Source organism: Burkholderia sp. ABCPW 14 (assembly GCF_001523835.1).
Lineage (GTDB): Bacteria > Pseudomonadota > Gammaproteobacteria > Burkholderiales > Burkholderiaceae > Burkholderia > Burkholderia mayonis.
Genome location: NZ_LOVS01000080.1, coordinates 1 through 57,671, shown reverse-complemented (window position 1 = coordinate 57,671; position 57,671 = coordinate 1). Strand labels below are relative to the sequence as shown.

43 protein-coding genes and 2 pseudogenes (1 of these 45 running past the window's edge) are annotated in these 57,671 nt (G+C 67.2%); 14 read left to right on the top strand and 31 right to left on the bottom strand.

What is annotated here, in order from left to right; translation table 11 throughout:
• Positions 1-546, bottom strand: the 5' portion of a protein-coding gene (locus tag WS62_RS11920; RefSeq protein WP_066571016.1) for a DJ-1/PfpI family protein. Its footprint begins 153 nt before the window's first position; 546 of the gene's 699 nt are visible here — the first part of the coding sequence; it begins with the start codon at positions 544-546; its stop codon lies beyond the left edge, outside the window.
• A gap of 148 nt (positions 547-694) precedes the next feature.
• On the opposite strand from WS62_RS11920, the gene WS62_RS11915 reads away from it, so the two are divergent.
• From WS62_RS11915 to WS62_RS38625, 3 genes are all read left to right on the top strand, one after another.
• The gene (locus WS62_RS11915; RefSeq protein WP_066571015.1) at positions 695-1,654 is read left to right on the top strand and encodes a GlxA family transcriptional regulator; all 960 of its coding nucleotides are present in this window, start codon (positions 695-697) and stop codon (positions 1,652-1,654) included.
• Between the two features lie 510 nt (positions 1,655-2,164).
• The gene (locus WS62_RS11905; protein ID WP_066571013.1) at positions 2,165-3,238 is read left to right on the top strand and encodes an FUSC family protein; all 1,074 of its coding nucleotides are present in this window, start codon (positions 2,165-2,167) and stop codon (positions 3,236-3,238) included.
• Complete coding sequence (locus WS62_RS38625; RefSeq protein WP_269435276.1) at positions 3,226-3,360, top strand: hypothetical protein; 135 nt, start codon at positions 3,226-3,228, stop codon at positions 3,358-3,360. Before WS62_RS11905 ends, WS62_RS38625 begins: the two co-directional genes overlap by 13 nt.
• Positions 3,361-3,457: 97 nt before the next feature.
• Here the strand turns inward: WS62_RS38625 and WS62_RS11900 are convergent, their stop codons facing one another.
• Both WS62_RS11900 and WS62_RS11895 read right to left on the bottom strand, forming a co-directional pair.
• Positions 3,458-4,687 carry a multidrug effflux MFS transporter gene (locus WS62_RS11900; protein WP_066571012.1) on the bottom strand — a complete coding sequence of 410 codons (1,230 nt, stop codon included), beginning with the start codon at positions 4,685-4,687 and terminating at the stop codon, positions 3,458-3,460.
• 10 nt (positions 4,688-4,697) lie between these two features.
• Positions 4,698-6,329: an FAD/NAD(P)-binding protein gene (locus WS62_RS11895; RefSeq protein WP_231748267.1), complete on the bottom strand. Its 1,632-nt coding sequence runs from the start codon at positions 6,327-6,329 to the stop codon at positions 4,698-4,700.
• 25 nt (positions 6,330-6,354) lie between these two features.
• Between WS62_RS11895 and pdxR the strand changes: the two genes are divergently transcribed.
• Complete coding sequence (pdxR, locus tag WS62_RS11890) at positions 6,355-7,839, top strand: MocR-like pyridoxine biosynthesis transcription factor PdxR (protein ID WP_066571010.1); 1,485 nt, start codon at positions 6,355-6,357, stop codon at positions 7,837-7,839.
• Between the two features lie 306 nt (positions 7,840-8,145).
• Here the strand turns inward: pdxR and WS62_RS11885 are convergent, their stop codons facing one another.
• The 6 genes from WS62_RS11885 to WS62_RS11860 form a co-directional block, all read right to left on the bottom strand.
• Positions 8,146-9,174 (bottom strand): transglutaminase family protein, encoded by a 1,029-nt coding sequence (locus WS62_RS11885; RefSeq protein WP_066489135.1) that lies wholly within the window; start codon positions 9,172-9,174, stop codon positions 8,146-8,148.
• Positions 9,165-11,771: a circularly permuted type 2 ATP-grasp protein gene (locus WS62_RS11880; protein WP_231748268.1), complete on the bottom strand. Its 2,607-nt coding sequence runs from the start codon at positions 11,769-11,771 to the stop codon at positions 9,165-9,167. The genes WS62_RS11885 and WS62_RS11880 overlap by 10 nt, the downstream gene beginning before the upstream one ends.
• Positions 11,772-12,017: 246 nt before the next feature.
• The gene (locus WS62_RS11875) at positions 12,018-15,443 is read right to left on the bottom strand and encodes a transglutaminase family protein (protein WP_066571009.1); all 3,426 of its coding nucleotides are present in this window, start codon (positions 15,441-15,443) and stop codon (positions 12,018-12,020) included.
• A gap of 115 nt (positions 15,444-15,558) precedes the next feature.
• The gene (locus WS62_RS11870; protein ID WP_066571008.1) at positions 15,559-16,506 is read right to left on the bottom strand and encodes a transglutaminase family protein; all 948 of its coding nucleotides are present in this window, start codon (positions 16,504-16,506) and stop codon (positions 15,559-15,561) included.
• A gap of 8 nt (positions 16,507-16,514) precedes the next feature.
• Positions 16,515-17,456 carry an alpha-E domain-containing protein gene (locus WS62_RS11865; protein WP_066571007.1) on the bottom strand — a complete coding sequence of 314 codons (942 nt, stop codon included), beginning with the start codon at positions 17,454-17,456 and terminating at the stop codon, positions 16,515-16,517.
• Between the two features lie 61 nt (positions 17,457-17,517).
• On the bottom strand, positions 17,518-18,933 hold the full coding sequence (locus WS62_RS11860) for a circularly permuted type 2 ATP-grasp protein (RefSeq protein WP_066489180.1): 1,416 nt from the start codon (positions 18,931-18,933) through the stop codon (positions 17,518-17,520).
• A gap of 733 nt (positions 18,934-19,666) precedes the next feature.
• On the opposite strand from WS62_RS11860, the gene WS62_RS11855 reads away from it, so the two are divergent.
• The 5 genes from WS62_RS11855 (at position 19,667) to ahpF (ending at position 25,057) form a co-directional block, all read left to right on the top strand.
• Positions 19,667-20,299, top strand: coding sequence for a nitroreductase family protein (locus WS62_RS11855; RefSeq protein WP_066571006.1), 633 nt, complete (start codon positions 19,667-19,669; stop codon positions 20,297-20,299).
• Between the two features lie 70 nt (positions 20,300-20,369).
• Entirely contained in the window at positions 20,370-20,858 is a 489-nt protein-coding gene (locus WS62_RS11850; protein WP_066571005.1) for a hypothetical protein, read from the top strand.
• Between the two features lie 521 nt (positions 20,859-21,379).
• Positions 21,380-22,480, top strand: coding sequence for a lytic polysaccharide monooxygenase (locus WS62_RS11845; protein ID WP_066571031.1), 1,101 nt, complete (start codon positions 21,380-21,382; stop codon positions 22,478-22,480).
• Between the two features lie 276 nt (positions 22,481-22,756).
• A complete protein-coding gene (gene ahpC / locus WS62_RS11840; protein WP_066489122.1) occupies positions 22,757-23,320 on the top strand; it encodes an alkyl hydroperoxide reductase subunit C in 564 nt (187 codons plus the stop codon).
• 129 nt (positions 23,321-23,449) lie between these two features.
• A complete protein-coding gene (gene ahpF / locus WS62_RS11835) occupies positions 23,450-25,057 on the top strand; it encodes an alkyl hydroperoxide reductase subunit F (protein ID WP_066571004.1) in 1,608 nt (535 codons plus the stop codon).
• A gap of 213 nt (positions 25,058-25,270) precedes the next feature.
• Here ahpF and WS62_RS11830 read toward each other — a convergent pair whose 3' ends face one another.
• From WS62_RS11830 to WS62_RS11795, 8 genes are all read right to left on the bottom strand, one after another.
• Entirely contained in the window at positions 25,271-25,642 is a 372-nt protein-coding gene (locus tag WS62_RS11830; protein WP_066571003.1) for an MAPEG family protein, read from the bottom strand.
• Between the two features lie 358 nt (positions 25,643-26,000).
• A complete protein-coding gene (locus WS62_RS11825; protein WP_066571002.1) occupies positions 26,001-28,136 on the bottom strand; it encodes an AprA-related methyltransferase in 2,136 nt (711 codons plus the stop codon).
• A 13-nt stretch (positions 28,137-28,149) separates the two neighbouring features.
• Positions 28,150-31,989, bottom strand: coding sequence for an AMP-binding protein (locus tag WS62_RS11820; protein WP_066571001.1), 3,840 nt, complete (start codon positions 31,987-31,989; stop codon positions 28,150-28,152).
• A gap of 129 nt (positions 31,990-32,118) precedes the next feature.
• Entirely contained in the window at positions 32,119-33,015 is an 897-nt protein-coding gene (locus tag WS62_RS11815) for an MBL fold metallo-hydrolase (protein WP_066571000.1), read from the bottom strand.
• Between the two features lie 14 nt (positions 33,016-33,029).
• On the bottom strand, positions 33,030-34,028 hold the full coding sequence (locus tag WS62_RS11810) for a ketoacyl-ACP synthase III (protein ID WP_066570999.1): 999 nt from the start codon (positions 34,026-34,028) through the stop codon (positions 33,030-33,032).
• Entirely contained in the window at positions 34,018-35,124 is a 1,107-nt protein-coding gene (locus WS62_RS11805) for a 3-oxoacyl-ACP synthase III family protein (protein WP_066570998.1), read from the bottom strand. Before WS62_RS11805 ends, WS62_RS11810 begins: the two co-directional genes overlap by 11 nt.
• Positions 35,124-36,008: a hypothetical protein gene (locus tag WS62_RS11800; protein ID WP_066570997.1), complete on the bottom strand. Its 885-nt coding sequence runs from the start codon at positions 36,006-36,008 to the stop codon at positions 35,124-35,126. The genes WS62_RS11805 and WS62_RS11800 overlap by 1 nt, the downstream gene beginning before the upstream one ends.
• A 91-nt stretch (positions 36,009-36,099) precedes the next feature.
• Complete coding sequence (locus WS62_RS11795; protein WP_066570996.1) at positions 36,100-37,722, bottom strand: AMP-binding protein; 1,623 nt, start codon at positions 37,720-37,722, stop codon at positions 36,100-36,102.
• Positions 37,723-38,407: 685 nt separating this feature from the next.
• Between WS62_RS11795 and WS62_RS36280 the strand changes: the two genes are divergently transcribed.
• Positions 38,408-38,635 carry a hypothetical protein gene (locus tag WS62_RS36280; protein ID WP_156440957.1) on the top strand — a complete coding sequence of 76 codons (228 nt, stop codon included), beginning with the start codon at positions 38,408-38,410 and terminating at the stop codon, positions 38,633-38,635.
• A gap of 313 nt (positions 38,636-38,948) precedes the next feature.
• Here WS62_RS36280 and WS62_RS11790 read toward each other — a convergent pair whose 3' ends face one another.
• The 13 genes and pseudogenes from WS62_RS11790 to WS62_RS11730 all read right to left on the bottom strand — a co-directional run bounded on the left by WS62_RS11790 (position 38,949) and on the right by WS62_RS11730 (position 54,010).
• Positions 38,949-41,480, bottom strand: coding sequence for an adenosylcobalamin-dependent ribonucleoside-diphosphate reductase (locus WS62_RS11790; protein WP_066570995.1), 2,532 nt, complete (start codon positions 41,478-41,480; stop codon positions 38,949-38,951).
• Positions 41,481-41,885: 405 nt separating this feature from the next.
• Positions 41,886-42,761, bottom strand: a complete 876-nt coding sequence (locus WS62_RS11785) for an ABC transporter permease (protein ID WP_082720901.1) — start codon at positions 42,759-42,761, stop codon at positions 41,886-41,888.
• Entirely contained in the window at positions 42,754-43,944 is a 1,191-nt protein-coding gene (locus WS62_RS11780; RefSeq protein WP_066570994.1) for an ABC transporter substrate-binding protein, read from the bottom strand. Before WS62_RS11780 ends, WS62_RS11785 begins: the two co-directional genes overlap by 8 nt.
• 327 nt (positions 43,945-44,271) lie before the next feature.
• A pseudogene (locus WS62_RS11775) lies at positions 44,272-44,958 on the bottom strand (ABC transporter ATP-binding protein); the annotation flags it as partial.
• Positions 44,955-46,118 carry an acyl-CoA dehydrogenase family protein gene (locus tag WS62_RS11770; protein ID WP_066570992.1) on the bottom strand — a complete coding sequence of 388 codons (1,164 nt, stop codon included), beginning with the start codon at positions 46,116-46,118 and terminating at the stop codon, positions 44,955-44,957. The pseudogene WS62_RS11775 and the gene WS62_RS11770, both read right to left, overlap by 4 nt.
• Positions 46,091-46,657, bottom strand: a complete 567-nt coding sequence (locus tag WS62_RS11765) for a carboxymuconolactone decarboxylase family protein (RefSeq protein ID WP_066570991.1) — start codon at positions 46,655-46,657, stop codon at positions 46,091-46,093. Before WS62_RS11765 ends, WS62_RS11770 begins: the two co-directional genes overlap by 28 nt.
• A gap of 157 nt (positions 46,658-46,814) precedes the next feature.
• Complete coding sequence (locus WS62_RS11760; protein WP_066570990.1) at positions 46,815-47,807, bottom strand: AraC family transcriptional regulator; 993 nt, start codon at positions 47,805-47,807, stop codon at positions 46,815-46,817.
• A gap of 342 nt (positions 47,808-48,149) precedes the next feature.
• Positions 48,150-49,790 (bottom strand): chaperonin GroEL, encoded by a 1,641-nt coding sequence (gene groL, locus WS62_RS11755; RefSeq protein WP_066570989.1) that lies wholly within the window; start codon positions 49,788-49,790, stop codon positions 48,150-48,152.
• A gap of 13 nt (positions 49,791-49,803) precedes the next feature.
• Positions 49,804-50,094 carry a co-chaperone GroES gene (locus WS62_RS11750; protein ID WP_066570988.1) on the bottom strand — a complete coding sequence of 97 codons (291 nt, stop codon included), beginning with the start codon at positions 50,092-50,094 and terminating at the stop codon, positions 49,804-49,806.
• 166 nt (positions 50,095-50,260) lie between these two features.
• Positions 50,261-50,675, bottom strand: a pseudogene (locus WS62_RS11745) (hypothetical protein).
• Between the two features lie 101 nt (positions 50,676-50,776).
• Positions 50,777-51,739 carry an agmatinase gene (speB, locus tag WS62_RS11740; protein WP_066570987.1) on the bottom strand — a complete coding sequence of 321 codons (963 nt, stop codon included), beginning with the start codon at positions 51,737-51,739 and terminating at the stop codon, positions 50,777-50,779.
• 130 nt (positions 51,740-51,869) lie between these two features.
• Positions 51,870-53,360: an aldehyde dehydrogenase gene (locus tag WS62_RS11735; RefSeq protein WP_066570986.1), complete on the bottom strand. Its 1,491-nt coding sequence runs from the start codon at positions 53,358-53,360 to the stop codon at positions 51,870-51,872.
• A gap of 98 nt (positions 53,361-53,458) precedes the next feature.
• Entirely contained in the window at positions 53,459-54,010 is a 552-nt protein-coding gene (locus WS62_RS11730) for a cupin domain-containing protein (protein WP_066570985.1), read from the bottom strand.
• Between the two features lie 428 nt (positions 54,011-54,438).
• Between WS62_RS11730 and WS62_RS38070 the strand changes: the two genes are divergently transcribed.
• On the top strand, positions 54,439-54,642 hold the full coding sequence (locus WS62_RS38070; RefSeq protein WP_071811507.1) for a hypothetical protein: 204 nt from the start codon (positions 54,439-54,441) through the stop codon (positions 54,640-54,642).
• 117 nt (positions 54,643-54,759) lie between these two features.
• Here the strand turns inward: WS62_RS38070 and WS62_RS36275 are convergent, their stop codons facing one another.
• The gene (locus WS62_RS36275; protein WP_156440956.1) at positions 54,760-54,948 is read right to left on the bottom strand and encodes a hypothetical protein; all 189 of its coding nucleotides are present in this window, start codon (positions 54,946-54,948) and stop codon (positions 54,760-54,762) included.
• Between WS62_RS36275 and WS62_RS11720 the strand changes: the two genes are divergently transcribed.
• The 3 genes from WS62_RS11720 to WS62_RS11710 form a co-directional block, all read left to right on the top strand.
• Positions 54,947-55,747, top strand: a complete 801-nt coding sequence (locus WS62_RS11720) for a gamma-glutamyl-gamma-aminobutyrate hydrolase family protein (RefSeq protein WP_082720903.1) — start codon at positions 54,947-54,949, stop codon at positions 55,745-55,747. The genes WS62_RS36275 and WS62_RS11720 overlap by 2 nt on opposite strands.
• Before the next feature lie 26 nt (positions 55,748-55,773).
• The gene (locus WS62_RS11715; protein WP_066570982.1) at positions 55,774-57,108 is read left to right on the top strand and encodes a glutamine synthetase family protein; all 1,335 of its coding nucleotides are present in this window, start codon (positions 55,774-55,776) and stop codon (positions 57,106-57,108) included.
• Between the two features lie 35 nt (positions 57,109-57,143).
• On the top strand, positions 57,144-57,671 hold a 528-nt coding region (locus WS62_RS11710), incomplete at its 3' end, for an aminotransferase class III-fold pyridoxal phosphate-dependent enzyme (RefSeq protein ID WP_156440955.1).

Below are 57,671 nucleotides of genomic sequence, written 5' to 3'. Positions count from 1 at the left end.
CTCGACGTGCTTCGCCTGCTCGACGCCGCGCAACTCGGCCAGCACGAGCAGCGCCGCCTCGAAGCCGCCCGTGGCCGGGCCGGCCGTATACAGATTGCCGTCGATCACCACGTCGCCGCCGCCGACAGGCTGCGCGCCGAGGTCGGCGAGCGCATCGAGCACGTGGAAATTGGTCGTCGCCCGGCGGCCGTCCAGCAGGCCCGCCGCGCCGAGCAGCAGCACGCCGCCGCAGATGCCGATCACGTAGCGCGCGCGGCTCGCGTGCCGGCGCACGAACGCCACCACTTCTTCGTCGGCGATCACGTCGGCCGGCACCGCGCCGACGACCAGCGCGTCGAGATCGTCAGGACAGTCGGCAAAGGTCGTCGTCGCCGCGATCGGGAACGGCGGCAGCGCGGAGATCGCATCGCGCGTCTTCCACAGCATGTGCAGCTCGGTCTGCGGCGCGAAGCCGAACACGGCGTGCGCGCCGAAGAGATCCATCACGGCGACGCCGGGCGCGAGGAGAAAACCGATTGTCAGAGGTCGTTGTGCAGTCGGGGACACGGGTCGTCCTTTTTCGAAAAGAGATGATGAGACGCAGGATGCGCGGGACGAAACGCAACGCCCCGCACGACAACCAGCTTAGCGCGCGGTCGATTGGCGGTTGTGCCAAACTGGTTGCAGTTTCCGCCAACGCTTCCCCGATGCGCGCATGATCGTCTATATCCTCGTCTTTCCGGACGTGAATCTCCTGGATCTGTCGGGTCCGCTGCAGGTGCTGTCGAGCGCCAGCGAACTCGCGCGCGAAACCGGCGCGGCCGGGCCGTACGACATCCGCGTCGTCGCGCGCGGCCGGCGCAGCGTGCCGACGTCGACAGGCGTGTCGCTGTCGACACAGCCGCTTCCGCCCACCGACGCGCCGGCGGACACGGTGATCGTCGCGGGCGGCATCGGCGTCGACGCGGCGGCGCGCGACGCCGACACGCTCGCATGGCTCGGCGCGCACGCGCGGCAGGCGAGACGCGTCGTATCGATCTGCAGCGGCGCTTTCCTGCTTGCCGCGTGCGGACTGCTCGACGGCCGCCGCGCGGTCACGCACTGGCAGTGCTGCGACGAACTCGCGCGGCGCTCTCCGCAGGTGCGCGTCGAGCGCGCACCGATCTTCGTGCAGGACGGGCCGATCTGGACGTCGGCGGGCGTCACGGCCGGCATCGACCTGTGCCTGCGCCTCGTGACGAACGACTGCGGCCATACGCTCGCGCTCGCGGTCGCGCGCCATCTCGTCGCGTTCCTCGTGCGGCCCGGCAGCCAGGCGCAGTTCAGCACGTCGATCGAGCTGCAGAGCGCATCCGGGCAGTTCGCCGATCTCCACGCGTGGATCCGGCGCCACCTGACCGCGGACCTGTCGGTGCCGACGCTCGCGGCGCGCGTAAACATGAGCGAGCGCAGCTTCGTGCGCCACTACCGGAACACGTTCGGCACGACGCCTGCGAAAGCAGTCGAGCGCATCCGCGTCGAGACCGCGCGGAACCTGCTCGGCGAAACCGCGCTGCCCGTCAAGCAGATCGCGCTGCGCTGCGGGTTCGGCAGCGTCGCGACGCTGCGTCGCAGCTTCGTGCGTGCGTTCGATACGTCGCTGCACGCCTATCGCGACCGGTTTCGCGGCGCGTAGCGCGCGACGCGCGAGAACGAGCCCGCCTCCACGACACCGACAAAGGACGCCATCGCCGCCAGACGGTCCATCGATTGCGCCTTCGGCCAGCGGCCTCGGCCCGGCAGCGCGACCGAGACGGCCGCGTTGCGCGACCTGGCGCATCGACGCGACGTCATCGCTCGAAGGGTTTCACTGCATCGCACCGCCACACGCCGCGCGACGCAATCGCCCGATAACGACGAAGCAAGCACGCCGAGCCGGACCGAACCGAACCGCCGCGACCGAAAGCACATCGATCGGACATCGAATCGATATTCCGCCGCCATGTCGGCCAGCGCATCCGTCGGCAACCGTTTTCAACGAACCGCGCGTCGCACGACCCGCCACGCCCGCATCACGCAGACGAATCGCCGCGTTGCGTTTTCGCCGAGATGGACAGCGCATCATGCTTAGGTTAGCGTAACGATCGACCCCGCCTCATCGCGTGTCGCGCATGGCGGTCAGCCTTCTCGCCCACTCCGCAGTTTCATGACGTCGACCTTACAAACCCGCCTGCCCGGTTTCGCCCGCAACGCACTGCGCCCGGTGCTCGATCCTTACCGCCGCTACCGCCACGCGAAACTGATCCACGCGGCGCGCGTCGCGCTGAGCGTGCTGGCCTCGATCGCACTGACGACCGGCCTGCACGTTCCGCACGGCGAATGGGCGACGATCACGGTGCTGATCGTGATCGGCGGCCTCCAGCACCACGGCAACATCCGCAAGAAGGCCGCCGAACGCGCGCTCGGCACGCTGATCGGCGCGATCGCCGGCCTGCTGCTGATCCTGCTTCAGACCACGGTGCATTTATCGCCGCTGACGTTTCTCGTCATGAGCGTCGCGTGCAGCGTCTGCGCATATCACGCGATCGGCAAGGCCGGCTACATCGCGCTGCTGTCCGCGATCACGATGGTGATCGTCGCCGGCCACGGCGACAACGAGATCGCCGATGGCCTCTGGCGCGCGGTGAACGTGCTGAACGGCATCGTGATCGCGCTGGCATTCTCGTTCGCGCTGCCGCTATACGCGACCTACTCGTGGCGCTACAAGCTGGCCGACGCGCTGCGCGGCTGCGCGGCCGTCCATGCGCGAATCGCGGGCGAGCGCTACGTGAGCGACAACGAGCATCTGAAGGACATGGCGAAGCTCAATACGCTCCTCGTCCAGCTTCGCTCGCTGATGCCGTCGGTATCGAAGGAGATTTCCGTGTCGATGCCGCAGCTCGAGGCGATCCAGCGCGGTCTGCGGCTATGCATCAGCTCGCTCGAGATCCTGTCGACCCTGCAGCCCGGCGCCGACGACGAAGCCGGCAGACGATTCGTCCAGGTCCAGATGAAGGCGAGCAACCGGCGGATTCAGGAGATGCTCGTCGGCGCCGGCCGCGCGCTCAAGTTCGGCACGCTGAGCCGGCTCGGGCCGCTGGCCGGGTCCGCCGCGCCGTTCGGCGAAAACGTGCCGCCCGCGCAGTTGTCCGGGTACGTATCGCTGACGGCGAAGCTGTCGCACGAAATCGAGCAGTTGCGGCAGCGCCTGCACGATACCTCGGCGCAATGGAACATCTGAACGCGTCGCCGTTCCGACGCGGCTTCGGCTTCGGCTTCGGCTTCGGCTTCGGCTTCGGCTTCGGCTTCGGCATCGGCTTCGGCCGCTGCGCCGCGCCGGCTGGCGCACGCCGTTGCCGATAGGCGAGCAGCATCGCGAAGCTGAGCAGAAGTCCGGCTCGTCGGGTTCGAAGCACCGCCGCCGACTTCGAACCTGCGATGCGATCGAACGTCTGCCTCGTCAGCCTCGCGACAGCAGGCCTTTCAGCGACCAGCGGATTTCCCGCTGCCGGAAGAACGCGACGACGACCAGGAACGCCGCGCTCGAAGCGGCGGTCATCACGACCATGGGTCGCGCGGAGCCGTCCGACAGCGCGCTCAATATCCCGCCGCAGCCCGCGGTGATCGCCATCTGAATGAAGAAGAAGAGCCCGGAAGCGGTGCCGGCGATCTTCGCGAACGGCTGCAGCACGGCAAACTGGCAGGCCGGGATCGAGACGCCGACGGACACCATGACGACGAACATCGGCACGACGATCGGCCAGGCGGATGGCGACGCGACGGACGTCCAGATCCACAGTGCAGCCGCGCCGAGCAGATTGACGAGCGCGGCCGACAAAATGATCGCGTCGATCCCGAATCGGCTGCTGGTTCGGCGAAAGATGCTCGATCCGATCAGATAGCCGAGCACCGTGATGCCGAATATCGCCGCATAGACCGTGCCGGATACATGAAGCGTCCGCTGGAACAGCATCGACGATTCGGCGATGAACGGAAAATATGTGCAATACACGAAGCCGATCGCAAGCGAATAGCGAACGAACCGGCGGTCGCCGAGCAGCAACAGGTAGGTCTTCAGCAGGCCCGCGTGGCGCTCGTTCCCTGCATCGCGCACGCGCGTCTCGGGCAAGTAGCGATGCACCATCAGCGCAGCCGCCGTTCCGGCCAGCCCCAGCAGCGCAAAGACGCCGCGCCAGCCGCACCATTGCGCGACGACGCTGCCGGCGAGCGGCGCAACGACGGGCGACAACGCCATGCCGGCCGATATCCGGCTGAGCATCGTCGCCTGCATTGTCGTATCGAAACGCTCGCGCACGATGACGCGGCCGATCACGGTGCCGCTGCAGCCGCCCAACGCCTGAAAGATTCGCGCGACGACGATGGCCGGGATGCTCGTCGCCGTCGCGCACGCGGCGCTCGCGCACAGATACACGAGCATGCCGCCCAGCAGCACCGGCCTGCGCCCGTACCGGTCGGAAAGCGGACCGGATATCAGCATCGACAGCGCATAGCCGACCATGTACATCGTCAACGTCGATTGAATTTGCGCGTCGGTGCCGTGAAGCGCGTCCGCCATCGCGGGCAGCGACGGCAGATACGCATCGATCGTCGCGCGCGGCAGGCAGACGACAAGCATCAACAGCAACAGCCAGCCCCAGTCGGGCAATGTCTTCTTGTCGGTGGTTTTCATCTGGGTCGGTCTATGCGGCCACCTTGCCTAGCGGCCGCAGCGTGACGTTCTCGGACAGCGCCGAAACGATGTCGCCGGCGATCTTGCACGCCCGCTTCGCGACCATTTCGAGCGAACTCACGTAAAAATAGGTGCCGCACGTGATATGGCCCAACGCGCGCAACTGCCAGTCCGGCTCGCCGCTGCGGTCGAGGATCGCGCCGGTATCGAAGTCGACCTGGATGCCGCCGCGCCAGTCAGGCACGGCCAGTCCGTCCCGCAGCATCTGCCAGCCAAGCGGCGAGATGGCCGGACTGTCAATGTCCTTGGCCGAACCGGTTGCGTTCACGACGTAGTCGTAGTCGTATGCGTCGCTCGATCCCTTGCCGATTCCGGTCAGACGGATCGACGCCCGCGCGGTGCGGTCAAACACGACGGGCGTCTTGACGAAAGCGAGACGCTTGTCGTCGAGCATCCGCGCAAGCACCTTGGCGTTATCGAGCGGCATTGGCGCGCGGCGGGCCAGCCATTGGCGAGCAAAGCGCCTGAGGAAGAGCGCCTGGCCATCCGGATCCAGTGCGTTCCAGGCTTGCTCGACGACGCCGTTGGTCGCGACGAGAATCGTCTGCCACGCGCGTTCGCGGTCGGCATATTCGATTTCGTCGTGCAGCAGCGCAACGGCATCGTCGTGCCGGGCAAAAAGATGACGCCAGTCCTCTCCGATTGCGTTGAATTCGGCCCTGAGCAGCCGCGTCAACGCGCGCAGGCCGATCTTGCGCGCGCCGCCCGAAGTCAGCGCCCGGATGCTCGCTTCGGTCAGGAAACGAAGCGGCCGTGGCATGACTTGCTTGCCCTTCACGTAAGGCAGCGTGCCGGTCGGCGACACCATATGGATCTCGACGTCCGGCCAAAACTTGTGGAGGCTCACGGCCACGTCGACGGCGGTCAGGCTGGCGCCGATGATGCAGATTCGCCTTGCCGCCGCAAGCGACAGCAGCTGTTGCGAAAGCGGATAAGGCGTCGAGATGTAACACGGATGTCCGTCGAGCCCATAGAGGTCTTTCTGCCCGGTGTTGCCGATCGCGACGATCACACTGTCTGCCTCGTAAATGCGCTCGCCGGCATCCAGCCGATAGCGCACGCTCCGCTCGATCGACCGGATTGCGTGATGCCTGACGTCGATCGCGAGGCCCTTGCGATGCGCGATCGATCGGGTCTCCTGAAAGAAATCGCAGAGATAGCGCCCGAACAGCGGGCGCGACACATAGGTGGCGGACAGATCCTGCTTCGCCAACGCGTTCAGATCGTCTTCATGGTGGCTCTTCCACCGCACCCAGGACGCGAACGTCGAAAAATCGCTCGCCGACACCGACATGGTCTCGACGGCGCGGTTAAGCAGCAGCGCCCCCACATCCTCCCCGTACGCGAGGCCGGGGCCGACCGACGGCCTCGGCTCGAACACCTCGATTCGAATGCGCGCCGCGACGGACGGCGTCACGAGACGGGTGAAGTGGTGAAGAAAAGCGACGCTGGCCGCGCCGCCCCCGATGACAGCGATCGTGAATTTCTCGTTGGTATTCGCTGTATCCAATTGGCCCTCGGAATGTTTGTCATAACTGCAGGCCGAAATGTAAAAGCCACGTGGTATAAGCTGAAGAACCACTTAATAAAATGTGAAATAGACCACTATGACGCGAGGAAAAACCGCGATCCCGCTCGACTTGCCGCGCCCGCCCGGCCTGTCCGATCGCTCCGCGCAGTCGAAGCAGGACTGCATCAGCGATGCGATCCGCGACGCCATCTTGGGCAAGCTGCTGCCCGGCGACAGCGTCCTGCCGTCCACGCGCACGCTCGCCGCGCGATGGGGCGTCGCGCGCGGCACGGTCGAGGCGGCGTTCGACCGCCTCTGCTCCGAAGGTTATATCGCGCGCTCGCACGGCTCGGGCACGCGAGTGAGCGCCGTCGTCCCCGACAGCTACCTGTCGTCGACAGGACGACCGCAAAAGCTTGCGTCCCGTCCACGCAAGGCGCCGGCCGAGAAAGCCCCACGCAAGCGCGTGGCCGAACCGGATGGTCCGGTCCGGGCAGGCGTCCCGTTCGTCGCGCGCCTGGCCGATCCGGATCTGCTGCCGATGCGAAACTGGAAGAAGCACGTCGGCAAAGGCCTGTCCGATGCGACGCCGGCCGAGCTCTGCGCGATGTCGCCGCAAGGCGCCGAGTCGCTGCGCGAGCAGATCGCCGAGTATCTGCGCAAATATCGCGGCATCCCGTGCGGCGCGGCCGACATCTTCATCACGACCGGCATCCGGCATTCGATCGATCTGATTGCCCGGACGATCCTCGGCAAGGACAGCCAAGTCCTGATGGAGGATCCCGGCTATCAAACGGCGCAGAAAATCTTCGAGCTGGCGGGCGCCCATTCGGTCTGCATTCCGGTCGATCGGGAAGGCATCGACACGCGCGCGTTGACGGATCATCGCAACGCCGTCGCCGCCTACGTGACCCCCGCGCATCAGTCCCCGCTCGGCGTGACGATGTCGGTCTCGCGGCGCCTCGATCTTCTCGATTGGGCGCACACCCGGCAGGCCTGGGTGATCGAAGACGACTACGACGGGGAATTCAGCTATCAGTCGGCGCCGCTGCCCGCGCTGAAATCGCTCGACGTGCACGACCGGGTCATCTACTGCGGCTCGTTCAACAAGACGCTTTTTTCGGGAATCCGCGTCGGGTTCATGGTCGTGCCGGCGTGGTTGCAATCGTCGATGTCGGCGCTCTGGCGCGTCATCGGACGCTCGGTCGGCACGACCGAGCAACTCGCGCTGGCGAGCTTCGTGGGCAGCGGCGATTTCGCGAAGCATCTGCGGACGAGCCGCCACGCCTACCTGCAGCGCCGCGACGCGGTACTCGATCAGCTTCGTCGGCACGCCGACGGCCGCTACGCGATTTCCGGCGAGCACGCCGGATTTCATTTCGTGCTATGGCTCGGGCAGGGCATCGACGAAGGCGCCTTCGTCGCGCATGCCACGAAGGCCGGCCTGGCGCTCCAGCCGTTGCGGGCGTTCTGCAAGCGCGCGGCGCTGCCCGCCGGCGTGGTCGTCGGCTATTCGGCGCTGAGCGTCGCGCAGGCGCGCTACGCGGGCAAGAAACTCGGGAAGCTGCTCGCAAGCATGTGACGCAAGGATGCGGCCTGATCCGATCGATCCGACGATGCTCGATTCTCGACGATCGTTCTATGGCGAGCATCGAACGGCGATCGGTGTCGGCAGCCGCTCGACGCGTGATATCCCAACCGATCCGGCCGCCCGCCAGCGACAAGGAATCCGAACGAAACGCCCCGTCTCCCCGCACACGCGCCGGGTGAAGCGCCTATCCGTTGTGCCACTTACCGAGTTCGCCCGCCGGAAAATCGACGAATGCGCGAATCCGCGTGGGCGTCTGACGGCGCCGCGCATAGACGGCGATGATGTCCGCGTTCGGCGTCAAGACGCCGGGCCAAGCGGCTCGACCGTCACCCCGACCGTCAGCACCTGATCCGCGCCGCCGCCTCGGATGACCCCGCGCAGCGGCGTCACGTCCGCGTAATCGCGGCCGATCGACAGCATCACGTAATCGTCGCCGGGCGCGCGATCGTTGGTCGGATCGAGCTGCAACCAGCCGCCGTCCTCGGGCCAGGCCGGATCGTAGACCTCGACCCACGCATGCGACGCGTCCGCACCAATCAGTCGCGGCTGCCCGGGCGGCGGCTGCGTCAGCAGGTAGCCGCTCACGTAGCGCGCGGCGAGCCCGAGCGAGCGCAGCGCGCCGATCATCACGTGCGCGAAGTCCTGGCACACGCCGCTGCGCAGCGCGAGCGCGTCGAGCGCGGTCGTGCCGACGTCGGTGCTGTTCGGCGTATACGCGAAATCCGCGTGGATGCGACGCATCAGCTCCCATGCGGCCTGCACGAGCGGGCGGCCCGGCGCGAAGCTCGCCGCCGCATACGCGGCGAGATCCGGATGGCACGCGACGTGCGGCGACGCGAACACGAATTCGCTCGCCGGATCGAACGGCCGTCCCGCGCGAAACGTCAGACGCTCGCGCACCGCTTCCCACGTGCTCGCGCAGCCGTCGCGCGGCGCGGCGATCGCGGGCGGCGGCTCGCCCCGCTTGCCGGCCGACAGCGCGGGCGGTGTGATCCGCACGACGCTGCGGCTGCGCACGAAGAGCGCCTCGTGCGGCTGGTTGAGCGCGAACGACGTGCGCTGGTTGCCGAACGAATCGGTATCGACGACGAGCCCTTCGGCGCGCGGATCGATCTCGAGCGAGAACTCGAGCACGCGCTGCCGCGGCGTCTCGAGCGGCCGCAAGCGTGCCTGATGCTGCGCGGACTCGACGCGCGCCGCGTAGCAATAGCGCGTGTCGTGCGTGACGCGCAGCAGCCCGCCGCCCGCCTGCTCCGTGCGTGCGGCCGCCTTGCGCGTGCGGGTGCGCGTCTTCGCGTTCGCCCGCGATTGCGTCGTCATCCCCATAGCGACCTGCCCGCCTCGCGCACGTGGCTGAAGTAACGCTCGCCGATCCGGTTCGACATGTCCCACGTCGCCTTGCTGCACGCCTGCAGGTGCGCGAGCAGCGCCGCGTGGCGGCCATCGCCGTCGGTCTCGCAGAGCACATGCAGCGACCAGCCTGCAATATCCGGCATCCCGTCGGCGAGTTCCGACAACGCGTAGCCTTCGCTGCGCTCGACCTTCGACAATCGACCGCGCAGCGCCTGCGCGACCCATGCAAGCGAGCGCGGATTGTCGGTGTCGAGCACGACGAGCGACAGCAGCGGCGCCACGTCGAAGCAGCGCTGGAAGCGCGAGCGGAACGTAATGGCGCTGTCGAACAGCTCGAGCACGAGTTCGAAGCCTTCCTGCTTGTGAATCGCGCCGCCCTCGAACGCGCGGCTCAGCACACCGCACAGGAATTCGAGGCGGTCGATCTGGCGGCCGATCGACAGCAGGCGCCAGCCGTCGTCGCGCGTCATGTGGTCGGTCTGCGCGCCCGTGATCGCCGACAGCAGCAGATTCAGGCGCTCGAGCCGCTGCAGCGCGTCGTTGCCGAGTTGCTCCTCCGGCTCCGCGTCGTCGCCGCCTTCGTCGAACAGTTGCGTGGCGTCGTCGATCAGCCGCCATTGCTCGCGCGACAGCCGCTCGCGAATCGCCGCCGCCGCGCCGCGCATGCCGAACAGGCACGACGCGATCCCCGTCGAGCGATCCGCCCGATGCGTGAGCGCGAGCGTCAACGCTTGCTGGAACGCGTGCGGCGTCTCGATGGCCGACGGCGCGTCGGCGGGCAGCAAGCCGTTGTCGCGACACAGTGCGTCGAGCAAATGCAGATGAACGGGCGTCTCGACATCCTCCTCGCCGCGCAGTCGTTCGAGCGCGCTGCGCGCGAGCCGCGTCAGGTTCGTCGCGCGCTCGGTGTAGCGGCCGAGCCAGAACAGATTCTCGGCCGCGCGGCTCGCGATCGCCCGCGACCGCTCCTGCAGATCGTCCGGGCCGAGGTGCGTCTGCAGCAGCGTCGTCGGATCGACCGCGCCTTCCGTCATCACCCACGTGTCGACGCTGCTGCCGCCGCGCGGCATCGGTGCGTTGAACAGCTCGTCGCGCGTGCCGACACGCGCGAGCCCGCCGGGCAATACGCGCCACGAGCCCGCGCCGTCCGCGAGCGCGAACACGCGCAGCAGCAGCGGCTGCGGCACGATCCGGGCGCCGCCGTCTCCGGCGCGCGCGCCGCCCGCCCACGTCGGCGCCTGCGACAACGGCAAGTCCGCCTGAATCGTGTAGTGCGCGGGCTGCGCGGCGATCCGCGCACGCCATTCGGCGAGCTGCTGCGGCGCGAGCCGCGCGCCGATCACCGGCTCGAAGGCGCCGCCCGCCTGCACGCTCGCCGGGAACGTCGGCTTCACGATGCTGCGCGCGAGGAGCGGCAGCGCTTCGTCGTACGCCGCTTGCTCGCCGCACCACCACGACGGCACCGCGGGAAGCGACAGGGTCTCGCCGAGCAGGCTCTCCGCCAGGCAAGGCAGGAAACCGAGGATGCCGGGCGATTCGAGAAAACCGGAGCCCGGCAGGTTTGCGAGCAGCACATTGCCCGCGCGCACAGCCTGCATCAGCCCCGGCACCCCGAGCAGCGAATCCGGGCGCAGCTCGAGCGGATCGAGCCATTCGTCGTCGACGCGTCGCAGGATGCCGTGCACGGGCTCGAGCCCGCGCAGCGTCTTCAGATAGACGTGTTGATCGCGCGCCGTCAGGTCGCCGCCCTCGACGAGCGTGAGGCCCAGATAGCGCGCGAGATACGCATGCTCGAAATAGGTCGCCGCGTGCGGGCCGGGCGTCAGCAGCACGATTCGCGAGTTCTTGCGCGCGGGACTCAGCGCCTGCATGCTCTGCAACAACGCGCGATAGCTCGCGGCGAGCCGCTGCACGTGCAGGCCGCGGAACGCGCGCGGAAAGAGCCGCGACACGATCAGCCGATTCTCCAGAAGATAGCCGAGCCCGGACGGGCCCTGCGTATGCTGCGCCATCATCCGCCACGCGCCGTCCGGTCCGCGCGCGAGATCGAACGCGACGACGTGCAGCCACGTGCCGCCCGGCGCGCGCGCGCCGCACATCGGCCGCAGATAGCCGGGATGCCCGGTCACGAGCGCGGGCGGCAAGAGCCCGCGGCGCAGGATCGTTTGTTTTCCGTAGAGATCGGCGAGGATCGCGTTGAGGAGTTGCACGCGCTGCAGCACGCCGCACTCGATCGTCGCCCAGTCGTCGGGGGCGACGATCAGCGGCAGCAGGTCGAGCGACCACGGACGCACCGCGCCGCCGCCCGCGGCGCGCTCGTGCGGGTGATAGGCAAGCCCGTTCTCACGCATGCGGCGCCGCAGCGCGTCGGCGCGTCGGTCGAGATCGGCGAAACCGACACTGCCGAGCTGCGTGAAGAACGCGCGCCACGCGGGCGCGAGCGACGCGGTGGAAAACGTGGCCGCGCCGCCGCGCAGTTCGTCGTAGCGGCCCGTGACCGCAGGCGCGGCGAGCGCCGCGCCGAGTTCGGCCGCGGCTTGCTGCGACCCCGTGTCGAATAGCGTCTGCATCGCGTCGGCGGCCAGATCGTCGTCGGAAAAAAGTGAAAGCACGATTCGATTCTTCAAAGGCGAACGGCCCGCGCCGCCATCGCGAAGCGAATGCCGCCCGCGTGCGGCGCGTGCCGCTCATCGATGTCGAATCCTAACATTCCTGCCCGACGCGGCACGTCTGTCGCGCGGCGCCCGCGCATCGCGCGTTTCGTCCCCGCCGCTGTCGCGGCGCGCACCCGCCCCCTCCGTGCGCATTTGCATGCCTCAGTCACGCCGCAAGTCCAGCGTGAACGGAAACTCGCGGCTCGGCGCGGCCGGCTCGACCGTCATCGTACCCGGCGTATGTCCCATCGACACGAAGCGCGCGAGCCGCCGGCTCTCGGCCTCGTACGCATTCACCGGGAACGTGTCGTAGTTGCGGCCGCCCGGATGCGCGACGTGATATCGGCAGCCGCCGAGCGAGCGCTGCATCCATGTATCGACGATGTCGAACGTAAGCGGCGCGTGAATGCCGATCGTCGGATGCAGCGCCGACGGCGGCGCCCACGCCTTGTAGCGCACGCCCGCCACGTACTCGCCGGCAGTGCCGGTCGGCTGCAGCGGCAGCGCGCGACCGTTGACGGTCACGACATAGCGGCTGTCGTTCAGCCCGCTCACATGGATTTCGAGCCGCTCGAGCGACGAATCGACGTAGCGCACGGTGGTGCCGATCGCCCCCTCCTCGCCCATCACGTGCCACGGCTCGAGCGCGCCGCGCAGCGCGAGCGCGACGCCTCGCACCGCGACCTGGCCGAACAACGGAAAACGGAACTCGAAGTGCGGCGCGAACCATGCCGGATCGAACGCGAAGCCCGCTTCGCGCATCTCGGTCAGCACGTCGTCGAAGTCCATCTTCACGAACGTCGGCAACAGGAAGCGATCGTGCAGCGCGGTGCCCCAGCGCGCAAGCGGCGTCGTGTACGGCGCGCGCCAGAAGCGTGCGATCAGCGCGCGCAGCAGCAACTGCTGGACGACGCTCATCCGCGCGTGCGGCGGCATCTCGAACGCGCGCAATTCGAGAAGACCGAGGCGGCCCGTCGCCGAATCCGGCGAATAGAGCTTGTCGATGCAGAATTCGCTGCGATGCGTGTTGCCCGACACATCGATCAGCAAGTTGCGCAGCACGCGATCGACGAGCCACGGCGGCATGTCTTCGCCGTAGCGCAGCTTGTTGCGGCGGATCTCGGCGAACGCGATATCAAGTTCGTACACCTGATCGTTGCGCGCCTCGTCGACGCGCGGCGCCTGGCTCGTCGGCCCGATGAAGAGCCCCGAGAACAGATAGGACAGCGACGGATGGTTGTGCCAATACGCGATCAGGCTCGCGAGCAGATCAGGACGGCGCAGGAACGGGCTGTCCGCGGGCGTCGCGCCGCCGAGCACGAAGTGATTGCCGCCGCCCGTGCCGACGTGCCGGCCGTCGACCATGAATTTCTCGCTCGACAGCCGTGATCGATAGGCCGCGTCGTACAGGAATTCGGTGTGCTGGACGAGCTCGTCGAAGTCGTGCGCTGGATGGATGTTCACTTCGATCACGCCGGGATCGGGCGTCACCTGCAGCATTTTCAGGCGCGCGTCGCGCGGCGGCGGATAGCCTTCGAGCACGAGCTTCACGTCGAGCGACTCGGCGGTCAGCTCGACCGCAGTCAGCAGATCGAGATATTCCTCGAGCGCGGCGAGCGGCGGCATGAACACATAGAGCACGCCGTTGCGTACCTCGACGCACAGCGCGGTGCGCGTGATCCACGCGGCGGATTCGAAGCGCTGCGGATAGCGCGCGGGATCGTCGGCCGCGCTTGCCGGCGCAGTGCTCGAGCCTTCGCCGGCGCGCGCCTGCATCACGGTCCGAGCGGGCGCCGCGAAGTCGCGCGCGGCGGCGGCCGGCTCCCGCACCACGTCGTCCCCGCCGACCGCATGGCGCGCGCGCAGCGTCTTCGCATCGGGCAGCGTGTCCTGCGGCGCAAACGGATCGCGCTCGACGAGATACGGAAAATCACCGCGGCTCACCCACGGCAACGAATCGAGCGGCAGACGATAGCCCATCGCCGAATCGCCGGGCACGAGATACATCCGCTCGTCACGGAAGAACCACGGCCCCGTCTCCCATCGCGGCCCCGCCAGCGCCGGGTTCGGCGCGAGCGGCTTGAGCGGCAGCACGTAGCCGATCACGCTGTCGAGCTGCTGCGAGAATACCTTGCGCAGCCGCGCGCGCTCGAGCTCGTCGTCGAGCCGCGCGTCGAACGGATCGACGTTCACCGGCAGTTTCCGCTCACGCCACAAGTAGTACCAAACGTCTTCGTAGCCGGGCGTCACATATTCGCTCGTGATGCCCAGGCGCGCCGCGAGCGCGCGGATGAAACGCTCGGCGTCCGCGGTCGCGCAAGTCGACGCGTCGCGCTCGTCGGCGAAGCGTGCGGGATCGCGCCAGACCGGCTCGCCGTCCGCACGCCAGAACACGGACAGCGCCCAGCGCGGCAGTTGCTCGCCCGGATACCACTTGCCCTGCCCGAAATGGAGAAAGCCGCCGCCGCCGTACTCGGCGCGCAGCTTCTGCACGAGCGACGTCGCATAGCCGCGCTTCGTCGGCCCCAACGCATCGGTGTTCCACTCGGCGCCGTCGCGATCGTCGATCGACACGAACGTCGGTTCGCCGCCCTGCGTCAGGCGCACGTCGCCCGCATTCAAATCGGCGTCGACCTGCGCGCCGAGCTGCAGCACGTGATGCCACTGCTCGTCGCTGTAAGGTTTCGTCACGCGCGGCGATTCGTAGATCCGCGTCACGCGCATCTCGTGCTCGAACTCGACCTCGCATTCGTCGACGAGCCCTTCGACAGGCGCGGCGCTCGTCGGCTGCGGCGTCGCGGCGAGCGGAATGTGCCCTTCGCCCGCGAGCAGCCCCGACGTCGGATCGAAGCCGATCCAGCCCGCACCCGGCAGATAAATCTCGCACCATGCGTGCAAATCGGTGAAATCGACTTCGGCGCCGCTCGGGCCGTCGAGCGCCTTCACGTCGGGCGTCAGCTGAATCAGATAACCGGACACGAAGCGCGCGGCGAGACCGAGATGACGGCACAGCTGCACGAGCAGCCAGCCGCTGTCGCGGCACGAGCCCGACGCGAGCGAGAGCGTCTGCGCAGGCGTCTGCACGCCCGGCTCGAGCCGCACGACATAGCGAATGTCGCGCTGCAACTGCTGGTTCAGCGCAACGAGGAAGTTCATCGTGCGCGTCGGCGTGCGGTCGATCGATTCGACATACGAACGAAACGCGTCGGACGCGCTCGCATCGGGATCGCACACGAGATACGGCGCGAGCTCGCGGCGCAGCGCGTCGCCGTAATCGAACGGAAAGTTCTCCGCGTGCTCTTCGAGGAAGAAGTCGAACGGGTTGTAGACCGACATCTCCGCGACGAGATCGATTGCGATCTCGAACGTGCGCGTCGGCTCGAGAAACACGAGCCGCGCCATGTAGTTCGCGAACGGATCCTGCTGCCAGTTGACGAAGTGCTGCTCGGGCTCGATCTTCATCGAATAAGACAGGATCGGCGTCCGGCAATGCGGAGCGGGCCGCAGGCGCACGATCTGCGGGCCGAGCTGGACGAGCTGGTCGTAGCGATAGCGGGTGACGTGGTGAAGCGCGACGTGAATGGACATGGCGTGGCCGTTCGATGCGGTTGCAGGGGCGATCAGGATGTGACGATGCAGCTGCGCGACGACACGGCGCAACCGCGCCGCTGTCCATTGCGCTACTGCGCGGCGCTCGCGCGCGTCAGACGAGCTCCGGCGACTGGATCACGCTGATCTCGACGCCGAGCGGCTTCGCCCCCGGACCGTAGACCGGCATCGTGTCGCGATAGTCGAGGCCCGCCGCGATGCGCACGTAGCGCTCGTCCGGGCAGCGGTTCATGAACGGATCGAAGCCGACCCAGCCGAGGCCTTCGATGTACGCCTCGGCCCACGCGTGGCCCGATTGCGGCTGTGTCGCGACCGCCGTTTCCTGCATCGCGACGATCGGCTGCCCCGCCGCATCGTCCGGCGTTTCGTGCGCGCCGTCCGAGTCGCGCCGCATCTGCATCGCCTGCTGTGCGACGCCGCTCGCCTGATGCAGCGCTTGCGCGATCCGCTGCATCGAGTTGTCCGTCAGCAGATAGCCGGACACGTAGCGCGCCGGAATCTTCAGCGCGCGCGCCGCGGCGACGAACACGTGCGCGTGGTCACGGCTCGTGCCGATGCCGCTTTGCAGCGCGCTCTCCGCGTCGCGCGGCGCCGGCTGCGTGCTCGGCTCGTAGGCGATCCGGCTGTGCACCTCGGTCATCAGCCAGTGCAGCGCGTCGAGGCTCTTGTTCTCGATCGGCAGCGCGTCGGCGAGCGCGCGGACTGCATCGCCCGCCCGGGTCAGGTCAGTCGCGCGCTCGAATATCCACGGCGGCGCATAGCCTTCGACATTGCCGAGGATACCCGCGCGGTCCTGCGTCTCGACGACGCCCGCCGCGACGATCGTGATCTCCGGCTTGTCGCGCTCGTGCCGCACGAGGTCGACGCGATTGCCGAAACCGTCTGCATAACCCAGCGTCGGCTCGACGCCGTCGATCGTCACTTGCCAGGCCCGCACGGTCTGGCACGAACCGCTTTGCGGGCGCAGCCGCAGCCGCTGCAATACGTAGGCGGCGTGTTCGTCGAATTGAAAGCGCGAGATGTGGCGGATGGCGAGGCGCATGGCTGATCTCAATCGAAGTTGTAGGCTTGGGCGATTTCGAGGCCGAGACTATTGTTCTTGGCGATGAAATCCGTCAGGAACTCGTGCAGCCCGCTCTTGAAAATGCGCTCGACCGAGTTGTCCTCGAGCGACTGCTTGATTTTGGCGGCGGTTTCGTGACAATCGTGCGTGACACCGTAATCTTTCGCGAGATGATCGAGGCTCGACACAACCCGTCCGTAGCAGTAGCGCAGCGAGCGCGGCATCCGTCCGTTGAGAATCAGATAGTCGGCGATGTTGAGCGGCTTGTACTGGACGTCGTAGACCCAGCGGTACGAGCGGTGCGCGGCGACGCAGCGCAGGATCGACTCCCACTGATAGTTGTCGAGGATCGTGCCGACGTGCGACACCGACGGCAACAGCAGGTGATATTTGACGTCGACGATTCGCGCGGTGTTGTCCGCGCGCTCGACGAACGCGCCGATCTGCGCGAAATCGAAGATCTCGTTGCGCAGCATCGTGCTGTAGAAGCTGCCGAGGATCAGCGCGGTCTCGCGCTTGATCTCGTCGAGAATCGCGGGAAGCGCGCTCGCGTGGATCGGCTGCGCGAGCCCGCGCCTGATCGCGAGCCACGCGCCGTTCACGCTTTCCCATGCCTCGCGCGTGAGCGCCGTGCGCACCATCCGCGCGTTCGAGCGTGCGTATTCGATGCACGACAGCACGCTCGACGAGTTGTCGCGATCCCGCAGCAGATAGTCGGCAACGCTATCGGCCGCGTATGTTTCGTACTTCTGCCGATAGCCGTCGTCCGCGCCCGAGCTGACGAGCACCGACGACCATTCTGCCGGCGCATCCGACGTGCGCGTGAGCGCCATGCGCAATCCCACGTCGACGATCCGCGCGGTGTTCTCCGCGCGCTCGATATAGCGATACATCCAGTAAAGACCGCTTGCTGTCCGTCCAAGAAGCATGTTTGCCGTCCACTCCGATCGTTGTTCGGTGCGGCGCGCAGACGCGCCGCATGCGCATGCGTCAGTCGGCAAGCACCCAGGTATCCTTGGTGCCGCCGCCCTGACTCGAGTTGACGACGAGCGAACCCTCCTTCAACGCGACCCGCGTGAGGCCGCCCGGCGTGATGCGGATCCGGTCGGACACGAGCACGAACGGCCGCAGATCGACGTGGCGCGGCGCAAGCCCTTTCTCGGTCAGGATCGGCGTCGTCGACAGCGCGAGCGTCGGCTGCGCGATGTAGTTCGACGGCTTCGCGCGCAGCTTCGCCGCGAACGCGTCGCGTTCGGCCTTCGACGCCGCGGGACCGACGAGCATCCCGTAGCCGCCCGAGCCGTGCACCTCCTTCACGACGAGTTCGTCGAGATGCTCGAGCACGTACTTGAGACTGTCTGCTTCCGCGCAGCGCCAGGTCGGCACGTTCTCGAGCAACGCCTTGCGACCGGTATAGAACTCGACGATCTCCGGCATGTACGAGTAGATCGCCTTGTCGTCGGCGATGCCGGTGCCGGGCGCGTTCGCGATCGTGATGTTGCCCGCGCGGTAGACGTCCATGATCCCCGCGACGCCCAGCGCCGAATCCGGCCGGAACGTGAGCGGATCGAGGAACGCGTCGTCGAGGCGACGGTACAGCACGTCGATCGGCCGAAAGCCTTCGGTCGTGCGCATCGCGACGCGATCGCCGATCACCTGCAGATCGCTGCCCTCGACGAGATGCACGCCCATCTGGTCGGCAAGGAACGCATGCTCGTAATACGCGGAGTTGTGGATGCCGGGCGTGAGCACCGCGACGGTCGGATTGTCCGCGTTGCCGCCCGGCGGGCAGACGGCCGCGAGCGACTGGCGCAGCAGTTGCGGATAGGTTTCGACCGGCCGCACCTTCACCTGCTGGAACAGCTCGGGGAAGAGCTGCATCATCGTTTCTCGGTTCTCGAGCATGTACGACACGCCGGAAGGCGTGCGCGCGTTGTCTTCGAGTACGTAGAACTGATTTTCCGCAGTCCGGACGATGTCGACGCCGATGATGTGCGTGTAAACGTTTCCGGGCGGCCGGAAATCGATCATCTCGGGCAGGAACGCTTCGTTGTGCGCGATCAGGTGCTTCGGCACGATCCCCGCGCGGACGATCTCCTGTCGATGATAGATGTCGTCGAGGAATGCATTGAGCGCCATCACGCGCTGCTCGATCCCCTGCGACAGCCGATTCCATTCCTGTCCGGAAATGATCCGCGGCACGATGTCGAACGGAATCAGCCGCTCGGCGGCTTCGGCGTCGCCATAGACGGCGAACGTGATGCCGGTCTTGCGGAACACGCCCTCGGCGTCGTGCGCCTTCTGGGCCAGGCTCGCGGGATCCTGCGTGTCGAGCCATCGTTTCAAGCGCTCATATGGCGCTCGTACGGTATCGCCGGGTTGCAGCATTTCGTCGAACGGCTTCATCGAATAGTTCTCCATCATTCACTCGGCATCTGTCTATGCCGAACCGGCGTAACGAGTAGCGAGCAAAGAGCGTGCCTTGTTCGAGTCCGATTCCCGGTTTGATTTGGCACTTTTTCGCGGCATGCCGCACCACAACGGTGCGGCGGCCGGTCGGCGGCATGCGCCGACTCGGCGCAGCCGGCGTCGCTCGCGTCTGTAGCGTGGCAGATTTCCGGCGCGTCTGTCTATGCGGGCGATCACTTCGGCATCCGATCGATTCGGCTGCTCTCATGGATTAACTGAATAGTTATGCAATGGCGACCGTGAGCGCGACCCGCGCCGGATCGGCATTCCGCGCGGCGAGCAAAGGACATCCATGAAAAGAAATGCATGTATCGCAGGCGCGACGCTACAAATTGGCCGGTGCCGAGCCGCTGGCGGATGTGCGAAGGTCGGGTGCCCCGATAAAGCACCAACAGGAATCGAAGACTCGGAAGATCGGCGGGAAAGTTTCCTGACACGCACGAATAGCGGACGCGCACAGTAATCGCCTCCGAGTCGCCCGAACCGGCAACTTCTTGCTGTTCCTGTCCGGCAATCCGCTCGACCGCTTCTGCGACAGACGAGGCATCGCCCCGTCTGTCCGCCGCGCCATCATCGAATTAACCCTACTAGCGAATGAGAATCGTTTGCATTTACACCGAAACTGTTCGATGATGTGCTCCGTTCATCGACCAATACCGAAGCCTCGACCATGGATGCCATCGCCACCGCGACGCCCGTGCGCGCCGCCGCCGACGACGACGCCGACGACCCGCACGACTTGCTGCCGGGACTGCTGTCGCGCCGCTCCCGCTGGCCGCTGAACGAGCCCGCGCCGAATCCGCGCGAGCTCGACGCGATCTTCGATGCCGCCCTCTGCGCGCCCGATCACGGCAATCTGCGCCCATGGCGCTTCGTCGTCGTTCAGGGCGCGGCGCGCTACGCGTTCGGCGATCTGCTCGTCGAACTCGCCGACGCGCGCGCGCCCAACGATCCGCCCGGTTCGCACGAGCACCGCCGGGACAAGGCGCTCGCCGCGCCGCTCATCGTCGCGCTCGGCGCTGCGCTGAACCGCACGTCGAAGGTGCCGGAAATCGAACAACTGCTCGCCGTCGGCGCGGCCGCGATGAACATGCTGAACGCGATCCATCAGCTCGGCTACGGCGGCTTCTGGGCCACGGGCGTCGACTCGTACGAGCCGGCGATGCACGACGCGCTCGGCTTCGGCCCCGACGAACGGCTCGTCGGCTTTCTGTTCGTCGGCACGCCGGCAGAGCCTGCGGGCAGCACGCGACGCCCGGATCGCGACGCGCACGTGCGCGAATGGCTCGGCCCCGCACGCTGACCGCCATGCCGACCGACTTCATTGCGCGGCCCGCACATCGCGCGCCGCTTCGATTTCCGGAGGTTCCGTCATGAATTTCCATCATGCCGATCCGAGCGCCGCGCCGCTCGTCGACACCGACGTCGCACTGCGCGACACCGATGCGCAGCGGATCGTCCTGACTGCGGTTCGCACATGGCTGCATCCCGCAGCAGCCGAAGACGGCGCGCGACGCGATCGGCAATCGTGGCGCGACGTGCTGGCCGCCGCCGGATTGCACGCCAACGGCCTCGTGCATTTCGACATGCTGATGCGCTTCCTGACGTGCGATGCATGCCATCCGCTCGACACGCATTGCCGCTGCGCCAGCGGGCTCGCGAGCGACGAAGCACGGCTCCTGCAAGCGCTTGCCCATCTGCAATCGACGCGAAGCGAAGCGGCGCTGCGCGCACTCGCCGACTGGCTGCCGCGCTGCGCGGACAGCGGCGTGCTGAAGATCGCGCGCTGGTTCTCGATTGCGCTGCTCGATGCGGGGCTCGCGATTCACTCGCCCGCGCAGCCAGCCGCCTACATGCACTGACTCGATCGACGAACGCGCCGCCGCGCGGACGATCAAGCGGTCGCGCGCCGTCGATGATCGATTGCACCGTTCGGCACGCGTCTCGCCCGCAATTCGGCGTCGCATGCTCGCCGGCGGCCGCGATCCCGCCGCCCATCGTCCGACACGCACGCAAGCGCGCGCCGTGAACGTCGCTCATCGAGCGAATGCCGGACGTGCTTCCTTCGGTCAAGCTCCCAAGTTTCGCGGTAACGTTCACCACCGCCGTGACGATAGGCTTGCGATCTCTCTGCTTACGAACTTCTTCTCGGCATGGATCGAACGGCTCGACGGCGGCTATCCCTTGAAGCACCGGCATCGCACGAATTCGCCGCGCCTGCCATTTTTGGTAGGCCTACCGACGCGCCACGTCATCTACCATCCTGACGAAATCCCTGAAAGAAGGCTGCGACACCTCATATTTCGATATCCAAAACAATCGACGCACCTCCACTACGCTACGGAACGTGAACCGTGTCATTTTTCACCAGGAGGAACGCTACATGAAGTCGCTCTTCGATGCGCCGTCATCTCGCCACCCGGCGCGTCGTGCCGCCACGCTCGGCGCCGCCGCCACGCTTGCCACTTCGCTCGCCGCGATGTTCGCGCCCGTCGACGATGCCGCAGCACACGGTGCAGTCGGCTTCCCGATTGCGCGTCAATATCAATGCCGCCTCGAAGGCGGCTACTGGGATCCGGCCGACGGCTCGGGAATTCCGAACGACGATTGCCGCGCGGCCTATCGCACCGGCAACAATTCGGCCTACCCTTTCACGCAATGGAACGAGGTGTCCGCAAATCCGGTCGGCCAGGGCAACGATCTCGCGCAATTGAAGGCGGCCGTGCCGGACGGCCTGCTGTGCGCGGGCGGCGACACGTCGAAGGCGGGCCTCGACAAAGCGCCCGCGACGGTCTGGCGCAAGACGCAACTGACGCCGCGCAGCGGCCACGTCGAGCTCATGTGGGAAAACACGACGTCGCATAATCCGGCGCGCATGCGCGTGTTCATCTCGAAGCCGTCGTACGATCCGGCGCGGCCGCTGCGCTGGGACGATCTGCAGCAGATCTACGACGCGCCGGCGCCCGCGCCCGTTCCCGCGAACGGCGCGGGCCATCTGCCCGGCTCGATCCAGTCGTTCTACAAGCTCGACGTGACGCTGCCCGCGGGCCGCACCGGAGACGCCGTGCTGTATAGCTACTGGCAGCGCATCGACGCGGGCAACGAAGGCTTCTTCAATTGCAGCGACGTGACGATCGCCGCGAACGAAAGCGCATCGGGCTTCCCGTGGGTCGCGACGCGCGCGTTCATCGAGCCGGGTGTCGTGCCGCAAGCCGGCCAGCAGGTCCGCTTCCGCGTGATGGGCACCGACGCGCGCGGCGCGGAAGTCGTCGACGTGCGCCAGCCGATCACGCCGTACAACATCGATCGCAGCGTGTGGGCGAAGCAGATCGCCGATCAGGTCAACGGCCGCTACGGCAACGTCGCGCGGATCGGCGTGCTCTCGGGCAACACGATCTACTTCGACGCGGCGAACCTGCGCGCGAACAAGATCTGGCTGCAGCCGAACTACAGCAGCGCGCTCGGCGTCGCCGGCGCGAAATAGCGGCTGCCGTCCGACCGGACGGGCGACCGCGCGCCGCCGGCAGCCGGCCGCGCCGTCGCCGTACATGGCGTGCTTGCGGATATTCCCTCGATATCCGCATTGGGCGACGCATCTCGATCCTCGATGCGCCGCCCTTTTTTTGCCCGCCCGCGGCCCGGCCGGGTAGCCGGATAGGCATTACCGATTCCGATCATTGAAACAAGCAATTTCACAGAAGCGAGCCGCATCGCCATACTGGCGCTTCCTGATCACACATCGATTCAAGAGGAAGCGCAAATGCCGATCATCAATAGCCAGATCAAACCGTTCAAGGCCACCGCGTACCACAACGGCGAATTCGTACAAGTCAGCGACGAGACCCTGAAGGGCAAGTGGTCCGTCGTCGTGTTTTATCCGGCCGACTTCACGTTCGTGTGCCCGACCGAGCTCGGCGATCTGGCCGACCGCTACGCCGAATTCCAGAAGCTCGGCGTCGAAATCTACGCAGTGTCGACCGACACGCACTTCACGCACAAGGCATGGCACGACACGTCGGACACGATCTCGAAGATCAAGTATCCGATGATCGGCGATCCGACGCTCGCGATCTCGCGCAACTTCGACGTACTGATCGAAGAAGAAGGCCTCGCGCTGCGCGGCACGTTTGTGATCAACCCGGAAGGCGAGATCAAGCTGTGCGAGATCCACGACAACGGCATCGGCCGCGATGCGGGCGAGCTGCTGCGCAAGGTCCAGGCCGCGCAGTACATCGCCGCGCATCCAGGCGAAGTGTGCCCCGCCAAGTGGACGCCGGGCGCCGACACGCTCACGCCGTCGCTCGACCTGATCGGCAAGATCTAACTCCGCACGGCGGCATCGCCGCCGTCCGCGCCATGCGGGCCGCGTCCGTCGCGGCCCGCTCACCGCCCCGCACCGCATCGTACGAGAGCGGCGAGCGCGGCTCACTCTCGTTACGGAATCCGAATCGTCATGCTCGACGCCAATCTCAAGACTCAGTTGAAATCGTACCTCGAACGAATCACCCGCCCGGTCGAGCTCGTCGCGTCGCTCGATGACGGCGACAAATCGCGCGAGCTGCGCGCGCTGCTCGACGAAATCGCGTCGCTGTCGCCGCAAGTCACCGTGGTCGAGCGCCGCGACGACGCCGAGCGCAAGCCGTCGTTCTCGGTCGGCGAGCGTGGCAAGGCAACCGGCATTCGTTTCGCCGGCATTCCGATGGGCCATGAATTCACGTCGCTCGTGCTCGCACTGCTGCAAGCGGGCGGTCATCCGCTCAAGCTCGACGACGCGGTGATCGAGCAGATCCGCCAGCTCGACGGCGACTACGCCTTCGAAACGTACATCTCGCTGACCTGCCAGAACTGCCCGGAAGTCGTGCAGGCGCTCAATGTGATGGCGCTCGTCAACCCGCGTATCCGCCACGTGACGATCGACGGCGCGCTGTTCCAGGACGAGGTCGAAGCGCGCCGGATCATGGCGGTGCCGACGCTTTTCCTGAACGGCGAAACCTTCGGCCAGGGCCGCAGCAGCGTGAAGGAAATCCTCGCGAAGCTCGACGGCGGCGCGAGCCGGCGCGCGGCGGAGGCGCTCGCGACGAAGCCTGTGTTCGACATGCTGATCGTCGGCGGCGGTCCTGCGGGTGCGGCGGCTGCGATCTACGCGGCGCGCAAGGGCATTGCGACGGGCGTCGTCGCCGAGCGCTTCGGCGGGCAGGTGCTCGACACGATGGCCATCGAGAACTTCGTGTCGGTCCAGGAAACCGAAGGTCCGAAGTTCGCGACCGCGCTCGAACAACACGTGAAGCAGTACGAAGTCGACGTGATCGACGTGCAGCGCGCCGACAAGCTCGTCCCCGGCCGTGTCCACGAGATCCATCTCGCGAGCGGCGCTGTGTTGAAGGCGAAGGCGATCGTGCTCGCGACCGGCGCGCGCTGGCGCGAAATCGGCGTGCCCGGCGAGCGCGAGTATCGCAATCGCGGCGTCGCGTACTGCCCGCATTGCGACGGCCCGCTCTTCAAGGGCAAGCGCGTCGCGGTGGTCGGCGGCGGCAACTCGGGCGTCGAAGCGGCGATCGATCTCGCCGGCATCGTCCGCGAGGTGACGCTGATCGAATACGGCACACACCTGCGCGCGGACGAAGTGCTGCAGCGCAAGCTGCGCAGTCTCGCGAACGTGACGGTGATCACGCAGGCACGCACGACCGAACTCACGGGCGACGGCGCCAGGCTGAACGGCCTCGTCTACGAAGACATGCGCGCCGGCGAGACGAAGCGCGTCGAACTGGAAGGCGTGTTCGTCCAGATCGGCCTCGTGCCGAACACCGAATGGCTGAAGGGAACGGTCGAGCTGTCGAAGCACGGCGAGATCACCGTCGATGCGCGCGGCGCGACGTCGGTGCCGGGCGTGTTCGCAGCCGGCGACGTGACGACCGTGCCGTACAAGCAGATCGTGATCGCCGTCGGTGAAGGCGCGAAGGCTTCGCTCGGCGCGTTCGATTACCTGATCCGCAGCGAGGCGGATGCGATGCCGGCCCCGGCCACCGAAGCCGCGCGAAGCGACGAGCCGGTCGCCGCCTGATCCGCGCGATACCCGTTCAACTGTCTACCGTTGGCCCTCGTCGCGATGTGGAGAGCATCGTGACGAGGGCGCTTTTTTTGGTTCGACGCAAAGCAAGCCGCGTCGCCCGAGCGCATCGCATGTTCGACCGCCGCATCACACTGTGAAAGGATGTGAAGCGCTCCGCGCCTGCCGCACGCAACGCCGGCAACGAGCATGGAGCTTGCCGTGCGCTCAGGGTGCGGCGAAGAACAACCAGACCACACAAGCGAAACCGACGGTCCACACCAGCGAGCGCAGCGTCGCCCAGTTCAGCAGATAAAACACCCCATAGACCACGCGCGACGCAACGAAGACGATCGCAAGCTGATCGACGCGCTGCACGTTCGCGCCGTTGTGCCACGCGACGACGAGCGCGGCGGTGAACAGCGCGAGCGCCTCCCACGCATTCTGATGCGCGGCGAACGCCCGCGCGCGCCAGCCTTCGAGCCGCGCGAGATACTGACGCGGCTCGCGGTTGTCGTAGTGCGCGCCCGACTTCGCGCATATCGTCCAGACGAACGGCATCAACGCGGCAATCAGCAGGCAAGCTTGCGACACGTTCATGTTTCCCCTCCCCGATGGATTTTGACGAACCGGATCGATCATCTCGATCGATGCGCGTCGGACTCCGTCCGCGCCAGCCGAACTATACGGTAACGCGTCGACGCGGCAGCGGAATTAGCGAGGGAATGTGGACGGAACCCGTCCACACCGATATCGAGTACGACATTCTGGAATCGAGCGCGAGACGTCATATCCGGAAGCAGCTGTCGCGCTGCGTGCATCGGCAGCGGCGAGCGGCGCGAACGCCGCGAGCGCCTTCCGCCCGCAGGCGGCGTCCGGACCTCGGCCGCCGCAGTCAAACGAAAGGCGCTCGCGCTAAACGCCCCGCCTCTGCCCCGCAGTTCGCCGGCAGGCGGGCTCAGGCATTCGCCGCGTCGAAAGCGACATAATCGGCAATGCTGAAGAACCGATATTCGTTCAGCAGGTCCGGCCCGGGAAAGCCCTCCGGGTGGATGCGCCCGTGAATCGCGTCACGCGGGCTCAATCCCGCCAGGCACATCGCGAGCATGAACTCGTCGAACGGCGCCATGAACTGACGCGACACGAAGTGCATCCCCCAATTGAACACGGCCGGCAACTGCTCGGTGCGGGTCCAGCGGCCCGGGTCGGCCATCGCGTCGTCCAGCAGGCTCGCGGCCCACGGGCTGTGCCCCTCGACAACGAGGAAACCATGCTTCGCGTGCGGCTTCCAGCGCGCGACGAAATCGATCAGATCGGCGGCCGCGACGTAGCCCGGCACGAGTCCTTCGGCGTCGCTGTACGCGACGCGGAACGCACGCTTGATCTCGTCGAGCGGAATCGGCAGCGCCGCATCGTCCGAGACCGTCAGTTGTCCCGGATAGTAACGTTCGGCGACGCGGCGCAGATGCGTCCGATCGACCTGCCGCACGTAGCGCTCGAGGATCGCGTCGGCGGCGTCGCCGCGACGCACGTCGAGACGCCGGTTGTGGACCAGGAACATGAACGTGTGCAGCAGATCGCCGAGACGCGCCGCGCGGCGGCTGCCGTCCATTTCCTTCACGGTCAGGCCGCTCGCGGCGACCGCTTCGTCGTAACGATCGGGCTGCGAAATGTCGGCGTCGATCACGCGCACGTGCACACCCGGCACGCTGCCCAGCTCCGACAGCGTGTCGGCCGCGCGACTGCGCGCCGATTCGTTGTAGTCCGCACCGATGACGATGAGCGGATAGTCGGCGAGATGCCGGCCGCGCCGCGTCGACCGTATGACGTACTGCGCGAGGCGCCGCAGCGCGCTGCCGTCGCCGCAGCCCATGTCCGAAATGCCGGCCGGCTGCTGATCGAGCGGCGTCTCGTCGAACAGGCGGCGAATGATCTTCGTCGAAATCTCCCGCGACGCCGGACCCGACCCGGCGCCGCTCGACGCGTACACGTTCATCACGCGATCGATGTGCCCGTCGCGATCGACATCGAGCGGATCGGGGTCGCCGAACAGCAGTTCGTCGAGCAACGCGTACGTGCGCAGGTACGATGCGGCGAGCCCCGCGTACGGCGCGGCAATCGGCCGATGAATCCGGCCCGCTTCGTTGAGCTGCACGCGCGCGCCCTCGGAATCGACGTCCGCGACGCCCGCGTGGCCCATCAGCGCCCACGCCGCGCTCAGCGCGACGCGATCCGCGTGCGGCCAGCCGTCGCCGATCGACACCCAGTCGCGTCGCGCGTCGAATGCCTCGAAGACGCTTGCCGCGACCTTGCCTTGCTGCCTGCCCTGCTTCTCGAACACCGGCATGTCGAGCGCGACCCACGTCGGGCCGAGCAGCAGCCCGTCCATCGCGGTGCGCAACTGCGCATGGACGTGCCGCTCGAGGCCATCCCGCGGTTCCGGCAGCGGCCATCCGTCGATGCAGATTCGCACGAGCTCCGCATAGAGCGCGCTTTCGTCTTCGTTCACGCGCCGACGATGGCACAGCGCATGCAGGTGCTGCAGCATCGACGTCGCATCGGCCAATCGCGTGAAGAGCGGCCGCTGCGCGTTCACGCATTCGACCACGCACGCGCCGGCGGGCGTCAGCGCATAGTCGGCGCGCTCGTCGCCGCTGCTCAGCGTGACCCAGCCGGCCAGCCCGAGCAGGTTCAGCGCGCCCCACAGCAGCCCGAGATTGCGCGTCGGGTCGGCCTTGTGCTCGGCGGCGAACGCACGCATCGCACGCGGCTCGCCGGCCTTCAGGCCGTCGAACGCGCCCGCCAGCACGAGGCGCGTGAGCGTCGGCACGAGCACGATGCCGTTCGCCCAATTGCAGCTGCGCGTATAGGCCATCACGCGCTGCGCGTCCTCTTCGCCGATGCGCAGCGTCGCCGCCCGATCATCGCGGCGAGTCTCGATCGGCGCGCCGGTGTCGACGATCTCGACGCGCAACGGCGTGCCCGCCGGTACGCCGAGCAGCGTGCAGCTGTCGTCGGCGTGCGAGCGGAGGTAGTTTTCAAGCTGTTCGGTCAGGGTGCCGGCAGAAGTGGCAAGTTCACAAAGCGACTGCATGATCGGATGCGCCTCAGAAGGATGAAGAAGTGTCGGACGAAGCCGCGCCCGCGTGTGCGCGCACGCTTCGGTCCATTCGGGTGGCGAGATGCGCCGCCAATGCGTCGATCGACGAATGATCCCAGACGGCGGATGCGTCGACGGTCGTGCGAAATGCGTCGCTGAACGCCATCGTCAGCTCGACCGCGAGGATCGAATCGAGCCCGATGTCGGCGAAGGTCGTCTCGGCCGTCAGCGCGATCCGGCGATTCCGCAGACGCTCGCCCAGCCACGTCAGCAGCCATTGCTCGAACTCCCGCTTCAGTTCGGGGTCGACCGGAGCGACCGGCGCGGGCGTGGGCGCGTCGTCCACCGTCGGCAGCGGCTCGTCGTCGGCGAGCGCGACGCCGGCATCGGACGGCTCCATGCTCGCGTCGTGCTCGGCGCGCAGCAGCGGATCGAGCCGCTGCGTCGCGCCCGGCACTGTCTGCTCGATCGGCCCGATCTCGCGCTCGACGTGCAGCGCCCACTCGGCGATCTGCGCGGCGCTCGACAGCACGCGCCGCCGGCCAACCTGACGCTGCGCCGCTTCGACCGCGAGTTCGTATTGGCTCTGCGCCCATTCGAGCGTCGCGCCGTCGACGCCGCGCCGCTTCGCGGCCTGCTCGACGGCCGCCAGCAGCAGCGCCCACTGCGCGACGCTGCCGAACCAGTAGTTGACCCAGTTCGTCGCATGCGCGGCGCCGCCGAGTTGCTCGGCGTTTGCGAGCCCGTCTTCGAGCAGCCGTTCGCCGAGTTCGCGCAGTTCCGCGGCGAGCGCGCCGGCGCCCGTCCGCGCGCCCAGATAGCCGAGCAGATCGTCGCTGCCGTTCAGCAGCCGGCTGCCCAGATGCGCGAGCAGTGTCTCGGTCGGCCCTTCGAAGATGCGCGGCAGGCGCGCATCGCGAAAGATCTGCGGCGCGAGATTGGATTCGATATAGCCGCGGCCGCCCAGCATCTGCATCAGTTCGTCGGACGACTGCGACAGGAATTCGGAGCCGAGGATCTTCGCGATCAGCAAGCCGTCCTCGGGTGCGTCGCGTCCCGCGTCGAAGTCGGCCGCCAGGTGCTCGATCAGCGCGTTCAAGCCGTCGATGCGATGCCGCAGGTCGCCGAGGCGCTGGCGGCTCAGCGGATTGTCGAGCAACAGCCCCGTGCCGATCCGGCGCCGCGCGCCGTAGCGATGCATCAGTTGCGCGCAGCGCTTCATCCCGCCGACGCAGACCGCGCCGATGCCGAGGCGCGCGAAATTCATCGTCTGCTGCGCGACCGCCATTCCGTGCCCGAGCGCGCCGAGCCGGCACGCGTCGCTCACGCGTGCGCGATCGAGATGCAGCGTGTTCTGGATCATTCCGCGCACGCCCATCGTCAGGTCTTCCGCGCCGATCCGCAGGCCGGGCGTGCCTTGTCTGACGGCGAGCCCGATCATCCCGGCGCCGCCGGCCTGCTTCGCGAACACGTTGATCACGCCCGCCCACGCGGACGATCCGCTCCAGCTCTTCCGGCCGCTGACGAGCCAATGATCGCCGTCGATGCGCTGCGCGGTCGATGCGATCGCGCGCACGTTGGAGCCCGCGGCCGGCTCGGTCAGCGCGAACGCGGCAAGCGTTCGCCCCGTCGCGAGCAGCGGCAGCAGTTCGTCGCGCAGCGCCGGCTGCGCATGCAGCATGATCGGGCGGATGCCGAGCGTATTGTTCAGGCCGACGAAGAATGCGAGCGTCGAATCGATCGTCGCGAGCTGCGACACCACCTCCAGCATCTCGCGATGCGCGAAGCCGAGGCCGCCGTATGCACGTTTGATCTGCATGCCGAGCAGCCCTTCGTTGCCGAAATCGAGCACGATGTGCGGTGGAATCGTGCGGCGCTCGTCGATGGTTCGCGAATCGATCCGCGTGCGCGCGTAGTGGCGCAGCCAGTCCTTGAGCTGCTCGACCTTCGGTGCGTTCGGCGAAGCGGCGCTGCCCGCGTCGGCCGCATCGCTTTTCACGCTCGGCGCGGCGGTCGATACGGTCGATGCGGTTGACGCGGTTGACGCGGTCGATGCGATAGCGCCCTGCGTCGCGTCGGACATGCGATCGTCGGCGTCCCAGCGCGCGAGTATCGTCAGCTCGCCGTCGCGCATCCGGTTGCGGCATTCGCTGCGCCGCACCTTGCCGCTCGACGTCTTCGGCACGCTGCCGGGCGACACCAGCAGCACCGAGCCGGGACTGATGTCGTGGCGATGCCAGATCACCTCGCGAATGCCCTTGAGCAGCGCGTCGAGATCGCCCTTGCGCTGCGTGCGCTCGATTTCGGCGACGACGACGAGCCGCTCCTCGTCGTCCGTCTCGACCGTGAACGCCGCGCAGCCGTTCGGCACCAGCTCGGGCCGGCTGCCGATGACCGCATACTCGACGTCTTCCGAGTAGTAGTTGCGCCCCGCGATGATGATCATGTCCTTCAGGCGGCCGGTGATGTACAGATCGCCGCGATGATGGAAGCCGAGGTCGCCCGTGCCCGCGAATTCCTGCCCCGTCTCGCCGCCGATGCCGCGCTGGAACGTCGCGATCGTCTGTTCGTACTGCTGCCAGTATCCGGGCGCGACGCTCCGGCCGGCGACGCAGATTTCGCCGATCGCGTCGTCCGCGCAGCGCTCGTTCGTGTTCAGATCGCGCACGACGACCCGCTGCTCGCCGATCGGCACGCCGACGCTGACGAGCACACGCTCGCCGTCGCGCTCCTGCATCTGCGGCGACAGACCTTCGAGCTCGCGCTTGATCACGACCTTCTGACGCTGGAGCGCCGCCTGGTCGACGCACACCGTGCGCAGCGGCCGCGGCGCGCTGCGCCCGGCGACCAGCAGCGTGCATTCGGCGAGGCCGTAGCAAGGCTTGAAGCGTTCGGGATCGAAGCCCGTCGACGCGAAGCGCTGCGCGAACTCCGCGAGCGTGCCGTAGCGGACCGACTCCGCACCGCTGTACGCGGTCCTCAGGCAGCTCAGGTCGAGCGTCGCGAGTTGCTCGTCGGGCACGCGGCGGCTGCACATCCGGTACGCGAAGTCGGGCGCGCCCGTCACGTCCGCGCGATAGTCACTGATTGCGCGCAGCCACAGGAACGGATGCTGGACGAAGCGCTCCGGCGCCATCAGCACGCAGCGGAAGCCGCCGAACAGAGACGTCAGAATGCCGCCGATCAGCCCCATGTCGTGATAGGGCGGCAGCCAGCTGACCATCGTGCTCTCTTCGTGATACCCCATCCATTCGCCGATCAGCGCGAGGTTGTGCATCAGGTTGCCGTGCGTGACCATCACGCCCTTCGGCTTGCCGGTCGTGCCCGACGTGTACTGCAGGAACGCGACGTGCGACGGTGCGACATCCGCGGGCTCGAGCGACGCGTCGAGCGGCTTCGCGGCGTCCAGGTCGAGCAGCGCGACGTGCGACGCCGCGGTGTCTTCCAGCAGCTTCGTGCAGCGCGCGAAATCGTCGCCCGTGCACAGGATCGCCTTCGCGCCCGCACGCTCGACGATGCCGACGATGCGGGCCGCGTGCTGCCGATTGCGCGGCGGATACACGGGCACCGCGACCGCGCCCGCGTACAGGCAGCCGAGAAAGCCGGCGATGTAATCGAGGCCGGGCCGGCAAAGCAGCAGCACGCGCTCGCCGATGCCGACCGAATGCCGCTGAAGCAGCAGCGCGACGCGGCGCGCCGTCCGGTCGAGGTCCGCGAATGTGATCGACTGCTGCTGCTCGTCGTCGGGCTGACCGCTCAAGAACAGATAGGCGTCTTTCTCGCCTTTCGTCGCCGCACGGAAACGCAGCAATTCGTTGATCGTCTTCGGCAGATTGGTGGTTGTCATGACGTCATCCGACAGGAAATGAAACCCACGGTCGTGGTGGTTGCGTTCGGCGGCCGGCGCCGAAGATCCGAGGCGAGCCGGCCGGTGAGGCAATCGACGCGGGCAACGCCCGCGTCGGCGTTCGCGCGCCTACGCGGCGCGCTGGAACAGGTCGATCATTCGTTCCATGCTCTTCAGATGCAACGTGCGCGGCACCACTTTCGCGCTGCGCGCCGCATAGCGCTCGGTCCATTGCTGCGCGAGCGCGCGCGTCGCGGCCGCATCGCCGCGCGCCGAGCACGCTTCGTCGTCGCGCGCCGCGAGGCCGGCTCGCGCGTGCCGGACCGCGTGCCGCGCGACGTCGCCGCCGACGATCCCGTGATGGCCCAGCGCGATCCGCGCTGCCTGCTGCCGCTCGATGACGGCGAGCGACTGCCGGTACGCGGACAGATCCTGGAACACGAGGGGCAGCCACTGCGTCGGCCCGTGGTATTCGCCGAGCGCGTCCGACACGAACAGCAGGTCGAGCTGCGGGCAGTGATAGCCGAACAGGCAGACGCTGTGGCCCGGCAGCCCGATCGCGCGCATCCGCATCCCTTCGCCGATGTCGAGCGCCGTGCCCGGATTGACCGGGTACAGCGGGACTTCGGACAGGTCCGCGAGATCGGCTTCGGCGACCGGCTCCCACGCAACGGACGCCTGAGCATCGAGCTTTCTGATCGTCCTGCACGCGGACGGGCTCTGCAGCGCGTCGGCGGTGCCGGGCGAGCCGACCACGTGCAGCCACGGCATCCGCGCCTTCAATGTCCCGAGCAGGCTGCAATGGTCATAGTGCGAATGCGTGATCAGCCAGTAGCGCAGATGCCGGATGCCGCCGTAGTCCTTCAGCAGATCGTGAAGCTGTCGCCACACCAGTTCGGTCATGCCGCTCAACCCGCCTTCGATCAGCGTCGCGGCTTCGTCGTTGACGACCACGTACAGCGGCACTTCCGCGCTTCCGACGATGGCGAGCCGCGAGTCGATCCAGCCAGGGGTGCAGTGCTGCATGTCGTTCAGCTCCTTCAGCTCCGATAGAGCGCGCACGCCCAGGTGGCGCCCGCGCCGTAGGTCACCAGCAGGTTCAGTTGCCCGGCTCGCATGCGCCCTTGCTCGTGCGCGAGCGCGAGCGCGACCGGAAACGCGGCGCTCGCCATGTTGCCGAGGTGCTCGACGGAGATCATGCAGCGCTCGCGCGGCAGGCCGAGTTGCTCGATCACCGCGTCGATGATCCGCAGGTTCGGCTGGTGCGGCACGACGAGCCCGATGTCGCCGAGCGTCAGCTTGTGCTTGTCCAGCATCTGACGGCATGCGTCGACGATGCGGCGCGTCGCGTCCTCGAACATGTCCGCGCCGCGCATCCGGAAGTAGTGGCGGCCCGCCGCGATGTCGTCGGCATCGATGAAGTTCGGCCGCTTCGCGCCGGGCGCCTCCGTCTGCAGCAGATCGAACTGCGTGCCGTCCGCGCCGAGCGACAGGTCGACGAGGCCGCGCGTCGCGTCGGCCTGCCCTTGCAGCACCATCGCGGCGGCGCCGTCGCTCAGCAGGATCGACAGGTTGCGGCCCGCGTTGCTCGTGTCGATCCGCCGCGACAGCGCTTCCGCGCAGATCAGCAGCACGTTGCGATACAGGCCGCTCGCGAGGAAATGCCGCGCGATTTCGATCCCGTACAGCCCGCCGCTGCATTGCGCCCGGATGTCGAAGCACGGAACCTCGCGCAGCCCGAGCCGCGGCTGGATGTAGCACGCCTGCGACGGATCGTGATGATCCGGCGACAGCGTGTTGACGATCAGCAGGTCGATGTCGGCCGGCGTCACGCCGGCGTCGGCCATCGCCCGCCCGGCGGCCGGGCACGCGAGGTCCGCCAGTTGCTGGCCGGGCGCGAGGTAGCGGCGATGCAGCACGCCGGTGCGGGTGCGAATGAATTCGTCGCTCGTGTCGATGACGCTCGCGACCTCGTCGTTGCCGACGATCCGCTCGGGCAGCGCGTACCCGAGCCCGGCGATGACGAGGTTACGCGGCATGATCGGCCTCCGCGGCATCGACGGTCGAATCCGCGTCGGTCACGACCGTTTCGCCCCAGCGCCATAGCTGCGCGCCGAAGCCCCAGCCGGCGCCCGCGCCCGCGATCACCACCTGCGAGCCCGGCTTGACGACGCCGCTGCGGATTGATTCGTAAAGCGCGAGCGGCACCGCGGCCGACACGAGGCACGCGCAGTCGGCAAGGCGAATCACGTATTGGTCCGGCGTGAGACCGAGGCGCTGCGCCCACGCGCGCACGAGGATCTCCGACGGCTGATGGAACACCATCGCGTCGATGTCGTCCGTGTTCAGGCCGCTCTTGCGCAGCAGCCGCTCGACGATGTCGGGAATCGCCTCGGGCATGAAGCGCGCGATCTGCTCCTGCGCCTCCGGCTTCAGCGTGAAATACGCGCCGAAGCGCTCGGCCTGACGCTCCGCTTCGTCGCGGTTCGCTGCGGGTTTCGGGTAGCGCCATTGCATCGTCGCGAGATCGTAGTGCGTCGCGTCGCTGCGATAGACGGCGTTCAGCCAGTCCGCGCCGTGCGGATCGTGCGCGTCGGCCACGAGCACAGCGGCCGCCGCGCCGTCGCCGAACGTCGTCGACGACTTGCTCGCATAGTCGACGACCGACGACATCCGCTCCGACGAGCACACGAGCGCCCGCTTGACGCGCCCTTGCTTGATCAGGTTCGTCGCGAGCTGCAGTTGCAGCACGAAGCTCGCGCATTCCATTTCGACATCGGCGTCGAGCGCGCGGTGCGCGCCGAGCCGATCGCGCAGCGTGCGCGCGAGCCGCGGCGCGAAGCGCCTTGCGCCGCCCTCCGCGGTGACGAACGGCGACGTGATGTTGAACAGCACGAGATCGAGATCGGCCGCCTCGACGCCTGCGCGCGCGAGCGCCTGGCGCGCCGTGTGCTCCGCCATCGCCAGCTCGGATTCGCCCGCGCGCGGATCGATCACGTAGCGCGACTTGATTCCCCAGAAGTGCCACCACTCGGAAGGAATCGGCTCGACTTCGTCGAAAACCGGATCGTCGTTGCGCAGCAACCGCGACGGCAGATTGCACGCCAGACTGGCCATACGAACGTTGTAGGACATCAGATCTCCATTGCGATGCATGCGATGCGCGGCTTGAACACGTCGAGCGTCAGCGCGGCGACGATCTGCGTGTCGCCGCGCGCGCCCGCGGCGCCGCTCGCGCGGGTCGCGAGCCACGCGGGTAGCTGGAATGCGGGGGGAATGTCGGCCGCGCCGTCGATCACGTCGACGCGCGACTCGCTCGCGAAGCCGGCGTCGTCCGACAGCCAGCCGCGCAGCCACGACTCACGAAACAGTTCACACACGTGCGCATCGACCTTGCCGCGCACGTCGGCGACGACCGCGCATACGGCCGCGTCGGCGTTGCCCGGCTGCGTGCGAAAGCGGCCGGTCGCGGGATCGAAACCGCTGTCGAAGCGCGCGACGACGCCGGTTTCGTGCGTGCGGCGCGCGGGCACGGCGTCGAGCGTCGCGAGGCTCGGCGCGTCGAGATCCGCGTAGCTCGCGTGATAGCGATCGTCGCGCCCGGGCGTCAGCACGATCGCGCCCGCGCCGTCGGCGAAGCCGCTCGACGCGGTGCCGTCGACGTCGGCCAGCGCCTCTGCTTTCACGACGAGCGCGCGGCGGTAGCCGAGCTGACGGCAATGGCTCTGCACGAAATCGAGCGCGAGCGTCCAGTCCGCGTCGAGCAGATCGAACACGGCCGCGTTGGCCGCGCGCAGATCGCGCTGCACCGGATGCGCGAGGCGCGGCCCCGCGATGGGCGCCGCGTCCGCCATCCGGTTCGGAGAGACCGACAAGCTGACGATGAGGTCGAGCTCCGACGGCAGGCAGCGCGCTTTCGAGAGCGCCTGCCTCGCCGCCTTGACCGCATAGTCGTTCGCAAACGCAAGCGCGTGCTTCGCGCCGTCCGATATTGCAATACCCGCTCCTAGTATTTTCATGTCGCTTCGATCTTGTGTGGGTTTGACGTTGTCGATGCCGATCGCCGGCCGGCTGCGCGGCGGTGCCGTGCGCGGCCGGCCCGCACGGCCGTCAGGCCGCTTGCGCGTCCTCGGCCGCCTGTCGCAGCTTGAAACGCTGCAGCTTGCCGGACTCGTTGCGCGGCAGTCCGCTCGCGTGATACTCGATGCGCCGCGGATACTTGTAAGGCGCGATCAGCGCCTTCACATGCTGCTGGAGCGCCGCCGTCAGCGCATCGGAGCCGCTCACGCCCGGACGCAGCACGACGTGTGCGCGCACGAGCGTGCCGCCGCGCTCGTCGGGCGCGCCGACGACGCCGCACTCGAGCACGTCCGCGTGGCGCAGCATCGCTTCTTCGACTTCGGCGGGCGAAATGGTGTAGCCGAGGCTGATGATCAGATCGTCGGCGCGCGACTGGTAGAACAGGTAACCGTCCTCGTCGAGATACGCGGCATCGCCCGTCAGGTTCCAGCCGTGCTGCACGTAGTCGCGCTGCCGCGCGTCGTTCAGATAGCGGCAGCCGGTCGGCCCCTGCACCGCGAGATGGCCGACGTGGTAAGGCGGCAGACGCTCGCCGCGCTCGTCGAGGATCGCGAGCCGGTAGCCGGGCACCGCCTTGCCGATCGCCCCCTCCTTCGCCCGCGCTTCATCCGCCGACGCGAAGATATGCAGCATCTCGGTCGCGCCGATGCCGTCGATGATGCGAATGCCCGTCCGGGCCAGCCACGCGTTGCGCGTCGGCACCGGCAGCGCCTCGCCCGCGCACACGCATCTGCGCAGGCTCGAGATGTCATGGTCGTCGACGGCGTCGAGCATCGCGCGATAGGCGGCCGGCGCGGTGAACAGGATGCTGACGCGATGCGCGTCGACCGCGGCGAGCAGCCGCTCCGGCTTCGCCCGCTGCAACAGCACGACGCTCGCGCCGACGCTCAGCGGAAACAGCAGCAGCGCGCCGAGGCCGAACGTAAACGCGAGCGGCGGCGAGCCGCAGAACACGTCGTCCGCGTCGGGCTTCAGCACGTGCTGCGGAAAGCAATGGCAGATCGCCATCACGTCACGATGGAAATGCACGGTCGCCTTCGGCCGCCCGGTCGTGCCAGACGTGAACGCGACGATGCACGGATCGTCGGCGCGCGTGTCGACCGCCTCGAACGTGGCCGGGTACTCGCGCATCAACCGCTCGAACGCGCCGGTCTCGTCCGCTTCGTAGCAGCGGACGAATTCGACGCCGGGCGCAGCCGCCATGGCCGCCTGCAATTCCGCCGACACCGACGCCTCGCAGAGCGCATGCGAGACCTTCGCTTGCGCGATGACTTTCGACAACTCGCCCGCGCGCAGCAGCGGCATCGTCGTCACGGCGACGCCGCCCGCCTTGACGACCGCGAACCACGCGGCGGCGAGGAACGGATGATTGGTTCCGTGCAGCAGCACCCGGTTGCCCGGAACGAGGCCGCCGTCGCGCACCAGCATGTTCGCGATCCGGTTGCTGTATTCGAACAGGTCGCGATACGACCACGCGACGCCGGATTCGGTCTTGATCGCGACGCGATCGCCCCATCCGCGCTCGGTCACGGCGGCATCGAGGAGCGCCGCCGCGCAATTGATGCGCGCCGGAAACTGCAGGCCCGGCAACTCGAAGACGAACTCCGGCAGATCGGTCGTTGCAGGCAGATTCATGCGGCAAAAATTGTCCATCGTCAGTGCTCACGAGAAGTTGACTGAGAAACCGGGGTGATTCGGCATCGCACGCGCCATGCGACGCGAGCCGGACGCCGGCGAAGCCGCGCGTGCCGCATGCCGGCTTCGTCGATTGATCGAGCGCGCTCCGATCGAACGCAGGCCTGCGTCCGCCGACGCGCCGACGCTCGCCCCACCGTTTCCCCGACGGCGCGGGCGGCGGCATTCTCGTCGCGGCCACTCACCACATTCGAATTCCGGAAAACAATGACCGCCGCAACCGGCGATTCATCGGAAGCGTTCGGATTGAAATTTCGATCCCATTCAGGCCGGCACATCCTGAAATTCGATCATTTCAATCCACTGGACCCTTTCAAATAGTTTCCATGACCTGAAAATATCTTTCCGCCGATCTTGAGCGCGCAATATTAAAAACAAATTTCAGAAAAATAAAGCCCTTGCCTGAAAACACCGTCCTAAATAGTCGACTATTCAACCCCTAAGGCATTGGAGCCTCGGGATTTCGGGTTCCCGTCCATTTCGTTGACTCGTCAAAAAACTCGGGTAGATCGTTTTTATGGCAGCCAAAATATTTCATATAAAGTTCGCTCACGCGATTTGACATTTCAAATATGGAAACAAAGGCGTTTATATTTTTATATAGCCATTTTCAATTCACGTCACTGAACCGAAATTCAACCAAATGAAGCGTTCCAGACATTTATCCATCCATTCAATCGCCCAATCAGGAAATTTCGGCGGTACGACAGAATCGTCATCCGGTCAATATGCGATGGCCGAAGCAGCGCGCACGCGACGCATCGATCCTCCCTCAGCGCTCGGCTCGAACGAGGACGCAAACGGGTTCATTCGCCGCGCGGATAGGCCGCTGCCGCTCGGGCGGCTAAGCGATCCGGATGAATCAGCATGAGATGGGGCAGACCGAAAGTTGGAGAGGTCCGGCTGACGCCGATCCTGTTCTCGTGATGCTTCGGTGGAAAATCGGCGCGTCGCGCGGCGCCCGGACGATGCGCGCGATGGCAGCCGAATCGAAATCGATTGCTCCGGGCATCTCGCCGTCACGTAGTGCGGACATCGCGCGCAAGCGCCGGGGCAACAGTGCGACAGCGCCTATCGAGCGAAGCGATCGTGAATCGAAGCGCCGCGCGCGATCGATAGCCCCGCACGGCCGTGCCTCATGGAAATCGCGCGCCGACTGCCGCGCCGGCGCGCGCCTCGAACGGTCAACCGCAGGCGCCGATCTCGCCGCACGCGGTGCAGAAATCGCAGCCGTCCTTGCGGATCACCGCATTCGCACCGCACGAGTTGCATTTGCGCCCGAACATCGTGCGCAGTTCGGCGGTGCTGCGCGTTGCCGCAACCGTCTCGTCGTCGCTTTCGCCGCCCGCCGGTTCCGTCTCGGCGGCGAGCATCGCGGCGACCGCGCGCAAATCCGCGCCGCCGCGCGGCAGCGTCGCGAGCAGGCGCGACGGCACCTGATTGCCTTGCGCATCGAGGAAGCCGCGGCGATGCAGGATCTGCTGGATCGCGAAGCTGAGCGCCGCGACCTCGGAATCGTGCCACAGCGGAATGCGCCGGCCGTCGAGCCGCTGCGTCTCGCCGAGCCGCACCTGCCCGCGGTCCCACGACACCTTGCGCAGATCCTGCAGATTGCGTGCGACGAAGCCGCCGCGCGCGGCGAGCGACAGCGAGCGCATCGTCGCCGTGATCCATTGCTGCGACTCGTCGCGCTGGCCGACCGGGATGAAGAACTCGATCGGCCGCTCGATCGTCACCTCTTCGCCGCCGATGCGCCCCGTCACTTCCATGAACGACACCGCGACGTACAGCGACTTCTTGCCGAGCTGCGTCAGGTATTCGACCTTCTCGATCACGGCGGGCAGCTCGCCCTTCGGCCGATGGTCGATCGCGATCCGCAGCGGATCGAGGTCCGCCTCCGTCAGCGCGTCCTCCGGCTCGGACGTGTGCAGCACCGCGCCGAGCGTCTCGTTCGGCCGATACGTCGCGAGCCCCTTCAGGCCGCTCTTCCACGCGTCGAAATAGAGACTCTCGAAATCGTCGAACGGATAATCAGCGGGCACGTTGACCGTCTTCGAGATCGACGTGTCGACGTACGGCTGCACGGCCGCCATCATCGCGAGATGGTCGTGCGCGGACATCTGCAGCGCGCTGACGAAATAGTCTGGCAGCGCGTCGACGTCGCCGCCCAGCTCGCGATACAGCCGGTACGCGTAATCCTCGACGGCGAACGTCTGGCGGCTGCCGTCCGCCATGACCTTCGTGCGCTGATAGGTCCACGAGAACGCGGGTTCGATGCCGTTCGACGCGTTGTCCGCGAACGCGAGGCTCACGGTGCCCGTCGGCGCGATCGACAGCAAGTGGCTGTTGCGAATGCCGTCGCGCCGGATCGCGTCCTGGATGTCGTCGGGCAGGCGCGACGCGAACGTGCCCGCTTCGAGATACCGGTCCGCGTCGAAAAGCGGAAACGCGCCGCGCTCGCGCGCGAGCTCGACCGACGCGTCATACGCCGCGTCGCGCATCTCGCGCCCGACGCGCGCGGCGAAATCGCGGCCTTCCTGCGAGTCGTAGCGCAAGCCGAGCATCACGAGCGTATCGCCGAGGCCCGTGAAGCCGATGCCGATCCGCCGCTTCTGTTCCGCTTCGTGGCGCTGCTCGGGCAGCGGCCATAGCGTCACGTCGAGCACGTCGTCGAGAAAGCGCACCTGCGTGCGCGTGCGCTCGGCGAGCGCATCCCAGTCGAACAGGCTGTCGCCGCCTTGCAACTGCGCGAACGGGTCGATCACGAAGCGCGTCAGATTGAGCGGCCCGAGATTGCAGCAGCCGTATGCGGGCAGCGGCTGCTCGCCGCACGGATTCGTCGCACGAATCGTTTCCACCGCGCGCAGGTTGTTGTCGTCGTTCATCTTCGAGATGAACACGACGCCCGGCTCGGCGACGTCGTACGTCGAGCGCATGATCTTGTCCCAGATCGCGCGCGCGCGCTTTTCCGCATAGACCCACATCCCGTCGTCGCGCCGATGCAGGTCGTCCGCCGCGCGCCGTGCGGGCGACGGCTCCGCGCGATGCACGAGCTGCCAGGGCTGGTCCTGCTCGACCGCGTCCATGAACGCATCGGTGATCGCGACCGAAATGTTGAAGTTGTTCCAGCGGCCCTTCGAGTGCTTCGCTTCGATGAATTCGAGCAGATCCGGATGATCGCAATCGAGCACCGCCATCTGTGCGCCGCGCCTTGCGCCCGCGCTTTCGACGGTGCGGCACGACGCGTCGAACACGTCGATGTAGCTGCACGGCCCGGACGCGCTCGAGCCCGTCGAGTGCACGTACGCGCCGCGCGGGCGAATCGCCGAGAAGTTGTAGCCGACCCCGCCGCCGCGTCGCATCGTCTCGGCCGCCTGCAGCAGCGCTACGTAGATGCCGGGCAGCCCGCGCTCGTCGACGCCCTGGATGCAGTCGCCGACCGGCTGCACGAAGCAGTTGATCAGCGTCGCCGCGATCGAGCTGCCCGCCGCGCTCATGATCCGGCCCGCGCCGAGCGCGCCGCGCTGCAGGTGCTCGACGAAGCGCGCCTCGATTTCGTCGCGCAGCGCGGCGGGCTCCGCCTGCGCGACGCCGTGCGCGACGCGGCGATAGATGTCGTCGACCGTTCGTTCGTCGCCCTTCGCGTATTTTTCCAGTAGCACGTCGGTGGAGAATTGTTGCGGAGCGAGGTGGAACTCGGATGCGATGGTCGCCATGGACAGCCTCTCTACGGCATTGCGCGTGGATCATGGGCTCGACACGCCGGCCACCGGCACGTGGGGCGATCGAGAGCGGCGCGGCGCCGCATTCGACGACCATACCGCAGCCGCCATTCCGCCGCAATCGGCGGCGCGCGGCCGCCGCGCGGAAAACTACGGCCGGATCAACGGAAAGCCGACGAGCGACGGAAAATCGGGGCGCGGGGTACGCATTGTCGCGCAACGGGTAGCAAGTTGCTTGCCGCTTCGCAGCATGCGAAGCGGCAAGCACGCGTGCTCCGCGCGGGCACGGACTTGGACTTGGACTTGGACTTGGACTTGGACTTGGACTTGGGCCTGGGCCTGGGCACCGCGCATGCACGCGCGCCGAGCCGGCGACGCGTGAAGCGACCGCGCGTCGCGTCACGCGCGCGCCTTCGTCCAGCGGGCAAGCGCGGCCCGCGCGAGCGCATCGAGCGCGAGCCCGATCGCGCCGATCACGACGATCACCGCCGCGAGCTCCGAATACGCGAGCCGGTCACGCGTATCGAGCACGAGATAGCCGAGCCCAGCACTCACGCCGAGCATCTCGGCCGGCACGAGCACGATCCACAGCACCCCGATCGCGAGCCGCACGCCGCTCAGCACCGACGCGGTGATCGCCGGCAGCACGACGTGCCACGCCAGTTCGGCACGCGTCGCGGCGAGGCTCTCGCCGAGTTCGAGCCAGCGCCGGTCGATCTGGCCGACGCCCGACGCGGTGCTCATCAGGATCGGCCAGAACGCGGCGAACGCGAGCAGGAAGCAGATCGAGCGCTCGCCGATGCCGAACGACATCACCGCGAGCGGCATCCATGACAGCGGCGAGATCATCCGCAGGAACTGGAACGTCGGCGACAGCAGCGCGTCGAGCCACTTCACGCGCCCGATCAGGAGGCCAAGCGGCACGCCGAGCACGAGCGCGATGCCGAGGCCCGTCGCGACGCGCACGACGCTCACGCGCACATGCATCACGAGGCGCTCGTCGTGCAGCAGCGCGGGCACGCTGTCGAGCGCGCGCTCCGGCGCGAACAGGCGGGCGAGCGATTGCGGGCCCGCGAGCCCGTGCGTCGCCGCCCACCAGAGCGCGATCGTGCAAACGAGCCCGCCGATGCCGATCGCCGCTTCGCGCAGCGGATGCGCAAACGATCGGCGGCGCGCATGCACGGACGAGGCCGCCGCGCGCAATGCCGTTTCGCCTTCACGACGAGAAGCCGCGCCGCCGCCCGCCGACGCGCGCCGAACCGATACGTCAGACAACGATCGTCTCCTCGCGCGAGTACGATTCCGGCAGCCCGAACGCCGCGAGGCCGCCGACGGCCGCAATACTTTTCCTGACGAACCGCGCGTCGACGAGCTCGCCCGCGACGCGCGCCGGATCGAGCCGTTCGAGGAAGCGCGCATCGCCGTCCATCGCGGTGCGCTTTAAGCGCCGCACGAGCTCTTCGGTATAGCTCGGGAACGGATACGGCTGAAAATCGATCCGCCTCTCTCGCCAGCTGGCGTGCCGGATGGCGCCGCGCGCGCGGTAGTCGGCGTCGAGCGCGGCCGACGGCGCGAGCACGCGCGACAGCGCCTGCACGGTGTGCGGCGTGTAATGCTGCGCGCCCTCCTTCGACAGCAGCCGTGCGGTCTCGTCCGGATGCGCGCGCGCCCAGAGCTGCGCCTTCACGATCGCGTCGACGACCTTCTGCGACCACTGCGGCCGCGCGTTCAGATCCTGTTCGTGCATGAACACGACGCAGCACGCATGGTTCTGCCATACGTCGCCGGTGAAGCGCAGGATCTTGCCGATCTTCATCAGTTCGACCGCCGCATTGAACGGCTCCGCGACGATGTAGCCCGCGATCTGCCCGGCCGCGAGCGCGGGCGGCATGTCGGCGGGCGCCATCACGACGAGGTTCACTTCGTTCGCCCCAACGCCGCCCGAGCGCTTGAGCACCGGCGAGAGCCCGTTCTCGCGCAACAGGTGCTGCAGCACGACGTTGTGAATCGAATACCAGAACGGCACCGCGACGGTCTTGCCGCCGAGCTGGCGGACGTCGTCGATCGCGGGCGCGACCGTCAGCGCCGAGCCGTTCACGTGATTCCACGCAACGACCTTCGCCGGCACGCCGCTGCCGTAGCGCGCCCACACCGTCATCGGCGACAGCAGATGAACGACGTTGACCTGCCCCGACAGGAACGCCTCGACGAGCTGCGCCCAGCTCCGCAGCAGCCGCGGCTTCTCGGCCGCGACGCCCGCCGCTTCGAAATAGCCGTTGTGATGCGCGACGAGGAGCGGCGCGGCATCGGTGATCGGCAGATAGCCGATCCGCACCGGCGCATCGGGCTCGGAAGCCGCGCGCGCGGCGCGTTGCGCGAGGAGCGGCATCGCCGCCGCGCTCGTGAACAGCGCGGCGAGCTTCAGCCACTCGCGGCGTGTGATCGGTACATCGCACATGGTCGGTCCGTTGACAGGATGAAGAAATCAGAAAGAGGGAAACGCGTCGCTCGCGCGTGCGTGCCGCTCGGCTTCGGGCGCGTCGCGCAGCGCGCGCAACGTGCGGAGGATCTCGACGCGCAGCGCGTCGAGACGTTCGAGTCGCTCGCGCTGTTCGAATTCGCTCCGCGACGCATCGCACGTAGCCGATGCAGCGCGGATCACGAATGCCTTCGATACGTCGGGCTCGACGGAAAGACGAGACGCGGCGTCAGTCGCAAGCGTGCCGCGCGCATCCGACGCATCGCGCCGATCGCCCTCGCGCGAGCGCATCTCGAAGCCTCCGCGCGCCGCCGCATGCGCGGCAATCGTCCACACGCCGGCCGTCCCGCCGCGCCCGTCGAGCAACACGATCCGGTCCGCGACGCGCAGCGCCTCGTCGATGTCGTGCGTGACGAGCACCGTCGCCGCCCGCGTGTCGGCGACGACGCGCAGCAGCAGGTCCTGCATGTCGGTGCGCGTCGCGGCGTCGAGCGCGCCGAACGGCTCGTCGAGCAGCAGCACTTGCGGCTGCCGCGCGATCGCGCGCGCGAGCGCGACCCGCTGCGCCATCCCGCCCGACAGTTGCGACGGATAGTAGCCGCGCGCATGCGCGAGCCCGACTTCGTCGATCGCCCACGCGACGCGCCGCGCGCGTTCGTCGCGCGTCAGGCGCGGCTGTCGCTTGAAGTCGAGCCCGAACGCGACGTTCTTCTCGACCGACAGCCACGGCAGCAGGCTCGCCTCCTGGAACATCAGCACGACGTGTGGGTGAGGCCCGTCGAGCGTGCGGCCCGCCATCGCGATCGAGCCGGACGCGGGCTTGCGCAGGCCGGCCAGCACGCGCAGCAGGCTCGACTTGCCCGCGCCGCTCGCACCGAGCACCGCGACCCGTTCGCCCGTGTCGACCGCGAGATCGAAGCGGTCGAGCACGGGCGGGCGCGCCGCGTCGTAGGCGAGCGTCAGCGCGCGAGCGTCGAGGCGCGACATGCTCATGCGGCGTCGCGCGCCGCGTGCTTCGCGAGCTCGCTCTTCAATTGCACGAGGCTCGGCGTGACGACCGGCACGAACGCGGCCTCGCGCCAGCGTCGCTCGAAGCCGTTGTCGAAGCCGTTGTCGAAGCCGTTGTCGAAGCCGTTGTCGAAGCCGTTGTCGACGCCGTCGCGACGCACGTACGCGCGGCCGCCGCTCGCCTGCAGCTCGAGCTGCACCGCCGTCTGCGCGAGCTCGGCGAGCGCGATCCGGATCTCGAAGAGCCGTGCGCGCTGCGCGCCGAACGTGCCGTCGCGCAGCCCGACGACGAGACGCTCGACGGTCGCGTCGAGCGCATCGCTCGCGGCGGCGATTTCCGTTTCGAGCACACGTCGCGCGGCGCCCGCCGAGCAGCGCGCCTCGTCGAGCGAGCGGCTCGCGAGCCCGATCGCCATCGCGCATTGCATCCCGAGAAACGCGGGGCGTACGACAGGCAGGAACGCGTGCGCATCGTCGTGAATCCGCCAGCGCGCGTCAAGCGCGACGTCGTCGAACCGCAGCGCGGCCGTATTGCTGCCGCGCAACGCGATCAGATCGAGGTCGTCGCTTCTCGTGAGACCGGCCGCATCGTCGCGCACCGCGAAGATCGACGCCGCGCGCCCGTCGTGCGCAACGGCGACCGCGACCAGCGCACCGCCCGGCCGCACGTTCGTCACCCACGGCAACGCGCCGTTCAAACGCCATGCTTCGGAAGACGAAGGATCGGGTGTCGCGTCGAGCTGCAGCGATTCGATCCCCTGTAGATACTTCATCGCATTCGACAGGCCGGTCGCGCCGGCCGCCTCGCCGCTCAGCAGCGACGGCAGCCAGCGCGCGCGCAGCCCGGCATTCGGGCTGTGCAGCAGATATTCGATGAAGGTCCGCTGCGCCCAGCATACGAACGCGGCCGTCAGCGAATGCCGGGCGAGCGCGGCGATCGTCGCGACTGCCTCGACGACGTCGGCCGCCGCGCCGTCGCGCTCGGGCACGCCCGCGCGAAACGCGCCCGCCGCGGCGAGGCGCGGCACGAGCTGCTGTTTCGATGCAGACGAAGCGTCGAGCGACGCCGCATGCGCGTCGAGCCAATCGGTCAGCGCCGGATCAAGCGCGATCCGGGTCAGGCGGGTTGCGTGCGCGGTTCCCATCGGTAGGCGGCCAGTTCAGGATTCAATTCGTTCTGCGCGAGATTGTTCGCGAAGTTGCAGAGCGTCGCGAGGCTCACGCCGAGCACGATCTCAAGCGCGTTCGCGCGCGTGAAGCCTGCGGCGATGAACGCATCGAACTGCACGTCGCTGACCGCGCCGCGCGTCGCGATCACCGCGCGCGTGAACGTCGCGACCGCCGCGAGACGCGCGTCGGCGGGCGGCTCGCCCGCGCGCAGCGCATCGACATCCGGATTCGGGACGTGCGCCTTCTTCAGCGCGACCGCCGTATGCCCGGCGACGCAGAAACCGCAGCCGTGCGTCGCGGCGGCCGTGATCTGCACGGCCTCGCGCTCGGCGAGCGTGAGGCCGCTGCGGCCGTTGATCTCGGCGACGGCCAGATAGGTTTCGAGCGCCGTCGGCGCGTTCGCGAGCGATGCGACGAGATTCGGCAGGAAGCCGTTGTTGTTCAGCGTCCGGGTGAGATACGGCACGCTCGCTTCGGGCGCATCGCTCGGCGTGAGAAGAGGAAGTCGGCTCATGTGAGGCTCCGGATGGGATGCACCATTGTCCGAAGCTCGCCGATGGCGGGCAATGCGCGAAAGTCTGCGAGTGCTGCGAATTCGTCCACGCGTGCGAAGCGGCGAACGAAAGGACGAAGCGGACGCTTCCGCGTAACGGCGAAGCGACGGAGCCCGCTCAATGCAAAGCGGCGTTCGCTCCAGCGGCATGCGGGCCGTCGGCCGTGCGGCCGAGCGGCGGCGCACCGCCCTGCTCGCGCCGGTATGCGCCCGGCTGCAGCCCGACGGTCCGCTTGAACGCATGCGCGAACGCCGATTCCGACTGGTAGCCGACCCATTCGGCGACACGCGCGATCGCCCCGCCCTGCCGCAGCATCTCGGCCGCGATCTTCATCCGGATCAGCGTGACGAATTGCGCGGGCGGCTGGCCGCACGCATCGACGAAGCGCTTGAAGAACGTCGCGCGGGACATGTGCGCGAACGAAGCCATTGCATCGGTCGTCCATGGGCCGCCCGGCCGGTCGATGACGGCCGCGATCAGGCTCGCGAATTCGGCGCGGCGCATCAGCGGCGCGAGGCCGCTCGCGAGCGAATCGTCGTCGACCGCGTCGCGCACCGCGTAGAAGAACAGCAGCTCGGTCAGCCGCGCGATCAGCGGCGACGGCTCGTCGAACGAGCCGGGCTTCGCCGCCTCCGCGCGGATCAGCCCGACGATCGCATGGATCTGTTCGGCCGCCGCGCTGCCGCGCCGAACCACGACGCAATCGGGCAAGTACGATGCGATCCAGTCGCTCGATCCGTTGCGAAACGCGAGAAAGCCGCATGCGAGGCCGACCGCGTCCCGCGCGTCGGGATCGAAGCGCTGCATGGCGGGCGCCGTGCGCACGGCATCGCCCGTGCGTGCGGGCGGCGTCGCGCCGGACGTCAGCGCATGCGGGAGGTCGCGCATCAGGAACACCGCGTCGCCTTCGGCGAGCGGCACGCTCGCGCGGCCGTCGGAGATATGCAGCCAGCAGCCGCCATGCAGCACGACGTGGAAGCTCGCCCGCGCGCGGCCGGCCGTCGACGCGCGCCAGCCGTCGCCGCAATATTGGCCGACGTGAAAGATCGAGCTGACGGGCTCGAGGCTCGACAGCAGCCAGTGGATGATCTTGTCTGTATGCGCCTGCATGCGTCGCGCCCCCGGTCGTGTCGTGTTGGTCGAATGCGATGGTAATCGCATTACGATAACGGCACCGCGCCGGCAGACAAACCAACGTTTCATTGGACGCTTATGAGCAAGGGAAATAAACGCAACGCGGCAGGCGTCGAACGGTTCGGTTCGACGCCTGCCGCTTGGCGGGCATTCGGTTCGATGTACGGCGCTTCGTTTTGCGTGCCGTGCATCGTGCGTCACGCGTCATGCGTCACGTTCGATGCCGTGCATCGGCCTGCGTCACCGCATCACACCCAGGCGCGCGCCGTGCATGCGCGCGCCTGTCGAGCAGCATGCATCCACGGCTGCGCCACGCGCTCAGAAGTCGAAGCCCGGGCCGCCCGCGCCAGGCACGCCCGCCGGCGCGGGCGACGGCGCGTCCTTCGGCGCTTCGTGGACGGTCGCGTCCGTCGTCAGCAGCAGCCCCGCGACCGACGCCGCATTTTGCAGCGCGGTGCGCGTGACCTTCGTCGGATCGAGCACGCCCGATTCGACGAGGTCGCCGTATTCGCCCGTCGCCGCGTTGTAGCCGTAGTTGCCCTCGCCGGCCGCGACCGTCGCGACGACGACGCTCGCCTCTTCACCCGCGTTCGCGACGATCTGGCGCAGCGGCTCTTCGAGCGCGCGCAGCACGATGTTGATGCCGGCCTTCTGATCGGCGTTCGCGCCGATCAAGTCCGCGATCGCCTGCTTCACGCGAATCAGCGCGACGCCGCCGCCCGGCACGATGCCTTCCTCGACGGCCGCGCGCGTCGCGTGCAGCGCATCGTCGACGCGATCCTTCTTCTCCTTCACTTCGATTTCGGTCGCGCCGCCGACCTTGATCACCGCGACGCCGCCCGCGAGCTTCGCGACGCGCTCCTGCAGCTTCTCGCGATCGTAGTCGGACGTCGCGTCGGCGATCTGCGCGCGGATCTGCTTCACGCGCGCCTCGATGTTCGGCTTGTCGCCCGCGCCGTCGATGAGCGTCGTGCTGTCCTTGCCGACCTCGATGCGCTTCGCGCGCCCAAGCTCGGCGAGCGTCGCCTTCTCGAGCGAGAGGCCGGTTTCCTCGGCGATCACCTGGCCGCCCGTCAGGATCGCGATGTCTTCCAGCAGCGCCTTGCGGCGGTCGCCGAAGCCGGGCGCCTTGACCGCGACGGTCTTCAGGATGCCTCGAATGTTGTTGACGACGAGCGTCGCCAGCGCTTCGCCCTCGACGTCCTCGGCGATGATGAGGAGCGGCCGTCCCGCTTTCGCGACCTGCTCGAGCACCGGCAGCAGATCGCGAATGTTCGAGATCTTCTTGTCGTACAGCAGGATGAACGGCTCGTCGAGCACCGCGAGCTGGCGATCGGGATTGTTGATGAAGTACGGCGACAGATAGCCGCGATCGAACTGCAGCCCTTCGACGACATCGAGCTCGTCGGCGAGCGACTTGCCGTCCTCGACGGTGATCACGCCTTCCTTGCCGACGCGGTCGATCGCCTCGGCGATCCGCTGGCCGATCGATTCCTCGCCGTTCGCCGAGATCGTCGCGACCTGCGCAATCTCCTTGCTCGTCGTCGTCGGCTTGCTGATCTTCTTCAGCGCCTCGACCGCGGCCAGCACGGCCTTGTCGATCCCGCGCTTCAGATCGAGCGGATTCAGGCCGGCGGCGACGTACTTCTGCCCTTCGCGAACGATCGCCTGCGCGAGCACGGTCGCGGTCGTCGTGCCATCGCCCGCGGCGTCGCTCGTCTTCGATGCGACTTCCTTCACGAGCTGCGCGCCGATGTTCTGCACCTTGTCCGCGAGCTCGATCTCCTTCGCGACCGACACGCCGTCCTTCGTGACGACGGGCGCGCCGAAGCTGCGCTCGAGCACGACGTTGCGGCCTTTCGGGCCGAGCGTGACCTTCACCGCGTTCGCGAGCAGATTGACGCCTTCGACGAGCTTCGTGCGCGCGCCATCGTGAAAAATGATTTCTTTCGCTGCCATGACTCGACGCTCCTCAGGATTGAACGACCGCGACGATTTCTTCTTCGCGCAGTACCAGCAATTCGTTGCCGTCGACCTTCACGGGCTGCCCGGCGTATTTGCCGAACAACACGCGCTCGCCGACCTTCACGTCGGGTTCGACACGCTTGCCGTCGGCGTCGCGCCGGCCGGGGCCGACAGCGACGATCTCGCCCTGGTCGGGCTTTTCTGCCGCGCTGTCCGGGATGACGATACCCGACGCGGTCTTGGTTTCCTGGTCGAGTCGCTTGACGACGACGCGATCGTGGAGCGGACGTAGGCTCATTCTCAGGTTTCCTTATCGAAGTCGTTGGCACTCGGGTTCGATGAGTGCCAGTCCGGTGTCGAGTATAGAAACGTGCAGTCGATCGCTCCAATAACGGATTGGCACAAACTTATCGGCGAATCGCATAAGGCGCGACCGGGCATCCATCGGCCGGCAGCCGGTCGCGCTAGATGAAGAATGTGTCGAGGAACGCCGCCGCTTCGTCCGAGATGCCGACGATCTTGTTCGTCGCCTGACGATAGAGCTTGAAGTTGAGCTCGGTTGCGGGCTGACCGTCGCGCCGGTCGGCGAAGCGCCTGAGTTCGTTTCGTCCGAGCGGCCGCTTCGCATGCGCCATGCGCTCGATGGCGACGCTCACGCGCGGCGTTTGCCGGGCCACGCCGGGGAGCTTCGCGATTGCTTCGACAAACGTCACGATGCCGCGCGCGATGAGGCCGTGCCCACCCTCGCTCTCGCTCGCGAGCACGAAAATCGTGTCGCCCGCGGCGACATGCTTGCCGCCGTACATCGTCTTTTGCGCGGTAAACGCGAACGTCTTCGCCTGCGGATCGCTCACTTCGGCATTTGATCGCAAATGCCATGCTTCGCCTCCGCTCGCGCCCAAATTTCGTTGTCGTCCCAGCCAGCCATTTGCGCGCCGCTCGCTCCAGAAATAGGCGCGAGCGGCATTCGGCACCGTCGGTCAGCGCGCGCCGACCTTGCGCTGCCGCCACAGGCACAGCAGATCGCACGCGATGTGCGCGGCCGCGATCGCGGTGATCTCGCTCTGGTCGTACGCGGGTGCGACTTCGACGACGTCCGCGCCGATCAGGTTCACGCCGCCGAGGCCGCGCATGATCGACAGCGCCTGCGCGGACGACAGCCCGCCCGCGACCGGCGTGCCCGTGCCCGGCGCGAACGCGGGATCGAGGCAGTCGATATCGAATGTCAGATAAGCGGGCCGGTCGCCGACGATCGACCGGATGCGTTCGAGCGCCGCGCGCGAACCGTGCTCGTGCACCCACGCGGCGTCGAGCACGTTGATGCCGAGATAGTCGTCGTTCCACGTGCGGATGCCGATCTGCACCGACGTCTTCGGATCGATCAGCCCTTCGTCGACCGCCTTGTAGAACATCGTGCCGTGATTGAGGCTGTCCGGATCGTCGTCGGCCCATGTGTCGCAGTGCGCGTCGAAATGGATCAGCGACAGCGGCCCGCCGTACTTCTGCGCATGTGCAATCAGCAGCGGATACGTGATGTAGTGATCGCCGCCGAACGTCAGCATCTTCGCGTTCGATCGCAGGATCGTCTGCGCGTGCTCGACGATCGTGGCCTTGATCGTCGGCGGATTGTGCGCGTCGAACCAGCAGTCGCCGTAGTCGATCACCGCGAGATCGTCGAACGGATCGAAGCCCCATGGATAGGGATGCAGCTCCGCGAGCTGCACGCTCGCCGCGCGCACCGCGGACGGGCCGAGGCGCGCGCCGGAGCGAAACGTCGTCGCGAGATCGAGCGGCACGCCGGACACGGCGACGTCGACGCCGTCGAGATCGCGACTGTAGTTGCGTCGCATGAACGACAGCACGCCCGCGTAAGTGTTTTCGATCGAGGAACCGTAGAGAGAGGGACGGCGGATCGCGCCGTCGCCATAGAGCGTTTCATTCATCGAATGACCCGTTGGAGCGACCGGCTCGTTCGCGGCGCTGCAAGGGAAAAGGCGAACGGGCCGGCGGTCGGATTCATTGGGAACGCGGCGGCGCGATGCGTTCGCGCCGCCGCGCTGGCTTGCGAATCCTTTAGCGCAGCCGCACGAGCGTCGACTTCAGCTCGGTGTACTTCTCCAGTGCGTGCAACGACTTGTCGCGGCCGTTGCCCGACTGCTTGTAGCCGCCGAACGGGAAGTTCATGTCGCCCCCTTCGTCGTAGCAGTTGACCCATACCGTGCCCGCGCGCAGCCGCCGCGCGACTTCGTGCGCGGTCGTCAGGTTCGCGGTCCACACCGCCGCGCCGAGCCCGTAATCGCTGTCGTTCGCGATCCTCACTGCTTCGTCGACCGAATCGAACGTGATCACCGACAACACCGGGCCGAAGATTTCCTCGCGCGCGATCTTCGCGTCGGGCGTCGTATCGAACACGGTCGGCTCGATGTAGAAGCCGCCGCCCTTTTCGTTCACGCGCGCGCCGCCGAGCAGCAGCTTCGCTTCGCCGCGGCCCGACTCGATGTAGCCGAGCACGCGCTCGAGCTGGACCTCGTCGACGATCGCGCCCATCGACACGTTCGGATCGAGCGGATTGCCCGGCGCATACGCGCGCGCCGCGGCGACGAGCTTCTCGACGAACGCGTCCTTGATGTCGCGATGCACGAGGAGACGCGAGCCCGCCGTGCACATCTCGCCCATGTTGTAGAAGATCGCGCCCGCCGCCGCCTTCGCCGCGCGATCGAGATCCGGGCAATCGGGCAGCACGATGTTCGGCGACTTGCCGCCGAGTTCGAGCCACACGCGCTTCAGGTTCGATTGCCCCGCGTACTGCATGATCAGCTTGCCGACGCCCGTCGACCCGGTGAACGCGAGACAGTCGACGTCGCGATGCAGCGCGAGCAGCTTGCCCGGTTCGCCGCCGCCCGGCACGACGTTGAACACGCCGGCCGGAATGCCCGCCTCGTGCGCGAGCTGCGCGACCTTGATCGCCGTGAGCGGCGATTTCTCCGAAGGCTTCAGCACGACACTGTTGCCCGCGGCAAGCGCCGGCCCGAACTTCCACGACGCCATCAGGATCGGGAAATTCCACGGCACGACCGCCGCGACGACGCCGAGCGGCTCGCGCGTGACGAGGCCGACGAGATGATGATCGGCGGGCACCACTTCGCCGCCGACCTTGTCGATCGCTTCCGCGAACCACTCGACGCAATACGCGGCGCCCGGCACGTCGACCGTCGTCGTGTCGCCGATCGGCTTGCCCGCGTCGAGCGTCTCGAGCAGCGACAACTCGTCGAGGTGCTCGCGCATCAGCGCCGCCCAGCGCAGCAGGATCGCCTTGCGCTTGCGCGGGCTCAGGCCCGCCCACACCTGCGCGTCGAACGCGCGCCGCGCGGCGGCCACCGCCGCGTCGACGTCGGCCGCGCCGCAATCGGCGACCTTCACGAGCACGCGGCCGTCGATCGGGCTCACGCAATCGAACGTCTTGCCGCCGTGCGCGTCGCGATACGCGCCGTCGATGAATGCGCGCCCTTCGATCGCGAGCGTCGCAGCCTTGTCCTGCCAGTAAGCCAAAGTCGTCTTGTCCATCGGGATTGCCTCGTAGGATTTGATTCGCCATGCGTAACGATGCACGTGACGCCGCTCACTTGCGGCGCGCGGCGGCGGCGAATCACGTTGGCGCGTCGTCAGAAGGTGGGCGGCGAATTCGCCGACACGACCTCGCAGACGTACTCCGCGCTGGGATTGCGAAAACGGTGCGGCAAGCGGCTCTCGAAGTAGTAGCTGTCTCCGGGATCGAGCAGCCACGTCGTGCCGTCGACAGTCAGCTCGATCTGCCCGGACACGACGACGCCGCCCTCGTGTCCCGCATGCGCGAGCATTTCCGGACCGGTGTCCGCGAGCGGCTGATAGACCTCGCGCATGATGCACATGTTGCGGTCCTTGACGCCGGAGCCCGCGAGATAGAAGCCGATCGCGTCGTTGCCGAGGTTCGGCATCTCGCTGCGGCGCGAGACGACCGAACGGTTCTCGTCGACTTCGAACGTGAAGAACTCCGCGAGACTCATCGGAATGCATTCGAGCAATTTCTTCAGCGATCCTACCGATGGACTGACGCGGTTCTGTTCGATCAGCGAGATGGTGCCGTTCGTGACGCCCGCGCGCTTCGCGAGCTCGCGTTGCGACAGGCCGTACTTCATGCGTATGTGACGCAGACGGGTGGCGACTTCATTGGACATCGATAGGGATTCCGACACGATTGGGAGCGTCGACGACCGACGATTGCGTGGCTCGAGTGTCGAATATTCTAATCACTTTCAATTGATTTCTGTCCGGGAAAACCCTGAAAGGCGTTCGAAATAATGCACGCCGCCGCATGCAATCGTTTATGCAGGATTGATGCCCGCCACAGAAAGAGCATAGTGATCCGTATTTTTGAAAAATATTTGACGCCGTTTTTGGCTCGTATATGCTGATCCACAGGTCGGCGTCACATCATCGTCATGTTGCAGCGCGTTCCGACGGTGTCCGAAGTAGGCAACGCGTTGGCGATCTTGCCGCCGGACCGCCGCCCCGATTTATTAAACGCCGAGTGCGTTCGATGAACCGGGGTGTTCAAAACTTTCAACGTCACCAGTCGAGTGTAATCGTGAGAGTCCGTGGCCCTCTGGTAAGGTGGGATCGAAGACATGCGGCAAGCATCCCGCATGACGTCGCCCTCTCCGACGGCAGCAGCGGCGCGCTTGTTCCTCGCCTGCTTCCTTCCGTCTTCACCATCCTGTCCCGTCGTTCCGTACGACGTCACAACGCCGTCTCCGCACGCGCCTACATCGCCGTGCACATCGACGAAGTCGCCTCGCTGCTGCCGTAGCGCCTCTCCTTCTGACGCAGTTCGCTTCGAGCGTATGCCCTGACGCCTGATCGGCGCAGCGGCGTGCCGCATCGTCGCGCGTGCGCTCGACCATCCCCGTTGCGCCGCGCGTTCGATTCAAGCAAGCGTCATCCCCATTCGTTGCGTGCCGTGCGGTTGTCGGCTTGCCGCCGTCGCTCGTCCGTCGCGCCTCTCTCTCAGCGGCTTCGCGCATTGCGTGAAGCTGACGGGCTCTGTCACGCCTGCCGTATTGCGATTTTCGATGCGCGATTCGCAATCCCGGCGTTCATCGAACGTGAAATTCATGCAAAGCAAACCATTGGTCGGAATCACCGCGGATAAAACAATGATGGGCGCGCATCCATCGCACGTCGCCGGCGAGAAGTACATCACGGCAATCGTCGACGGCGCAAACGCGCTCGCGATGCTCGTGCCCGCGCTCGGCGCGCGGCAAGCGACTCCTGACGTGCTCGCCGCCGTCGACGGACTGCTGTTTACCGGCAGCTATTCGAACGTCGAGCCGCATCGTTACGGCGGCCAGCCGAGCGCGCCCGGCACGCTGCACGACCCGGCGCGCGACGCGACGACGCTGCCGCTCGTGCGCGCGGCGATCGACGCCGGCGTACCGGTGCTCGCGATCTGCCGCGGCTTCCAGGAGATGAACGTCGTGTTCGGCGGCACGCTGCATCAGCACGTGCATGCGGTCGAAGGCTTCAACGATCACCGCGAAAACAAGCGCGACGCGCTCGACGCGCAGTACGCGCCGGCGCACGCGATTCGGCTCGCGCCCGGCGGGCTGCTGCAGCGCCTGCTAGGCGGCGCGGCCGACGCGCGCGTGAATTCGCTGCACAGCCAGGGCATCGCGCAATTGGGCGCGGGCCTTGCAATCGAAGCGGTCGCGCCCGACGGCCTCGTCGAAGCCGCCGGCGTGCCGGGCGCACGCGCATTCGCGCTCGGCGTGCAATGGCATCCGGAGTGGAAGCACGCGGACGATCCGCTGTCCACCGCGATCTTCCGCGCGTTCGGCGACGCATGTCGCGACCGGATGCGCGCCCGAATGCAGAACGACGCCGACCTGCTGCCGGCGCATGCGGTCCACGCGTGAACCGGCCCACTACAACGAGAACGATCATGCAAGACATCGACGAATTCCTGAAGAAACATCGGATCACCGAAGTGGAAGCGATCATCCCCGACATGGCCGGCATCGCGCGCGGCAAGATCATTCCGCGCAGCAAGTTCGAAACCGGCGAATCGATGCGCCTGCCGCAGGCCGTGATGATCCAGACTGTCACTGGCGACTATCCGGAAGACGGCACGCTGACGGGCGTGACCGATCCCGACATGGTGTGCCTGCCCGACGCGTCGACGATTCGCCTGATTCCGTGGGCAATCGATCCGACCGCGCAGGTGATTCACGATTGCGTGCACTTCGACGGCACGCCCGTCGAGATCTCGCCGCGCCGCGTGCTGCGCCGCGTGCTCGAGCTTTACAAGGCGAAAGGCTGGAAGCCCGTGATCGCGCCGGAGCTCGAGTTCTATCTGGTCGACATGAACAAGGACCCGGATCTCCCGCTCGCGCCGCCGATCGGCCGCACCGGGCGGCCGGAGACGGGACGCCAGTCGTACTCGATCGAAGCGGTCAACGAATTCGATCCGCTGTTCGAGGATATCTACGAGTACTGCGAAGTGCAGGATCTCGAAGTCGACACGCTGATTCACGAAGTCGGCGCCGCGCAGATGGAGATCAACTTCCTGCACGGCGATCCGCTGAATCTCGCCGACCGCGTGTTCCTGTTCAAGCGCACGGTGCGCGAAGCGGCGCTGCGGCATCACATGTACGCGACGTTCATGGCGAAGCCGATGGAGAACGAGCCGGGCTCGGCGATGCACGTGCATCAGAGCATCGTCGACGAAGAGACCGGACGTAACCTCTTCACCGCCGCCGACGGCAGCCCGACCGACATGTTCTACGGGTACATCGCCGGGCTGCAGAAATACACGCCCGCGCTGATGCCGATCTTCGCGCCGTACATCAACTCGTATCGCCGGCTGTCCCGCTTCATGGCCGCGCCGATCAACGTGCAGTGGGGCTACGACAACCGCACGGTCGGCTTCCGGATTCCGCATTCGTCGTCGGTGTCGCGCCGCGTCGAGAACCGGATTCCGGGCGTCGACTGCAATCCGTATCTCGCGATCGCGGGCACGCTCGCGGCCGGCTATCTCGGCATGACGCAGCACCTCACGCCGACCGAGCCGCTCGTCAGCGACGGCTACAGCCTGCCGTACCAGCTTCCGCGCAATCTCGAAGAAGGCCTGACGCTGATGTCCGCGTGCGAGCCGCTCGCCGGCATCCTCGGCGAAAAGTTCGTGAAGGCCTATCTCGCGTTGAAGGAAACCGAATACGAAGCGTTCTTCCGCGTGATCAGTTCGTGGGAACGCAAGCATCTGCTGCTGCACGTCTGAACGCAAACGCAGCCGCATCTATACAGGAGGCAACGATGAGCTACCGACTGAACGAATCGGCATGGGTCCAGCCCGCCGCACCTGCGGCCGGCGCACATGCCGAACAACGCCGCACGACCGCCGCATACCGCGCGCTCGACGCCGCGCATCACATCCATCCGTTTTCCGACATGGGCGCGCTCAATCGCGCCGGCAGCCGCGTGATCGTCAAGGCCGAAGGCGTCTATCTGTGGGATTCCGACGGCAACAAGATCATCGACGGGATGGCCGGGCTCTGGTGCGTGAACGTTGGTTACGGCCGCAAGGAACTCGCGGACGCCGCGTATCGGCAGCTCCAGGAACTGCCGTTCTACAACACGTTCTTCAAGACGACGCACCCGCCGATCATCGAACTGTCGGCGCTGCTCGCCGAGATCGCGCCGCCGTCGTTCAATCACTTCTTCTATTGCAACAGCGGATCGGAAGGCAACGACACGGTGCTGCGCGTCGTCCATCAATACTGGCGCACGCAGAGCCAGCCGCAGAAGAAGGTCGTGATCTCGCGCAGGAACGGCTACCACGGC

Excerpts from the sequence above, each read along its gene's own strand:
- WS62_RS11915 (WP_066571015.1), top strand. The coding sequence starts at position 695 with ATGATCGTCTATATCCTCGTCTTTCCGGACGTGAATCTCCTGGATCTG.
- WS62_RS11905 (WP_066571013.1), top strand. The coding sequence starts at position 2,165 with ATGACGTCGACCTTACAAACCCGCCTGCCCGGTTTCGCCCGCAACGCA.
- WS62_RS38625 (WP_269435276.1), top strand. The coding sequence starts at position 3,226 with ATGGAACATCTGAACGCGTCGCCGTTCCGACGCGGCTTCGGCTTCGGC.
- WS62_RS11900 (WP_066571012.1), bottom strand. The coding sequence starts at position 4,687 with ATGAAAACCACCGACAAGAAGACATTGCCCGACTGGGGCTGGCTGTTG.
- pdxR (WP_066571010.1), top strand. The coding sequence starts at position 6,355 with ATGACGCGAGGAAAAACCGCGATCCCGCTCGACTTGCCGCGCCCGCCC.
- WS62_RS11885 (WP_066489135.1), bottom strand. The coding sequence starts at position 9,174 with ATGGGGATGACGACGCAATCGCGGGCGAACGCGAAGACGCGCACCCGC.
- WS62_RS11880 (WP_231748268.1), bottom strand. The coding sequence starts at position 11,771 with ATGCAGACGCTATTCGACACGGGGTCGCAGCAAGCCGCGGCCGAACTC.
- WS62_RS11875 (WP_066571009.1), bottom strand. The coding sequence starts at position 15,443 with ATGTCCATTCACGTCGCGCTTCACCACGTCACCCGCTATCGCTACGAC.
- WS62_RS11870 (WP_066571008.1), bottom strand. The coding sequence starts at position 16,506 with ATGCGCCTCGCCATCCGCCACATCTCGCGCTTTCAATTCGACGAACAC.
- WS62_RS11865 (WP_066571007.1), bottom strand. The coding sequence starts at position 17,456 with ATGCTTCTTGGACGGACAGCAAGCGGTCTTTACTGGATGTATCGCTAT.
- WS62_RS11860 (WP_066489180.1), bottom strand. The coding sequence starts at position 18,933 with ATGAAGCCGTTCGACGAAATGCTGCAACCCGGCGATACCGTACGAGCG.
- WS62_RS11855 (WP_066571006.1), top strand. The coding sequence starts at position 19,667 with ATGGATGCCATCGCCACCGCGACGCCCGTGCGCGCCGCCGCCGACGAC.
- WS62_RS11850 (WP_066571005.1), top strand. The coding sequence starts at position 20,370 with ATGAATTTCCATCATGCCGATCCGAGCGCCGCGCCGCTCGTCGACACC.
- WS62_RS11845 (WP_066571031.1), top strand. The coding sequence starts at position 21,380 with ATGAAGTCGCTCTTCGATGCGCCGTCATCTCGCCACCCGGCGCGTCGT.
- ahpC (WP_066489122.1), top strand. The coding sequence starts at position 22,757 with ATGCCGATCATCAATAGCCAGATCAAACCGTTCAAGGCCACCGCGTAC.
- ahpF (WP_066571004.1), top strand. The coding sequence starts at position 23,450 with ATGCTCGACGCCAATCTCAAGACTCAGTTGAAATCGTACCTCGAACGA.
- WS62_RS11830 (WP_066571003.1), bottom strand. The coding sequence starts at position 25,642 with ATGAACGTGTCGCAAGCTTGCCTGCTGATTGCCGCGTTGATGCCGTTC.
- WS62_RS11825 (WP_066571002.1), bottom strand. The coding sequence starts at position 28,136 with ATGCAGTCGCTTTGTGAACTTGCCACTTCTGCCGGCACCCTGACCGAA.
- WS62_RS11820 (WP_066571001.1), bottom strand. The coding sequence starts at position 31,989 with ATGACAACCACCAATCTGCCGAAGACGATCAACGAATTGCTGCGTTTC.
- WS62_RS11815 (WP_066571000.1), bottom strand. The coding sequence starts at position 33,015 with ATGCAGCACTGCACCCCTGGCTGGATCGACTCGCGGCTCGCCATCGTC.
- WS62_RS11810 (WP_066570999.1), bottom strand. The coding sequence starts at position 34,028 with ATGCCGCGTAACCTCGTCATCGCCGGGCTCGGGTACGCGCTGCCCGAG.
- WS62_RS11805 (WP_066570998.1), bottom strand. The coding sequence starts at position 35,124 with ATGTCCTACAACGTTCGTATGGCCAGTCTGGCGTGCAATCTGCCGTCG.
- WS62_RS11800 (WP_066570997.1), bottom strand. The coding sequence starts at position 36,008 with ATGAAAATACTAGGAGCGGGTATTGCAATATCGGACGGCGCGAAGCAC.
- WS62_RS11795 (WP_066570996.1), bottom strand. The coding sequence starts at position 37,722 with ATGGACAATTTTTGCCGCATGAATCTGCCTGCAACGACCGATCTGCCG.
- WS62_RS36280 (WP_156440957.1), top strand. The coding sequence starts at position 38,408 with ATGAAGCGTTCCAGACATTTATCCATCCATTCAATCGCCCAATCAGGA.
- WS62_RS11790 (WP_066570995.1), bottom strand. The coding sequence starts at position 41,480 with ATGGCGACCATCGCATCCGAGTTCCACCTCGCTCCGCAACAATTCTCC.
- WS62_RS11780 (WP_066570994.1), bottom strand. The coding sequence starts at position 43,944 with ATGTGCGATGTACCGATCACACGCCGCGAGTGGCTGAAGCTCGCCGCG.
- WS62_RS11770 (WP_066570992.1), bottom strand. The coding sequence starts at position 46,118 with ATGGGAACCGCGCACGCAACCCGCCTGACCCGGATCGCGCTTGATCCG.
- WS62_RS11765 (WP_066570991.1), bottom strand. The coding sequence starts at position 46,657 with ATGAGCCGACTTCCTCTTCTCACGCCGAGCGATGCGCCCGAAGCGAGC.
- WS62_RS11760 (WP_066570990.1), bottom strand. The coding sequence starts at position 47,807 with ATGCAGGCGCATACAGACAAGATCATCCACTGGCTGCTGTCGAGCCTC.
- groL (WP_066570989.1), bottom strand. The coding sequence starts at position 49,790 with ATGGCAGCGAAAGAAATCATTTTTCACGATGGCGCGCGCACGAAGCTC.
- WS62_RS11750 (WP_066570988.1), bottom strand. The coding sequence starts at position 50,094 with ATGAGCCTACGTCCGCTCCACGATCGCGTCGTCGTCAAGCGACTCGAC.
- speB (WP_066570987.1), bottom strand. The coding sequence starts at position 51,739 with ATGAATGAAACGCTCTATGGCGACGGCGCGATCCGCCGTCCCTCTCTC.
- WS62_RS11735 (WP_066570986.1), bottom strand. The coding sequence starts at position 53,360 with ATGGACAAGACGACTTTGGCTTACTGGCAGGACAAGGCTGCGACGCTC.
- WS62_RS11730 (WP_066570985.1), bottom strand. The coding sequence starts at position 54,010 with ATGTCCAATGAAGTCGCCACCCGTCTGCGTCACATACGCATGAAGTAC.
- WS62_RS11720 (WP_082720903.1), top strand. The coding sequence starts at position 54,947 with ATGCAAAGCAAACCATTGGTCGGAATCACCGCGGATAAAACAATGATG.
- WS62_RS36275 (WP_156440956.1), bottom strand. The coding sequence starts at position 54,948 with ATGAATTTCACGTTCGATGAACGCCGGGATTGCGAATCGCGCATCGAA.
- WS62_RS11715 (WP_066570982.1), top strand. The coding sequence starts at position 55,774 with ATGCAAGACATCGACGAATTCCTGAAGAAACATCGGATCACCGAAGTG.